The organism is Stenotrophomonas koreensis, from assembly GCF_001431525.1.
GTDB lineage: Bacteria > Pseudomonadota > Gammaproteobacteria > Xanthomonadales > Xanthomonadaceae > Stenotrophomonas > Stenotrophomonas koreensis.
Genome location: NZ_LDJH01000012.1, coordinates 55,579 through 112,274 on the forward strand (window position 1 = coordinate 55,579; position 56,696 = coordinate 112,274).

Genomic DNA, 56,696 nt, shown 5'->3' on the forward strand with positions numbered 1-56,696 from the left:
GACCTGGTCATCGATCATGCCCGGCAGCAGCCACTTGCCGGCGGCATCAATGACGGTCTCGCCCTGGCGTGGGGTCAGTCCAGGCGCAATCTGCGCAATGCGCTCGCCTTCGATGCGCAGGTCGGCGGCATAGCTGCGGCCTTCATTGACCAGGCGGGCGTTGATGATCAGGGTAGAGGACATGGGGGCGTTTCCTGTGCAATGGCAGCGGACGGTGCCGGGGACGGGGTCATAGCCACCCGGGTGCAGCGGGTGGCAACGGGCCAGGCGGGTGGTGGTCAACCAGAGACCGCGCAATGGGCCATGCTGTGCGATGGCGCCCATCGCATATTCCGAGCAGCTGGGCACGAAACGGCAACGGGGGCCAAGCATCGGGCTGATGAAGGCTTTATAGACGCGCAGCAGGACGATGAGCAGTCGTGAGATCACCTCCAGATGATAGGCCACTTGGCAAAGTGGCGGCCTTGTCGCAGGATCAGCCCTACAGGTTTGGTTTCCTTGACGGAGACCGTGATGACTGTCCGGCATGCAGGTGCGGCCGGTGGGTCCTGATCGGATACGGCAGCAGGGAGGCTGTCGCTGCTGCGGCGGCGTAGGGTTTTTGGCTCCGAGGTTGCCCGCCCCGGTCGGGTACGTTATAAAGGCCCGCTTCCCGGGCCCCGGGGGAACAAGGAAGAGCGTTTCGTGGCTGCGACTAAAATTGCTAAGCAGGCCGCAAAGGCCGCCAAGAAAACTGCCAAGCCTGTCGCCAAGAAGGCGGTAACCGTGCCCGTGGTAAAAAAGGCAGCGGTGAAGGTGACCAGGCCCGTGGCGAAAAAGGCTGCCGGCAAGGTGGCCGGGCCTGTGAACAGTAAAACGGTTGCCAAAGCCGCCGTCAGGACCGTCGCCGCCAAGGCCGTGGTCAAGACGTCCAAACCGGCAACCAGCAAGGCCGTGACCAAGACAACCAAGGCGGTGGCCAAGAAGGCTGTCACCAAGGTGGGCAAGCCGGCAGTCAAGAAGGCCGTCACCACGTTGACCAAGCCGGCAGTCAAGAAGGCCGTCACCAAGTTGACCAAGCCGGCAGTCAAGAAGGCTGCCACCAAGGCGACCAAGGCGGCAGTCAAGAAGGTCGCTGCCACCAAGGTGGTCAAGAAGACTGTCAGCAAGGCGGTCAACAAGGCCGTCAGCCCAGTCAGCAAAGTGGCCGTGAAAAAGACGCCCGCCAAGCCAGCCGGCAAACCGGCCAGCACCCTCGTTGCCAAGGCCACGAAGACGGCCAGCAAGAAAACCACCGGCGCGGTCAGCACGACTGCCCAGGCGGCTGTTCCGGCGCCGCGCAAGCAGGCGGCAACACGCAACGTTGCCTCCTCTTCACCGGCCGTGGTGAAAAATGCGCGCCCTGTAACTCAAGCATCATCGCCGGGCGCCACTGCGGCTCCCGTACCCAAATCCAAGCAATCCGGTAATCCTGTGTCTGTTTCGAAAACTGCTGCCAAGACCGCTCCCAAGACTGTTGCCCCGGCCAAGCCGGCGGCACGCCCCATCGGCAAGGTGGCCGTGGCGGTAACCTCGCCTGTGCGTGCCAACAAGGCCGCCCCGCAATACAAAGTGGTGGACTACGTGATGGATGAGGCAACTGGTCGTCCTCAGATCCCCGCCGGCTACAAGCCGTCGGCCGACGAGGAGTACATGAATCCGCTGCAACAGGAATACTTCCGCCAGCGCCTGATCAGCTGGCGTGCCGAGCTGGTGGAAGAATCCAAGCAGACCATTGAAAACCTGCGTGAGGAAGTACGCGATATCGGTGACGAGGCCGAACGGGCCACCCGTGAAACGGAGAACTCGCTCGAGCTGCGTACCCGTGACCGCTACCGCAAGCTGATCGGCAAGATCGACTCCACCCTCAAGCGTCTGGACGCCGGTGACTACGGCTACTGCGTCGATACCGGTGAAGAGATCGGCCTGGACCGTCTGGAGGCGCGCCTGACCGCCGAGCGTACGATCGATGCGCAGGAGCGCTGGGAGCACCTGCAGAAGCAGCAGGGCGACTAAAAGCCCATTGGCCTTGCTCCGGCAAGGGCTGGATCGGCATGCGCCGCGGTGGCTGATCGCCAGCGTTTGAAAACCCCACACGCCGTTGTGGGGTTTTTTATTGCGCGTGCTGCCAATGGACAGGGCGGGTAGCGGCGCTGACGCGCCGCCCGCTGCAGGCTCAGTCGCCGATGCTGATGATACTGCCGACGTTGCGCGCGTAGTCCAGCGCATAGGCCAGCTCGCCAGTGCTCTGGGCGTGCAGCAGCAATAGTGGCTGGCCGGCCTGTACCTGCTCGCCCAGGCGCACGCGCAGCTCGACCCCGGCGGCCGGGCGTTCAGGCGCACCGGCCAGTTTTGCCAGCCGCGACAGTTTGCGGTTGTCGATCCGGTTGACGCGGCCGCTGAGCGGCGCCACCAGTGGTTCGACATGCGTCGCCCGCGGTGGTTCGCGCAGCCCGCCCTGGGCCTGGCAGATGCGCTGGAAGCGTTCCCAGGCCTGGCCGTTGTCCAGGGTCTGCAGGGCCAGTGCCTGGCCATGACCGGGTGCGGCAACGCCGCCGATTTCCAGTACCGCACCGGCCACCAGCGCCGCGCGTTGACGCAGGTCCTGCGGGGCACCGGCCAGGCCCTGGAAGACGGCCAGCACATCGCGGGCCTCCAGTGCCGGGCCGATGCCGCGGCCGACCGGCTGGCTGCCGTCGGTGATCAGGCAGCGCAGGGCCAGGCCAAAGTGTTTGGCCACATGGCTCATGCGTGCGGCCAGCTGCCCGGCTTCGGCCTGGCTGCGCACCTTGGCGGTCGGCCCGACCGGAATGTCGATGACCACATGGGTGGCACCGGCGGCGATCTTCTTGGACAGCACCGAGGCGACCAGCTGGCCCTCGGTGTCGATGTCCAGTTCACGCTCGATGCGCACGAACAGGTCGTCGGCCGGTGACAGGTGCATCGCCCCGCCCCAGGCCAGGCAGCCGCCCTGTTGCTGTACCACCCGGCGCATGGTGGCCAGGTCCAGTTCCACCGGTGCCAGGGTTTCCATCGTGTCGGCCGTGCCTGCCGGTGAGGTGATCGCGCGCGAGGAGGTCTTGGGCATCACCAGCCCATTGGCGGCGGCAATGGCCACCACCAGCGGGGTGGTGCGGTTGCCGGGCAGGCCGCCGACACAGTGCTTGTCCACCACCAGTGGTGAGTGCCAGTCCAGCCGTTGGCCGACCTCGACCATTGCCCGGGTCAGGTGCTCGGTCTCGTCTTCATCCAGGGGCAGGGTGGCGGTGGCGGTGAGGAAGGCCGCCAGCTGCACATCGGTGTAGCGTCCCTGCACCACATCGCGCACGATCGCCGCGTAGGCGTCGGCCTCCAGACGGTGGCCGTACACCCGGCGGCGGACGAAGGCGATGGACTCGGTCACCGGCGCGTGGCGGACCTGGATGATGTCGCCTTCGCAGATGTCCAGCGCCTGCCAGGCCGCCTCCGACAGTGCGACCTGGTTGACCTCGAACTGGTCACCATCGATCTGGTAGAGCATGGCTGGGACTTCCCGTTCGCCAGCGATCAGCAGCACCTGCGAACGCGGTGCCAGGCCTTCGGAGTGGCAGACGTGGCAGTCGGTGCGCATGACCGCCACCGACTGGTGCAGGGCATGCAGGCCCATGCGGATGGCGCGCAGATGGGGCTGTTTGGGAACGTTGGTCGCATTCAAAGTGAGTAACTCCGGTCCTGCAGTGGAACGCTGGCCGGCCAGCCCAGCTCCTGTTTGATCCGCCAGCGCAGTGCGTCGGCAGCCTCCGGCTCGCCGTGGACGATGAACACCTTGCGCGGCGGACGGGTAAAGCCGGACAGCCAGCGCATCAGCTCATTGCTGTCGGCATGGGCCGACAGCATCGGCAGTTCCTGGACCTCGGCATTGATGGGAATGATCCGGCCCAGCAGCTTGATTTCACGCGCGCCCTCGAGCAGCTTGCGGCCACGGGTGCCGGCGGCCTGGAAACCGGAAAACAGCAGGGTGTTGCGGTGGTCACCGGCATAGGCGGCGATGTGGTGCAGCACCCGGCCGCCGGTGGCCATGCCACTGGCCGAGATGATGACCTTCGGGTAGCGGTTGGCCGACAGCGCCTTGGAGTGCTCCACTTCACGCACGGCGGTGGCAGCGGCGCCGACCGCGACACTGTCGTAGTGCGTCAGGCGATGCTCATCGGGGTGGCGCTGGAAGACGCTGCCGGCATTGATCGCCATCGGGCTGTCCATGTACACCGGCACGTTCTTCAGGCGCCCGCCCTGCTTGAGTTTCCAGATGTGGTAGAGCAGTTCCTGCGCGCGGCCGACCGCGAAGGCCGGGATCACCACGGTGCCGCCACGCAGCACGGTGCGTTCAATCACCTCGCCCAGGGCCTCGGTGGGATCCTGGCGCGAGTGCAGGCGGTCGCCATAGGTGGACTCGATCACCACATAGTCCGCTTCGGCCACCGGTTCGGGATCGTGCATCAGCGGGTCGTCATAGCGGCCAAGGTCGCCGGAAAACACGATCCGGGTGCCGGCGATGTCGATCTGGGCAGTGGCCGCGCCCAGGATGTGGCCGGCCCGGCGCAGGGTCAGTGTCGCATCGCCGGGCAGCGGCACCGGCTGGTGCCAGGGCACGCTGGTGAAGGACTGCATCGTGCGCAGTGCATCGTGCTCGGTATACAGCGGCAGCGCTGGCTTGTTCCCGGCAAAGCCCTTGCGGTTGGCAAAGTCGGCATCCTTCTCCTGCAGGTGGCCACTGTCGCGCAGGATCAGCTCGGCCACATCGCGGCTGGCTGCACTGGTGTGGATGCGGCCGTTGAAGCCATCCAGCAGCAGCCGCGGCAGGTAGCCGCAGTGGTCCAGGTGGGCGTGGGTCAGCACCACCGCATCGATGCTGCGCGGGGCGACCGGCAGCGGCTCCCAGTTCAGTTCACGCAGGTTCTTCAGGCCTTGGAACAGGCCGCAATCGACCAGCAGGCGGGTATCGCCGCTGGTGAGCAGATGCTTGGAACCGGTGACGGTTCCGGCGCCGCCAAGGCAGGTCAGACTGAGCATGGGATGCACTCGCTTGGGCAGGAAGGGGTCATTGCAGGTCACACGGGTTGCCGCAGCCGTCCAGTGTCTGGCGCTGGGCCAGGCTGAACAACTGCTCGCGATCCAAGCCGGTGAGGCGGGCGGCCGCATCCACCGCATGCGCCCAGGTGCAGCGGTTGGCGAACAGCATGCCGTCCACGTCCAGGGTGCCGCCACGGTTGATGTAACCCAGTGCCGTGGTGTGTGCCGGGCCGCCGTCGAGCCGGCGCAGCACGCCGAGCATCGGTTCGGGGCGGGTGTGGCTGAGCAGCACCCGCGGCAGTGCCGGCGGGAACAGCGCCTGCAAGGTGCTGTCATCGAGCACGAAGGCCGCTTCCAGCTCGTCGCGGGGAATGCGCAGGCGGCCCGGCTCCAGTACCACACTGACGCAGCTGCGGCAGCCGTGCGTGGCCAGATGGGCCTGGGCCCGCAGTGCCTGCTGCAGCTGGTAGGCGCCAATTGCCACCAGCTGCAGCTGGGCATCGCCGGGGTCACCGCTGACATGGCCGGCACCCTGCCGGACCAGCGCCTGCGCGCTGGCCGCATCGAGGTGTTGCGGCAGTTCGCGCTTGCATACCACCACGCAGCCGATCTCACCGCGGCCCTGATAGAGCCGGTGCAGCGCGGCCACCGCGGTGGCCGCATCCACCGGGAACAGCACCCGGGCGCTGTCGGACATTTCGCCGAGCAGGGCCTCGCCAATGGTCGGATCCTGGTGGGACTGCTCGTTCTTGCTGTTTTCCCAGGTATGGGAGGTGACCACCAGCGGCACCGACAGCCAGCCCGGTGGCTGTCCCAGCTCCTTCTGGCGGCGGGCGAAGATTATTTCCTGGCGCAACAGGCCGAGCATCTTGACCGCGAAGGCCTCATAGCTGACCACCAGGTTCAGCCCACCCTTGTTGCCCAGGGCGGCAGCGGCTACCGCCTCTTCGTTGAGTGCGGTGATCACCGCGCCGAGGCGGTCTTCGGCCACGCCGGCCTCGGGCTGGATGACCCGGTGCTTGAGCAGGGCCAGGGTGGCGCCCATCTTGTTGCTGGCCAGCTCGTCGGGGTTGCCCACGCGCACGCGCAGTTGCGGATTGGCGCTGACCAAGGCGCAGAACCAGGCATCCAGTGCGGCCATTGCACTGCGCTGGCCGGGCCCGGCGGCAACCGGCGGCAGGGTCGGTGCTGGCGGATGGCGGTGCGCCATCGGGTGTGCGCTTTCCAGCGGACGCTGCCGGGCCGGGTGGTTGGCCAGCGTGGCCAGCGCGGCATCGAGCTCGGCGGCGGGCACGAACAGTGCCTGCGCCCCGGCGTTGAAGGCAGCGCGCGCGGCAGCGTCGTGATGCGGGTTGGCCGCCAGCGGTAGGTTGTGCGCGGCGTTGCTGCCGGCGCCGGGAAAGCCGAAGCCCTTTTCGGTTTCGGCAATCAGATAGGGCAGCGGAGCCGTGTCGTCGCCGGCCTCGGCCAGCGCGGCATCGGCGGCGATGATCGCGCAGGCAAACGCCGCCGGGTCGCGGCCATCGATGATGCGCGGATCAAAACCATTGGCGCGGACGTCCGCGGCCAGCCAGGCCGGCCCGCCTTGCTGCACGATCTGGGTGCGCTGTTCGATCCGGCGACCGTTGAGGATCATCACCGGAATGGCATGCCCACTGTCCTGGTGACGCCACCAGCGCGGTGCCCAGTCCGAGCCGCGCTGCTCCTCGAAGGCGCCATCGCTGAGGAAGGCGACCAGCGACTCCCCCGGCAGCGGCATATGCACATACTGCAGGGCGGCAAAGCCGAGGTAGCCGCCTTCGCAGACCGCGCCGGCCGTATTCGGGCCGGCATGACTGCCCAGCGGCACGGCCGGCCGGCCCTTGGCATCGATGGCGTAGGAATAGAAATCCTGGCACAGCTGCGCCAGCCCGGCCGCGCTGCGGTCGTAACGGCCGCGCTGGGCCGGCGAGACATCGCCGGAGAGTGCGTTGACCGCTTCGATCGCGGCCACACAGTGGCCCTGGCCCATCAGCCAGCCACGGGTGTGGCCGCTCAGGGCATTGGCCAGCAGGTAGCCGACGAAGGCCGGCACCATGTTCAGCGAGCCGCCGGTATGGCCTTCCGGGTTGGGTTTGAAATCGGCAGCGGCCAACGGCAATCCCTGCAGGTCGATCCGGCGCGCATAGGTCATGTGCGCCACCACGCTCATGGCCATGCAGGCCAGGCGATCGGCGGCGCTGAGCAGGTGGTAGCCGTGTTCGGCATCGGCCAGGTGTCCCTGGTCGAGCAGCTGCTGCACCAGGGCATCGGCAGCGGCGACGGTATCGGCGCGGTGCTGGAGCGGGCCGTAGCCGGCCAGCCAGCGTGAACGTGCGGAAGGAACAGACATCGCAGGGCTCCTGGTGATCATTGTCGTTGCATGCGCGCTTGCCGGGCGCAAGCGGCTCAGTCGCGTAGCCCCTGACGCAGGGCATCGGCAATCAAGGGCGCCAGTGCGATGCGGTTGCTGGGGTGGGGCACCGCATCGGTGGAAGTGAAACGGGCAAACACCTGCTGCAGCGTTGCGTAGGCGCTGTCGTCCAGCAGTGCATGCACCACCACGCATTCCGGCGCCGGCAGGCCTTGGGCGATCAGCTGGCGGGCTGCCACCAGCAGGGTATGTCCGGAAGCGGCAATGTCATCGACCAGCACCGGGGTGTGGTCGCGCCAGTGGCCCAGCTCGGGCACCTGGAGGGTGACATCGCGGTCACCATGCCGGGTCTTGCGCAGCACCACCGACGGCGCGCCGATACGTTCGGCGATGGCTGCTGCCCACTGCAGGCTTTCCTCGTCCGGGCCGATGATCAGCGGGCGGCTGACGTGGGCGGCGATCCAGTCGGCCAGCAGTGGTGCGGCATGCAGGGTGGTGGTCGGGATCGTATACAGCGCCGCCAGGCTGGGGTGGCGGTGCAGGTGCGGATCCACCGTGAGCAGGCTGTCGAAGGTGGCCGAGAGCACACGCGCAAAGCTGTACGAGCTGACCGCCTCGCCGGGCACGAAGCGTTTGTCCTGGCGCATGTAGGCCAGATACGGCGCGACCAGGTTCACTTCACGGGCGCCCAGTTCACGCGCGCAATCGGCAGCAAACAGCAGGGCCGCCAGGCCCGGGTCCGGATTGGCCAGGGTGCAGACCAGGTCCACCACCCGGCCGGCGGGGTCATCGGCCAGCCGCACATGGCTTTCGCCATCGGGAAAACGGCGGCTTTCGATGCGGCCCAGCGCAGCACCGGCATGGTGGGCCAGCTGGCTGGCGAAAACCTCGTTGCCCGGCAGGGGCAGGATCAGGCGTTGCATGGCTTGGCGGTTCCTTGTGGCATGGGTCCATCCTCGTGCTGAAGATTACTGCGCTACGGCCTGGCCGGTGACCACGGCCCAGCCATCGCGGGCGGCAATCCATTCCTCGTTGGTCGGTTCGACCCCGACCCGGACCGTGCTGTCGGGGCGGGAAATCAACGGGGCATGGCGCGCATTGGCCTGGGCATCGAGCTTGACGCCGAGAAATGCCAGCCCGGCGCAGATGCGTTCACGGATCGGCGCGTTGTGTTCGCCGATGCCGGCGCTGAACACCAGCAGGTCCAGCCCGCCAAGCCGCGCGGTCAGGCTGCCGATCTCGGCGATGATGCGCTGCACGTACAGCGCCAGTGCCAGCCGCGCCTGTTCCCCGCGCTGGCCGGGGTCGTGCTCATGCTGCAGCAGTACCCGCGGGTCGGCCGACAGCCCGGAAACACCGATCAGTCCGGACTGGTGGTACAGCAGCTGGCCGAGTTCGGCCGGGCCGATTTTTTCCACTTCCATCAGGTAGAGCAGCGCGCCGGGGTCGATGGCGCCACTGCGGGTGCCCATCATCAGCCCGTCCAGCGCCGAAAAGCCCATCGTGGTGGCCACACTGCGCAGGTTGTGCAGCGCGCACAGGCTGGCGCCGCTGCCCAGGTGGGCAACGATGGTGCGCCCGCGTGCGATCTGGCCGTGGCGCTCGGCCACGGCGATGGCCAGGTAGCTGTAGGACAGGCCGTGAAAGCCGTAGCGGCGCAGGCCGCGCTCGAACCAGGCATACGGCAGCGGCAGCAACTGTTCCACCGTGGGCAGGTCGTGATGGAAGCCGGTATCAAAGCAGGCCACCTGCGGAACCTGCGGGTAGTGCTGCAGCAGGATCTGGATCGCCTCCAGCGCGAAGGGCTGGTGCAGCGGTGCCAGCGGGATGTAGCCGTGCAGTTCGGCCAGCAGCGCCGCATCGATGCGCACCGCGGTGAAATGGTGGCTGCCGCCATGCACCACGCGGTGCGCAACCAGCAGCGGGGCGCGGCCGTGCAGCTGCTGCTGGACATGTTCCAGGATCAGCCGCAGGGCATCGCGGTAGGGGTGGGCCGGATCCAGCCGCACCGGCCGGACAGCGATGCCGCGGGCGCCAAAGTCCGGGTCCGGCCCGCCGATTCCCTGCACCTTGCCGTTGCACCACGGGCGGCGCGGCAGGGCGCCGGCCCCGGCCTGGAACAGCGCGAACTTGATGCTCGACGAGCCGCAGTTGAGCACCAGCAGCGGTTGGTCGTTACGCATGTGGGGCCCCGGAAGCGGCGTCATGCTCAGCCCATCCGGCTGATGGTGTTGCGGAAGCGGGCCAGCGCCAGCGCAAACAGCACGCTGCCGATCAGCGCCAGGTACAGGAACGGCTTCCATACCACCTCGATGCCCGCTCCGCGGTACAGGATGGCCTGGCCGAGCTCGACGAAATGGGTGGTCGGTGCGGCCAGCATCAGGTTCTGCACCAGCGCCGGCATGCTCTCGCGCGGCGTGGCACCGCCGGAAAGCAGCTGCAGCGGCACGATGGTGAGCATCATCAGCATGCCGAACTGCGGCATGTTGCGCGCCACCGTGGCCAGGAAGATGCCCATCGAGGTGGTGGCGAACAGGCACAGCAGCGCACCGCTGAAGAACAGCGGCAGTGAACCTTCCACCGGCACCTGCAGCAGCCCGCGGACCACCAGGTTGAGCGACAGCGCCGAGGCCAGCAGCACCACCAGGCCCATCGACCAGATCTTGGAGAGCATGATCTGGGCCGGGGTTACCGGCATCACCAGCAGGTGCTCGATGGTGCCGTGCTCGCGCTCGCGGATCAGTGCCGCCCCGGTGAGCACGATGGAAAGCATGGTGATGTAGTTGATGGTCTCCATCAGCCCTCCGAACCAGGTGTTGTCCTGCGCCGGGTTGAAGCGCGCGCGCAGCGCCAGCTCCACCGGTGCAGCAGCACTGCGGCGCTCGCGCTGGACGAATTCGTCGACCTCGGCCAGCACGATCTGCTGCACCGCGCCGCTGCCGGAAAAGGCCTGGCTCATCCGGGTGGCATCGACATTGAGCTGCAGCGCCGGGCTGCGTCCGGCCAGTACATCGCGCTGGAATCCCTGCGGGATGTACAGCGCGAAGGTGAAGCGGCCGGCGTCCATGCCCTGGTCCATCTGCGCCATCGTGATCAGCTCCGGCGCGGTGAAGTCCGGCGGGTAGAAGGCGGCGACAAGGCGCTGGGACAGTGCCGAGTCATCCTCATCGACGATCGCGATCGGGGTCTTGTGCAGGGTCTCGGGCATTGCGGTGGCGGCGGTATACACGCCCACGCTGAACACGTAGACGATCAGCAGCAGCATCATCGGGTCGCGCCACAGGCTCCACAGTTCCTTGATGCCCAGTCGGTAGATGGCGACCAGTGCTCCTGTCTGCATCTCAACGCTCCTGTTTGGCCAGCAAGGCGATCGCTGCGGCCAGGATCACCGGCACCGCCAGCAGCATCGGCCAGAATGCGCCGGACAGCTCGGCAAACCCCAGTGCCTTGCTGAACACGCCACGGGACAGGGTCATGATGTGGGTGGCCGGATAGACCTCGCCGATCAGCCGGGCCGACCCTTCCAGCGAGGTCACCGGGTTGGTCAGGCCGGAGAACTGGGTGGCCGGGACGATGGTGGCCACCATCGTGATGAACATCGCCGCGATCTGGCTGCGGGTCACGCTGGAGGCGAGCAGGCCCATGCCGGTGGAGGCGAAGCTGAACACCAGTGCCCCCAGCAGCAGGGTGGCAAAGCTGCCGGTCACCGGCACCCCGAACACGGTGACGGCCAGCAGGCTCATCAGTGCGAAGTTGACCATCGCCAGCGCCACATAGGGCAGCTGCTTGCCGATCAGGAACTCGCTGCGGGTGACCGGGGTGACGTAGAGGTTGGTGATCGAGCCGGTTTCCTTCTCGCGCACCACCGCCAGCGCGGTGAGCATGGCCGGTAGCAGCAGCAACAGCAGCGGGATCACCGCCGGCACCATCGCCGGCAGGCTGCGCACATCCGGGTTGTAACGGAAGCGGGTCTGTACGCTGGCGCTGGCGGCCGGGGCCAGGCCGCGGGCGGCCAGCTGCTGCAGCAGCCAGTGCTGGTGCATGCCCTGGACATAGCCCTGCACGGTCTGCGCGCGCATCGGCATCGCACCGTCCACCCAGGCGCCGATCTGCACCTGGCGCCCGGCCAGCACATCGCGCATGAAGCCGTGCGGGATCTCGATGGCCAGGCTCAGCTCGCCGCTGCGCATGCGCTGGTCCAGCGCGGCGTAATCGGCCAGCGGCGGGCGCTGGATGAAATAACGCGAGCCGGACAGCTGCAGTGCGTAGTCGCGGCTGAGCGTGGTGTCATCGCGGTCGAGCACGGCATAGCGCAGGTTTTCCACGTCCATGCTGATGCCAAAGCCGATCACGAACATCAGCAGGATCGAGCCGCCCAGCGCCAGTGCGGCGCGGATCGGGTCGCGCTGCAGCTCCAGCGTCTCGCGCCACAGATAGGCCAGCAGCCGCTGCGGACTGAAGTGCAGTGGCGGCAGCCAGCGTTTGCGGCCAGCGGTTGGCGCGACAGCGGGCGTGTGCGCGGCGGCGGTGGGCAGCATGGTGGCTTGGGTGTCTGTCGGGGGGGCGGGCGGCGGCATGGCGACCGCGTCACTGGCTTCGATCAGGTAGCCGATGAAGGCTTCCTCCAGCGAAGCGGCGCCGCGCTTGCGCATCAGGTTGGCCGGGGTGTCGCTGTCGAGCACACGGCCGGCGTGCATCATCGACATCCGGTCGCAGCGCTCGGCCTCGTTCATGAAATGGGTCGAGATGAAGATCGTCACCCGGTCACGCCGCGACAGTTCCAGCAGCAGCCGCCAGAAGCCGTCGCGGGCCACCGGGTCCACGCCCGAGGTCGGTTCGTCCAGGATCAGCAGCTCCGGCTGGTGCACCATTGCCACCGCCAGCGACAGCCGTTGCCGGATGCCCAGCGGCAGGCTGTCGGGCAGCTGGTCGCGCACCGGTTCCAGCCCGAAGCGCGCCAGCATCTGTGCCACCCGTTGCGGTATGTCGGTGGACGGCACATTGAACAGCTGGGCGTGCAGCACCAGGTTCTGCACCACGCTCAGCTCGCCATACAACGAAAAGCTCTGTGACATGTAGCCGACCCGGCGGCGGGTGGCGATGTCGCGCGGGTCCAGCGGTTGGCCCAGCAGCCAGGCCTGGCCGCTGCTGGCGGGCAGCAGGCCGGTAAGCATCTTCATCGTGGTGGTCTTGCCGCAGCCGTTGGAGCCGACAAAGCCGAAGATTTCGCCCCGGCGGATGCGGAAGCTGACCCGGTCCACGGCCAGGAAGTCGCCAAAGCGCAGGGTCAGCTCGTTGGCGGCGATGGCGATGTCGGCATCGTCCACGCTCAGCGGTGGGATCGTCACCGGCTGGTAATCACGGGTCTTTTCGGCCGGCAGCAAGGCGATGAAGGCTGCCTCCAGGCTGATGCAGCCGGTGCGCTGCAGCAGCTGCTGCGGGCTGCCGGTGGCCAGGATGCGGCCGGCGTCCATCGCCACCAGGGCGTCAAAGCGCTGTGCCTCGTCCATGTAGGCGGTGGCCACCAGCACGCTCATCTGCGGCCGGTCCTGGCGGATGCGCCCGATCAGCTCCCAGAACTGTGCCCGTGCCAGAGGATCGACGCCGGTGGTCGGTTCGTCCAGGATCAGCAGGTCCGGGTCGTGGATCAGTGCGCAGCACAGGCCCAGTTTCTGCTTCATGCCGCCGGACAGCTTGCCGGCCGGACGCGCCAAAAACGGCGCCAGCCCGGTGGCCCGGGTCAGCGCATCGATCCGCTGCCGGCGCTCGCCGGCGGCATGGCCGAACAGGCGGGCGAAGAACTGCAGGTTCTCCTCCACCGACAGCGTCGGGTACAGGTTGCGGCCCAGCCCCTGCGGCATGTAGGCGATGCGCGGGCAGACCCGTTCACGGTGGCGGCGGCTGCGCATGTCGCCACCGAGCACCTGCACGCTGCCCTGCTGGATCCGGCGCGCACCGGCCACCAGTGCCAGCAGGCTGGACTTGCCGACCCCGTCCGGGCCGATCAGGCCGACCATCTGCCCGGACGGGATCTGCAGCGTGATATCGGCCAGCGCCACGTTCTGGCCATAGCGCAGGCTCAGGCCCTGCAGCACCACCACCGGTGCCGCGGCGCTGCCCGGCGGGAGCGGGGAGGCGGGCACGGGCTCACTCGGCCTGGGCCGGCGCTGGCGCATCCGGCGTGGTTCCGGCCGCGGCCTGTACCGCTGGTGGCACTGACAGCCCGGCGGGCCAGGCCGCCTGCGGATCAAGCTTGAGCCAGGCCACGCCCGGCACCCCGGTCTTGACCCGGTCCAGGTAGCGCTGCAGCAGCGCCGGGGCGATCTGCGCGCGCACCCGGAACATCAGCTTCTGGCGTTCACTGGCCGTTTCCACCGTCTTCGGGGTGAACTGGGCCTGGCTGGCCACGAACGAGACGCGGGCCGGGATGGCGATGTCCGGCGCGGTGTCGAGCACGATGCGGACCTCGCTGCCCAGCGCGATGCGCCCGGCCACGGTCTCCGGCACAAAGAAGGTCATGTAGACATCGGACAGGTCGAGCAGGCTGAGCACGCGGCCGCCGCTTCCCAGCACTTCGCCGGGTTGGGCCACGCGCACCTGCACCCGGCCGTCGCGGGGCGCGCGCAGCACGCTGTCGTCGATGTCGGCCTGGATCCGGGCCACGGTGGCGGTGGCAGCCTCGACGTTGGAACGTGCGCCCACGACCTGGGCCTGGGCCGCGCTGACGGCGGCTTCAGCGGCGGCGACCTGGGCGCGGCTGGCCGCCACGCTGGCTTCGATCGCGCGCACGCTGGCGCGGGTGTCATCCAGCTCCTGGGCCGAGGCGGCGCCGGCCCGGGTCAGGGCCTGGGTGCGGGCCAGACGCCTGCTCGCCGCCTCCCATTGCGCCTGCGCCTGCGCCACCAGTGCCTGTGCGGCCGCCACGTCGCTCTGGCGCAGTGCCACCTGGGCCAGGGCTGCCGTCACCGCATGGCCGGCCTGGGCCTGCATCGCTTCGGCTTCATGCTTCTGTGCCTGCAGGCTGTCCAGCTGCATCGTGGCCAGGGCCTGCCCGGCCTGCACGAAGTCGCCCTCATCGACCAGGATCTCGCTCACCCGTCCGGGTAGCCGGGTGGCGACATCGATCTCGGTGGCCTCGATGCGGCCATTGCCGCTGACAAAGCCCTCGCCCGGACCGCTCTGGCGCAGGCCCTGCCAGGCCCACCAGCCGAGCAGACCGGCCAGTGCAGCGATGGCCAGCACGATCAGCGGCTTGTTCTTGATGAAGGCAACAGGATTCATGCCGGCTCACCGCACGAGCGCGTCAACCGGCCGGCAACCGCAGCACGGCAGACGGCGGGCTGCCCGGCAGCGGCAGCCGAGCGCAGTGCTGACACGCGCGCAGCCGGTGCCGGATCGGCCGCTGGCCTGCCGTACCCCCCGTGGCGCCCTGCCATGACAGTCAGGGGCTGTGGTCGCTGGAAGTGCAAGAGCCTGGTCATTTTGCGTTCATCCCTGTGGTCGGCCGATTCTAGGCCAACTCCCCTCCTGCTGGCGTTGCGCCGGATCATTGCCCGCTGCTGCACAGGTCGTGCAGGTCGGGCGAGCCTGCCGCGCCCTGGTGGGGCAGGGCAGGAGACAGTGATGATCGGTCCTGTGCACCTGGCCGCGAGCAGTTGTCGGCGGGGCCGGCGGGCTCAGTGCAGTTGGCGCAGGTCGAGCCGGCGCAGTGCCGGGTTGCGCCAGGCGGTAATGGCCACCACCGCCAGCACTGCGCTGCCACCGAGCAGCATCGCCGGCAGCAGGCCCAGCACACGGGCCATGCTGCCGGCATAAAACGCGCCCAGCTCATTGGAGGAGCTGATGAAGATGCCGTTGATCGAGGACACCCGGCCGCGCATCGCATCCGGGGTGGCGAGCTGGAAGATGGTCTGCCTCACCACCACTGAAACGCCGTCAAACGCGCCGTAGCAGAGCAGGAAGAACGCCGCCACCCAGAGCTGGCGGCTGCTGGCAAAACCGAGGATCGACAGCCCGAAACCGGCCGCAGCGGCCAGCAGCAGCCAGCCGGCGTGGCGCCCGGGCGGGTGCCGTGTCAGCCAGATGCCGACCACCAGCGCGCCCAGTGCCGGCGCAGCGCGCAGCAGGCCCAGGGCCTGGGGGCCGGCGGCAAGCACGTCGTTGATGAAGGCCGGCAGCATCGCCACCACGCCGCCGAGCAGTACCGAAAACATGTCCAGCGCCATCGCCCCGAGCATGATCGGGGTGCGCCAGACAAAGCGCGCACCTTCGGCGATCGAGGTGAAAATCGGCTGCGCCGGTCCTGCCGGTGGATGGTCGTCCACCCGCAGCCGCCACAGCGCCAGGCCGGCCAGGCCGGCACAGAGCATGGCCACGGCATAGGCCAGTGCGCTGTCGCCCAGTGCGATCAGGCCACCGCCGATGGCCGGGCCGGCCACCAGCGCCGTGGTGAAGGTGATGCTGCCCAGGCTTGCCCCGCCGGCATAGTGCTGGCGCGGCAATACCCGTGCGAACAGCGCCATGTAGACCGGGGTCAGGAAGGCGCGGACCATGCCGGTCAGCGCGATGGCCGCATACACCGGCCAGACCCCGATGGCGGCCAGGGCCGGGTGGGTGGAGGCCAGCAGCGCGGCGGCGGTCAGCAGCAGGCCGGTGCAGGCGAAAAGACCCAGCCGGCGGCGACGCAGGTGGTCGACCAGATGGCCGGCGAACGGAGCCACGCAGAAGTAGGGCAGCACCTCGGCCAGCCCGACCAGGCCCAGCGCCAGTGGATCACCGGTGCGCTGGTACAGCTGCCAGCCCACCGCCACCGCGACAATCTGGTAAGACAGCATCGCGCCGATGCGGTACGCCAGCAGCCACCTCAGCCCGGGCAGACGCAGCAGTGGCCAGGCCGAGGTGCTGCTCATGCTCATTGCCCCTGCTGGGCGCGCGCGGTGTCCTGGATGAAGGCCAGCAATGCGGCCATGCCGTTGCTGCGGGTCGGTGACAGGTGCTTGGCCAGGCCGATCGCGGCCACGTAATCGGGCGTGGTGGCCAGGATCTCGGCAGCGCTGCGGCCCGAATACACCCGCAGGGCCAGGTAGATCAGCCCGGAGACGATGGCCGAATCACTGATCGCATGGAAGGTCAGCCGCTCGGCGTTGCCTTCGGCCACGATCCAGACCATCGATTGGCAGCCCATCAGCCGGTGGGCATCGGTTTTCCACTCGGCCGGCAGGTCGGGCAGCTTGCGGCCCAGGTCGATCAGGTACTGATAGCGCTCGGACCAGTCGCCGAAGAAGGAGAACTCCTCGGCAATCTCGGCCTGCGCCAGCGCCGGGGTGGCTTCCAGCGGGAACGGGGAAACGGGGGCAACGGTCACGGTGCAATTCCAGGTCTAGGACGGCGCTACGGTGGCGCCGGGGAGGTCAGGCGCGCTTCCAGCGCACGCCGGCCGGGGTGTCTTCCAGCACGATGCCTTCGGCGGTCAGTTGCTGGCGGATCGCATCGGCGCGGGCGAAATCGCGCGCGGCCTTGGCCGCCACGCGCTCGTCGACCAGTGCCTGGATGCGCGCATCGTCATCGGCATTGCCGCCGTGGTTGAACCAGTCGGCCGGATCCTGCTGCAGCAGCCCCAGGGCCTTGCCGGCACCGAGCAGCGCGGACTTCAGGCGGGCGCGCTCGGGCGGGTCGCTGGCCTTGCGGGCCTCGGCGGCGATTGCGGCCAGTTCGGCCAGTGCCTGCGGCGTATTGAGGTCGTCATCCAGTACCTGCTCGATCACCGCCGGGATGGTCGCCTGCGCCGGAACGTCGGCCAAGTCGCGCAGGGTGCCGTAGAGCCGGTCCAGGGTTCGGGTGCACTGCTCGATCAGGGAGTCGGACCAGTCCAGTGGCTGGCGGTAATGAGCTGAAAGCAGGGCATAGCGCAGCGCCTCGGGGCGATGCTTGGCCACCAGGTCGTGCACGCGCTCGATGTTGCCCAGCGACTTGCTCATCTTGGCGCCGCCGAAGTTGAGCATGCCGTTGTGCAGCCAGAAGCGCGCGAACGGTGCGCCGCCGTGGGCGCACTCGCTCTGCGCCACTTCGTTCTCGTGGTGCGGGAACTGCAGGTCGACACCGCCGGCATGGATGTCGATGGTCTGGCCCAGGTGGGCAGCGGCCATCGCCGAGCACTCGATGTGCCAGCCCGGCCGGCCCACGCCCCACGGCGATTCCCAGCCCGGCAGGTCGTCGCTGGACGGCTTCCACAGCACGAAGTCACCGGCATCACGCTTGTACGGGGCCACCTCGACCCGGGCACCGGCCAGCATGTCCTCAGGATCACGCCGCGAGAGCTTGCCGTAACCGTCAAAGCTGGCGACCGAGAACAGCACATGGCCGTCAGCGGCATAGGCATGGCCACGTTCGATCAACTGCTCGATCATCGCGATGATGTGCGGGATGTGCGCAGTGGCCTTGGGCTGGATGTCCGGTGCCTGCACGCCGAGGGCGGCCATGTCTTCCAGGTAAGCGGCAGCAAAACGCTCGGTGATCGCGCTGATCGGCACCCCGGCCTCACGCGCGGCGGCGTTGATCTTGTCATCGACGTCGGTGATGTTGCGTGCATAGCGCAGCGCGCCAAAGCGTCGGCGCAGCAGGTCGGCCAGCACGCCGAACACCACCGGGCCGCGGGCATTGCCGATATGCACATAGTTGTAGACGGTCGGGCCGCAGACGTACATGGTGGGGCAGGCCGGGTCGAGCGGGGCGAAGGGCTCGGTCTGGCGTGACAGGGTGTTGTACAGTCGCAGGCTCATGGCATGGCGGTAAGGAAAGTGATCGAACATTCTAACCCCCGGTGCGCGCTGCGTCCCCCGCAGCCCTTGGTCAATGGCGTTCAGCGTTGCGGCAGCGGCACCTGCCTAGACTATGCCCACTACTCAATTGCCCTGTGTCGATGAATCTGCCTTCTGTTTTGTCGTTAGCGCTTGCCTGCTCTGCGGTGACTGCGGTGGCCGTCGCGCAGGAGCCGCCGCCTGAACGCACGGTGGTTGTGGAGAATGTCCGTCACGACTATGCCCAGGTATTGAACGTGGAGCCGGTGTTCCAGGTGCTGCGCGCCACCCGTACCGAAGAGCATTGCGAGCCGGTCAGTACCCGTACCCTGGACCCGGTGCATGTGGTGGTTGACGAGGAGGAGAAGGGGCGGCTGGGCCGTTTCTGGACTTCGGTGCGGCGCATGTTCGGTGCCGAGGGCGATGCCGGCGATGATTTGGCCGGCACTGCCGTTGCGGCCGACACCGAGGTGATCCGCCGCGATCCGCTGCTGACCCGCAATTGCCGCATTGTCGAAGTCGGGCGCGAGTTCCGCCGCCCGATCGCCTATGACGTGGATTACGTCTGGCGCGGCACCAAGTACCGCTCGCGGCTGCCGGAGGATCCGGGCAACCGGCTGCGCATCCGCATTTCAGTGACCCCGGTGGTTGCCGGCCAGACGGCCGACGGTCAGCCCGATTAACGACTGTCCACGCGCTTGCGTGCTGCAGGTGCACATGCGATTATTGCCACCGATGAAAGCGACCGACTTCCAGCACGCCAGCAGTACCGCCCGGATGGCCTCCGGGATGACCTCGCGTGCCCGCCGACCGGAACCCCACATAGTTGCTGGGTAAACCGGAGTGTTGTGCTGTCTGTCCGAAACCCAGTCTTAGCGGCTGGGTTTTTTCGTTTTTTTTCTGTCGAATCGGTTTCATACAAAACTTTTCGGTCGTTGCGGCCACCTTCAACCAGGAACAATGTCAGTGAAGCACTTCCTTAATACGCAGGATTGGAGCCGCCCCGAACTGGATGCCCTGCTGGACCAGGCGCGTGCATTCAAGCAGACCAAACTGGGCGACCAGCTCAAGGGCAAGGCCGTGGCGCTGGTGTTCTTCAACCCGTCCATGCGCACCCGCACCAGCTTCGAACTGGGCACCTTCCAGCTCGGCGGCCATGCGGTGGTGCTGCAGCCGGGCAAGGATGCGTGGCCGATCGAGTTTGACCTGGGCACGGTGATGGACGGCGATACCGAAGAGCACATCGCCGAAGTGGCCAAGGTGCTGGGCCGCTACGCCGACATCCTGGCCGTGCGCGCCTTCCCGAAGTTCGTGGACTGGCAGATCGACCGCCAGGACCGCGTGCTGGCCGCCTTTGCCAAGTACTCGCCGGTGCCGGTGATCAACATGGAGACCATCACCCATCCGTGCCAGGAGCTGGCCCACATCCTGGCCCTGCAGGAACACTTCGGTACCACCGACCTGCGTGGCAAGAAGTACGTGCTGACCTGGACCTACCACCCCAAGCCGCTGAACACCGCCGTGGCCAATTCGGCGCTGACCATCGCCACCCGCATGGGCATGGATGTGACCCTGCTGTGCCCGACCCCGGACTACATCCTGGACGAGCGCTACATGGGCTGGGCGGAAGCCAACGTGGCCGAGAGCGGCGGTTCGCTGCAGGTCTCCCATGACATCGCCAGCGCCTATGCCGGCGCCGATGTGGTCTATGCCAAGAGCTGGGGAGCGCTGCCTTTCTTCGGCAACTGGGCCCCGGAGCAGCCGATCCGCGACCAGTACAAGCACTTCATCGTCGATGAGGCCAAGATGGCGCTGACCAACAATGGCGTGTTCAGCCACTGCCTGCCGCTGCGCCGCAACGTCAAGGCCACCGACGGTGTGATGGACTCGCCGCAGTGCATTGCCATCAACGAAGCCGAAAACCGCCTGCACGTGCAGAAGGCCATCATGGCCGCACTGGCCCACCAGTAACCGATCAACAACCGGAAAAACCCCCATGAGCAACAAAGACATCGTCCTGGCCTTCTCCGGCGGACTGGATACCTCCTTCTGCGTGCCCTACCTGCAGGAGCGCGGCTGGAACGTGCATACCGTGTTCGCCGACACCGGCGGCGTGGATGCCGAAGAGCGTGATTTCATCGAAAAGCGCGCCGCCGAGCTGGGCGTGGCCAGCCATGTCACCGTCGACGGTGGCCCGGCGATCTGGGAAGGCTTCGTCAAGCCGTTCGTGATGGCCGGCGAGGCCTACCAGGGCCAGTACCCGCTGCTGGTCTCCGACCGCTACCTGATTGTCGACGCCGCGCTGAAGCGCTGCGCCGAGCTGGGCACCAAGGCGATTGCCCACGGCTGCACCGGCATGGGCAATGACCAGGTGCGTTTTGACCTGGCGGTCAAGGCCCTGGGCGATTACGAGATCGTCGCCCCGATCCGTGAGATCCAGAAGGAACACACCCAGACCCGCGCCTACGAGCAGAAGTACCTGGAAGAGCGCGGTTTTGGCGTGCGCGCCAAGCAGCAGGCCTACACCATCAATGAAAACCTGCTCGGCCTGACCATGTCCGGCGGCGAGATCGACCGCTGGGAGGCCCCGGGTGAGGGCGCCCGCGGCTGGTGCGCCCCGCGCAGCGCCTGGCCGGTCGAGCCGCTGACGGTCAAGCTGAAGTTTGTCCAGGGCGAGGCGGTGGAGCTGGATGGCAAGGCCATGCCGGGTGAGCAGATCCTGGCCAGGCTCAACAAGATGTTCGCCCCGTACGGCGTGGGCCGCGGCGTCTACACCGGTGACACCGTCATCGGCCTGAAGGGCCGCATCGTGTTCGAGGCCCCGGGTCTGGTCTCGCTGCTGACCGCCCACCGCGCGCTGGAAGATGCGGTGCTGACCAAGCAGCAGAACCGCTTCAAGCCGGAAGTGGCGCGCAAGTGGGTGGAGCTGGTCTATGAAGGCTTCTACCACGACCCGCTCAAGAGCGACATCGAGGCGTTCCTGAAGTCCAGCCAGGCCAAGGTCAATGGCGAAGTCACCCTGGAAACCCGTGGTGGCCGCGTTGACGCGGTTGCCGTGAAGTCGCCGCACATCCTCAACGCCAAGGGCGCCACCTACGCGCAGTCGGCCGACTGGGGCGTGGAAGAGGCTGAAGGCTTCATCAAGCTGTTCGGCATGAGCTCGACCCTGTACGCCCAGGTCAACCGCTGACGGCAGGAAAGTAGTTCCCAGAAACGAGGAACGAGTGCCTGGCGTTGCCGGCACTCGCGCCTTTCTCCCTGCTCGTTCCTCTTAACCCGTTGCCACAGCCCACGACCATGACCGAACTCCTGCACGCCACCCTGGCGCACCTGGAACAGCTGGTGTCCTTCGACACCCGCAATCCGCCGCGTGCGATCACCACCGGTGGCATCTTCGACTACCTGCGCGCGCAGCTGCCGGGCTTCACGGTCGAGGTCATCGACCACGGTGCCGGTGCGGTCAGCCTGTACGCCGTGCGCGGCACCCCGAAGTACCTGTTCAACGTCCACCTGGACACCGTGCCCGATTCGCCGCAGTGGTCGGCTGACCCGCATCTGATGCGGCGGCTGGATGACCGTGTGGTCGGGCTGGGCGTGTGTGACATCAAGGGCGCGGCTGCGGCGCTGGTGGCCGCGGCCAATGCCTGCGATGGCGATGCCGCCTTCCTGTTTTCCTCCGACGAGGAGGCCAACGACCCGCGCTGCATCGCTGCGTTCCTGGCCCGGCAGATTCCGTACCAGGCGGTGCTGGTGGCCGAGCCGACAATGAGCGAGGCGGTGCTGGCCCACCGCGGCATTTCCTCGGTGCTGATGAAGTTCGAAGGCCGTGCCGGGCATGCCTCGGGCAGGCAGGACCCCTCGGCCAGTGCGCTGCACCAGGCCATGCGCTGGGGCGGCAAGGCGCTGGATCATGTCGATGCGCTGGCGCACGAACGCTTTGGCGGGCTGACTGGCCTGCGCTTCAACATCGGCCGGGTCGAAGGCGGGATCAAGGCCAACATGATTGCCCCGGCCGCGGAAGTGCGTTTCGGCTTCCGCCCGCTGCCGTCGATGGACATCGATGCGCTGCTGGCCACCTTTGCCGGGTTTGCGCAGCCGGCTGCCGCACATTTTGAAGAAACCTTCCGTGGCCCGAGCCTGCCGGCCGGCGATATCGCACGGGCCGAGGAGCGTCGCCTGGCCGCGCGCGACATCGCCGATGCGCTGAACCTGCCGATCGGCAATGCGGTGGACTTCTGGACCGAGGCCTCGCTGTTCTCGGCCGCCGGTTACACCACCATGGTCTACGGCCCGGGCGACATCGCCCAGGCGCATACGGCCGATGAGTTCGTCACTTACGACCAGCTGCAGCGCTATGCCGAATCGGTGTTGCGCATCATCGAACAGGGCGCCTGAAGCGCCCTGACGTGCCGGCACCTGGTGCCGGTGCTTTCCCCTACCTGCGGCATGCCGCCGTTTTGAAGAAACTGCAATGTCTCCTTCCCAGCTTGCCCATCGTCAGACCCGTCAGACCATCGTGCGCCTGCTTTCCTCCATGGCCAGTGCCAAGGAGATCAGCCAGTACCTCAAGCGCTTCTCGCAGCTGGACGCCAAGCGCTTTGCCGTGGTCAAGGTCGGCGGTGCGGTGTTGCGTGATGACCTGGAGGCGCTGACCTCCTCGCTGTCCTTCCTGCAGGAGGTCGGCCTGACCCCGATCGTGCTGCACGGCGCCGGCCCGCAGCTGGATACCGAGCTGTCGGCGGCCGGGATCGAGAAGCACACCGTCAATGGCCTGCGCGTGACCACTCCCGAAGCGCTGGCGATCGTGCGCCGGGTGTTCCAGAGCGCCAACCTGGAACTGGTGGAGGCGCTGCAGCGCAACGGTGCGCGCGCCACCTCGATCACCGGCGGGGTGTTCGAGGCCGACTATCTGGACCGTGACACCTACGGCCTGGTCGGCGAGGTCAACAAGGTCAACCTGGCCCCGATCGAGGCATCCCTGCGTGCCGGTTCGATCCCGGTGATTGCCTCCCTGGGCGAGACCGCCGGCGGCCAGATCCTCAACGTCAATGCAGACTTTGCCGCCAACGAGCTGGTCTGCGAGCTGCAGCCGTACAAGATCATCTTCCTCACCGGCACCGGCGGCCTGCTGGACGAGAACGGCAAGCTGATCGACTCGATCAACCTGTCCACCGAATACGAGCAGCTGATGGCCCAGCCGTGGATCCACGGCGGGATGCGCGTGAAGATTGAGCAGATCAAGGACCTGCTGGACAAGCTGCCGATGGAATCGTCGGTGTCGATCACCCGTCCGGCCGACCTGGCCAAGGAACTGTTCACTCACAAGGGCTCGGGCACCCTGGTCCGCCGCGGCGAGCGCGTGCTCACCGCCACCTCGTGGGCCGAGCTGGACCTGGTGCGGATGAAGCAGCTGATCGAATCCAGCTTCGGCCGTGAGCTGGTGCCGGATTACTTTGAAAAGACCATGCTGCTGCGCTGCTATGTCAGCGAGAACTACCGTGCGGCGATGATCCTCACCGACGAGGCCCAGGGCGTTTACCTGGACAAGTTCGCGGTGCTGGACGAGGCGCAGGGCGAGGGCCTGGGCCGGGCGGTGTGGAACGTGATGCGCGAGCAGACCCCGCAGATGTTCTGGCGTTCGCGCAGCGGCAACCCGGTCAACCATTTCTATTACGCCCAGTCCGATGGCTGCTACAAGCTCGGCCAGTGGAAGGTGTTCTGGTTCGGCGCGCCGGATTTTGATGCCATCCGTGGCTATGTGGACCACTGCGCGGCGCGTCCGCCGAGCCTGCGCGGCTGAAGCACCAGAAGGAGTCCGAACAGATGAGCGAGAAGACCTTCACCGTCGGCATCGTCGGCGCCCGCGGCTACACCGGGGCCGAGCTGATCCGTCTGCTGGCCGGGCATCCGGCGATCGAACTGGCGTTTGTCTCCAGCCGTGAGCTGGCCGGCCAGCGCGTGGCCGAGCACAACCCGGCCTACAGCGGCACGCTGTGTTACGAGAACCTGGATGCCGAGGCGGTGGCCGCCAAGGGCGTGGATGCGGTGGTGCTGGCCCTGCCCAACGGGCTGGCCGCACCGTTCGTGGCCGCCATCGACGCGGTCAGGCCGCAGACGGTGATCGTCGACCTGTCGGCCGATTACCGCTTCGATCCGTCCTGGTACTACGGCCTGCCCGAGCTGACCCGCAGCCGTGCCGCCGGCAAGACCCGCATCGCCAACCCCGGCTGCTATGCCACCGGCATGCAGCTGGCGATCGCGCCGATGCGCGATGTACTGGCCGGCCCGCCGCAGTGCTTCGGTGTGTCCGGCTGGTCCGGTGCCGGCACCACACCCAGCGACAAGAACAACCCGCAGCTGCTGGCCGACAACCTGATGCCGTATGCGCTGACCAACCACGTGCACGAGCGCGAGGTCACGGCCCAGCTCGGCTTCCCGGTGGAGTTCATGCCGCATGTGGCACCGCACTTCCGTGGCATCACCCTGACCATCAACCTGTGGCTGAGCCAGCCGCTGAGCGTGGAGCAGGTCAAGGCGCGCTACCTGGCCGCCTACCAGCAGGAGCCGCTGGTCGAGGTGGTTGACCAGGCGCCGTGGGTGAGCCGGATTGCCGGCCGCAATGGCGTGCAGATCGGTGGCTTCACCCTGGCCCCGGGCGGCAAGCGGGTGGTGGTGGTGGCCACCATCGACAACCTGCTCAAGGGCGCCGCCACCCAGGCGCTGCAGAACCTCAACCTGGCCCTGGGTCTGGACGAGCTGACCGCGATCACCCCGTAACAACCGTGTGGGAGCGACCCTGGTCGCGACGCCTTTCGCGCGCCAGCGCGCTCCCACAGGTCAGGCAAGAAATGGATGTGTGGGAGCGACCTTGGTCGCGATGCCTTTCGCGCGCCAGCGCGCTCCCGCAGTTCAGGCAACAAATGGATGTGTGGGAGCGACCTTGGTCGTGACGCTTTTCGCGCGCCAGCGCGCTCACACAGTTCAGGCAGCAAATGAATGTGTGGGAGCGACCTTGGTCGCGATGCCTTTCGCGCGTCAGCGCGCTCCCACAAACAACGCGATACATGGCCTCGGGCCAGCACCCCAACCCGCATTCGAGATTCCCCTCATGGCAAACCTGTTGTGGCAGAAACCCGGCGTAGCCGTGGACGCCAAGATCCAGACCTTCCTGGCCGGCGATGACGTCATCCTGGACCGGCAGTTCTTCCTGTATGACTGCCAGGCCTCGGCGGCGCATGCGCAGGGCCTGCAGCACATTGGCATCCTCACCGCCGAGGAACTGGCCGGCATCGAGCGCGAGCTGACCGTGCTGGCCGAAGACTTCAAAAGCGGCGTCTTCGTGCTGGACGAGCAGTACGAGGATTGCCATTCGGCGATCGAAGCGCGCCTGACCGAGCGGCTGGGCGATGCCGGCCGGCGCATCCACACCGGGCGCAGCCGCAATGACCAGATCCTGGTGGCCACCCGGTTGTGGCTGAAGGACCAGCTGGCCCGCCTGGGCGAGCTGAGCAAGGCCATTGCCAAGGTGGCGCTGGACCGCGCGCAGGCCGAGAAGGACCAGCCGCTGCCGGGCTACACCCACATCCAGCGCGCCGTGGTGTCCTCGGCCGGCATGTGGTGGGCCGGCTGGGCCGAGGCCTTCATCGACAACGCGGTGCGTGCAGCCGATACCGGCAAGCTGATCGACTGCAACCCGCTGGGCACGGCCGCCGGTTACGGCGTCAACCTGCCGCTGGACCGTGACCACACCACCGCTGCGCTGGGTTTTGCGCGCATGCAGATCAGCCCGATCTACGCCCAGCTGTCGCGTGGCAAGTTCGAGCTGGCCGCGCTGGAGGCCCTCGGTGGCGCCACCCTGGACCTGCGCCGCATCGCCTGGGACCTGTCGCTGTTCACCACCGGCGAGTTTGCCTTCGTGTCGCTGCCGGCGCAGTACACCACCGGCTCCTCGATCATGCCCAACAAGCGCAACCCGGACGTGGTCGAACTGATGCGTGCCTGCCACGCCTCGGTGGCCGCCGCCCGCACCGAGATCGAGCAGCTGCTCTCGCTGCCGTCCGGCTACCAGCGCGACCTGCAGAACTCCAAGGGCGCGATCGTGCACGGCTTCACCCGCGGCCTGATGGCGTTGGAACTGCTGCCGGCGCTGCTGGAAAACCTGGACTGGAACGATGCCGCCATCCGCGCGGCGATCGACTCGGGCATGTATGCCACCGACGTGGCGGTGGAAGCCGCTGTTGCCGGCGTGCCGTTCCGCGAGGCCTACCAGGCCGCGGCCATCGGTGCCGACAGCGCCGGCGCCGGCCGCACGCCCGAAGGCAGCCTGGCCGCGCGCGTGTCGCCCGGGGCGGCCGCCGACCTGCGGCTGGACAGCCTGCGTGCCCGCTGGGATGCCTTGGCCTGATCCTTCCCGACGGCGGCCTGCAGGGCCGCCGTTTTTGATCCGGTTTGCCGCTGCAGGCAGAGGAGTCGTCTCAATTGCCCTGTCCGCGCTGCGATGCATGGTCCAGATGATGCTTCCACTGCGGCAGGTACTGCAGCCAAGCCGCATCAACGCGCTGCTGCACGAATGTATTGCCGCTCCTGCCCGTAGCGCGGTGCCGTCCCATCGGCACGGATGCATAGATGGCCGTCACACACGCTTGCATCGGAGGCCTGGAAAGCCTGCAGCACCGGCAGGGCATTGTCATGCCGGGCCAACTCCTGCCGGGCGGCTTCCAGCTCGCGCTGGTAGTAACCCAGTACTGCCCAGAGTAGTAAGCCCAGCAGCAGGCCCAATCCCACCAGGCCGATGTACCAGCCCCAGATGATGCTGCTGGTACGACGCAGCTGGGTTGTCACTTCAGTGGTTCGCCTGACGCATTCCCTGGCGATGGGGATCATGGCAACACTGGCTTGCTCGGCGATCGCAGCCTGCGCGTTGCCGACCATGCCGGCGAGGCGGAGCTGCAGCTGCTGCAGCTCACGGTGTGCCGATTGTGCCTTGTGTTCCAGCGAGGTATGCAGCTGGGTTTCACGCTGCTCCAGCTTGGCCAGCATCAGGGCCAGTGCCTGCAGTAGTTCATCGGCGTTGTGATTGCTGGACATTGCAGCCTCCTTGGCCGGCCTTGATGGGTTTGCCTTCAGAGATGGAGCCGGGGTGCCTGCTGCGTGTGTTGCTGCATGTGCTCGGCCGCCAGCAGTGCCCGCCCTTGTTCCAGCAGATCCCTGGCAGCGGAAGAACCGGCGATTTCCTCACAGACCGTTGAAAGCGCTCGCGCATCATCCGTTTCAAGCGCACTGACCAGGCTCTCCAGCAATGGAGTGTGCTGGTGCATGGCCTGCGAGGAGCGTTGGTTCACGGCAGGCGGCTGTTCTGACGGCATGCTGCCGCTGTGGTCAGCATGATGCGGGTGGCCCGGCAGGGTGGTGGCTTCTGCCTTGACAGCGGGCAGGCGGCCACCCTCGCTGTGATGGTGGCGATCACGCTCGAAGCTGTGTGCTGCGTGCACAAAACGCAGCGTGGCTGGGTCGACATCACCGGTCTGCGCGATGCCATGGGCGTGCTGGAAGTCCAGCAAGGCGCCTTGCATGCCGATTCGGTATACGCCGTCGCGGTCCAGCGGGCTGCCATCGGCATTGCGGTAACCCTCGCCGTGCATCACTGATTGCAGCTGCCGGATCTGCTCACTGGACTGACCCAGCCGCAATGTTCCGTCGTTGACAACCGGGCGTGCGGCCAGCCCCCGGCGATATTCCTCCTGCACCGGCAAGCGGCCACTGGCCAGATCATCGACATAATTACGGAATTGCCGGTAGTAATGGCTGTCCATTTCGATATGGACATGGATGGCGGGTGTGGCCACATTGCTTTGCATACCCAGCGTCTGGCCATAAGACACCGTGTCGCCGATGCCTACCTGTATGTTGGACAGATGGCGGAAACGCGCGATCACCTTGCCGCCGGCTTGATCATGGATGTCGATCAAGCCCTCGCCATCACGTCGTGCGCCAATGATGCCTGGAACTGGTGAGGGGACGGCGACTGTGCGGCCTTCTTTGCTCATAGGGCCATAGTGAGGATCTGAGAGAATAAAATCCCTCTTGACCAATACCTGGTCCGGCAGCAGGTCGTATGTCCGCAGGCGGCCTTTTTCATCTTCCCTGGAATACTCGACCTCCTGCAGGCGGCCATCGATATGAGCGAAGACACGGCCGGCCTTGCCAGCAATCACTACCCCGTCGACCATCCGGGCGGCGCGGTTGTCGCCGGGGTGATGCAGCACCAGGCTGTCGAAGCCGCTGACAGATTCATTGTTCTGAATACCCTGTTTGTGAGTAGTGGACACACTGCCATCGCGGTAGCGGGGCGGCCCCAGCTGTTGGATGCGGTAGGTCAACGGTGTGGCTGTTTCGGCTCTGTCCATGGTGTTCCCTACTGGCGGGTTGGTGCCTGTGAATCGCCCATCGTGGATCGGGCAGGATCAGTCCTCTTCGTTGCCGCCTTCGTACTCGCGCATGCTGCGGCACTGGTCGGGCCATTGGCAGCCTTCGAACGGGTCCAGCGTCCAGTCGTGCGTCAGGTACCAGCAGTCGGCACGCTTGCTGAAAGTGGTGATGCGGTCGCGGGTCTCCATGGCATATTCGATGTCGGACACCTGGCGAATGGTCAGTTGGGTTGGCGGGTTGTCCGTGGGCTTGCCAAAGGCATCAATGCCAGTCCATTGCTGCCCAGGGAGTAGCCTGGAACTGTCAAAAACATAGGCTTGCTTACGTGCGTCGAAGCGGTAGTAGCCATGAATGGGTTGATTGATTTCTACCGTTGCCCATTGCGGATTGGCAGGATCTCCGGGTTCGGTGTTGTGCTTCAGGTAGTACGGCCCCTTGAGCACATACGGTTTTGCCGTGTAAGCCACCTGCAGGTCGCCGTTGTTGAGGAAGGCGTGGAAGAATTCCTCGAAATTCTGGGATGGGCAGGTGACCGGGCCCACGGTCGGTGCATAGATACGCCCGGGCATCATCGGGACGGGGCTGTCGCCGCGTGTTTCGCCGGGGATCAGCGGCCATTGCCGGCGTGCCGGCTTGCCATCGTTGTGCCCATCCCCATCCGGTGCGGAACTGGCAAGAGGATCGGCGGCGCTGTGGCGGACTGGTGTGTCGGTTGTCTGGCCGCTGGCGTCCAGGGTGATCATGGGCAGCAAGGCCAGGGCCAGGCTGGCGGTGGGGATGCGCATGGTGGGTTGCCTCCGGCAAGAGCCAGTGGATACAGCGGTCGTGAGGATACGGGTGTTTGATGATGGGTGTTGTCGTTTTGCCTGGTTGGCAGGATTGCAGTACATGGGTGGGCTGTGCCATCGGGATCATTCCATGTCGGGCCGGTGGGTTTTCTGACCCAGTGCCCATCTGCAGCACCGCGTGTGTATCTGTGTCGATCATTGGATGATCTGCTGGCCATCAATGGCTGCGACACGTTGGGCAGGTGCGCGTTCTGTTGGCGGTGTGCCTTGTTGCCGGCAGCCTTGTATGTGCTGATCACTGCAGTAAAGCCGCAATTGTCTGCATAATGGCTCTCCCTTGTAGGCCCGGTTGACCATGCCCCCGCCTGTTGCCTCCGCGTTTGCCGAACAACCCGTGCCGCCCTGGCGGCGTGCCGTGCTCAAGGTCGGCTCCTCGCTGCTGGCCGCCGATGGGGGCGGTGGGCTGACCCCGCGCTTTGCGCTGGGTCTGGCCCAGTTCGTCTCGGCCAACCTGCAGCAGGGCAGGGAAGTGGTGATCGTCTCCTCCGGTGCGGTCGCGGCCGGGCGGGCGATCCTGCCGCGCCGGGTCGAGGCCGATGCCGCACTGGCCGCTCGCCAGGCACTGGCCGCGCTCGGCCAGGCGCAGTTGATCGGGCTGTGGCAGCGCTTTTTCGAGCGCCCGGTGGCCCAGGTGCTGCTCACCCACGATGACCTGCGCAATCGCCGCCGCTACCTCAATGCCCGCGCCACCTTGAACGAGCTGCTGGCACTGGGCGCCCTGCCGGTGGTCAACGAGAACGACACCGTGTCGGTGGATGAGCTCAAGCTGGGCGACAACGACAACCTGGCCGCGATTGTGGCTGCCCTGGTCGATGCCGATGTGCTGTTCATCGCCACCGACATCGACGGCCTGTACACCGCCGACCCGCGGCGTGACCCCGGCGCACAGCCGCTGAACACGGTCAGCGAGCTGACCGAGGCGGTCCTGGCGATGGCCGGCGGCAGCGGCAGCACGGTCGGCACGGGGGGCATGCGCACCAAGCTGGAAGCCGCACGCCGCGCTGGTGCGGCCGGCATCGACACCGTGCTGTTCAACGGCCGCGATGGCGAGGTGGTGCGGGCGCTGGCACAGGGCCGGCTGTTCGGCACCCGCCTGCATGCCGGGCGGACCCGGCTGGCCGCGCGCAAGTACTGGCTGCGCAACGCGCCGCTGGCCGAGGGCGCGATCCGCGTCGATGCCGGGGCAGCCAGCGCGCTGTTGGGCAAGGGCGCCTCGCTGTTGCCGGGTGGCATCACCGCGGTCAACGGCGGTTTCCGCCGTGGCGACATGGTCGAGGTGCATGCACCCGACGGCCAGCCCATCGCCAAGGGCGTGAGCCAGTACGCCGCCGGCGACATCGCGCGCATTGCCGGCCGCCATACCCGTGACATCCACACCGTGCTGGGCTTCCATTACGGCCACAGCGTGATCCACCGCGACGACCTGGTGCTGCTGTAAGCGCGCCGCCTGACAAGGAAAAGACGATGACCGACATCCGTAGCCAGGCGCTGGCCTGCCGTGACGCTGCCCATGCCGTGGCGGCGCTGTCCAGTGCTGCCAAGGCCCAGCTGCTCAACGACATGGCCGCGCAGCTGCTGGCTGACCAGACGGCGATCCTGGCGGCCAACGCGCAGGACCTTGAGGCTGCACGGGAGGCCGGCATCGGCCCGGCCATGCTCGACCGCCTGCTGCTCAACCCCGCGCGTATCGCCGGTATTGCCGATGCCCTGCGCGAAGTGGCCGCGCTGCCCGACCCGGTCGGCCAGCTCACCCACCGCGACGTGCGCCCCAACGGCATCGTGGTCGAGCGCGTGCGCGTGCCGCTGGGGGTGATCGCGATGATCTACGAGGCGCGCCCGAACGTGACCGCCGATGCCGCCGCGCTGTGCATCAAGGCAGGCAATGCGGTGATCCTGCGCGGTGGCAAGGAGGCGATCGCCTCCAACCAGGCCATTGCCGCCAGCCTGCATACCGCAATGGCCGCCCATGGCGTGCCGGCCGCCGCCCTGACCATCGTCAGTGACCTGCGCCGCGAGGCAATGCTCGAGCTGCTGCAGCTTACCGACATCGTCGACCTGGCCATCCCGCGCGGTGGCGAGGGGCTGATCCGCTTCGTCGCCGAACATGCGCGGGTGCCGGTGATCAAGCACTACAAGGGCGTGTGCCACCTGTTTGTGGATGCGGCGGCGGATCAGGGCAAGGCGCTGGACCTGCTGATTGACGGCAAGTGCAGCCGGCCCAGTGCCTGCAATGCGTTGGAGACGTTGCTCGTTCACCGCGACATTGCTCCGGCCTTTCTGCCGCAAGCGGCCGCTGCCTTGCGGCAGCGCGGGGTGGAGCTGCGTGGCGATGCGGCCGCCTGCGCGCTGGTGCCGGGCATGGCCCCGGCCACCGAGGCCGACTGGGACGCCGAATACCTGGAGCTGATCCTGGCCGTGCGCATCGTCGATGACCTCGATGCCGCCATCGCCCACATCCAGCGCCACACCTCCGACCACACCGAGGTCATCGCCACCCGGAACGCGGCCAACGCGGAAAGCTTCGTTGCCGCCCTGCGCAGTGCAGTGGTCATGGTCAACGCCTCCTCGCGCTTCTCCGACGGCGGCCAGCTCGGCCTCGGCGCGGAGATCGGCATCTCCACCACCCGCCTGCATTCCTACGGCCCGATGGGGCTGGAGGCACTTACCGTTGAGCGCTTCGTGGTGCGTGGGGAAGGGCAGGTGCGGGTCTAAGCCCGAAGCTGTTACACCGGCCGCAAGTTACCGGTTTGATCGCAAGTGGCTTGAGTCCGTCGCACTCCGGATGCGCCAGTGGGTCTGGTCGTATTGGCAGGGACAGGGATGTGCGGCATGATCGACCGCCCGCCATGGATCTGCCAGCTGCCTGGTAAGGCCAGGATGCGGGCGCCGATGACGTAAAGGTCTTTCTTTTTTCGAGCTTTCCTCAGGGGGGATGCAGGATGCGTTCTGGGTATTTGAAAGTTTCAGTGGCATGTGCGGCGGTTGTTTCAGGCCTGTTTTCGCTGGGGGCGCATGCGCGACAGGATGTGCCAGCACCGGGCACGGCAACCGAAGTGGTCGAGGCCACTGAACAAGGGCAACTGGCTGCAGCAGCCGAAGCCGCTGAGGTGGCGGTTGCCGAGGGGGTATCCGATCCGGCGGCAGCGGCAACCCAGGTCTACATCATTCGTGAGAAGTCCTTTGTCGGCGGCGGCCGTGGCGTCTGGATTGCAGCCAATGACCGGGTTGTAGCATCCCTGAGCAATGGCTCCCATGTCCGGCTCACGCTGGATCAGGCCATCAACAGCATCAATGCGGTCCAGGGCAAGGCCGGCTTTGCCTACATGGCGCTGGACAACAGGCCCGGGGAAACCATCTACGCCAGAATTGAATACCTCAAGGGCACTATCACTGAAATTCCTGCTGACGAGGGGGCGGCTCTGGTTGCCAAGACCAAGCCGATGACGTTGTTGGATGAAGTACGTCCCAATGACGCCTATGACAACCTGCTGGTGAACCCGGAATTGCTTGGGCTGGGATTGGTCAGTACGGCGGTCGAGCCGGTGATAGCCGATGAACACAGCGCGGTCATCAGTTTCTACCGTCCGGGCAAGCTGGTTGCCCAGCTGCCCTTCACGTTCTGGAATCAGGATGGCTATGCCGCCAGTCTTTACGGTGGGCAGTATGTCCAGCTGCGCGTGGCGCCGGGAAGCCACCGTTTTGTCGGGTTCTCCGAACGCCTGTCAGTCTTGGAGATGAGCGTTGAAGCCGGCAAGGAATATGCTGTCGAGTTTGATGTCGGCATGGGCTGGAACCAGGCCCACATCAAGTTGCTTCCGGTGGATGCAACGGCTCAGGCTTCGAAGGTCGATGGCTGGAAGCAGACTTTGAGTCTGGTGGGGGTCGATCAGGCCGCCCTGGCCAGTGACAAGGCTGCTCCGCGTGTCGCCGCTGGCTTCACCTACCTGCAGCAGAACCAGGAAAAATGGCTTTCCGAAGAAGCTGTCCGCCGTAGCAATACAGGTGCAGGGTCTAATTAAGGCGGGTGTGTCCAGACCGATGGCAACCCAGACAATGGGTTGTCATCGGCCCATCGTAGTGGGCAGGACGTGCCGCCGTGCCGCCGCCGTCGTCTTGGTCATGACCGATTACGGCTGCAGCGGCCCTGGCGCCTGCAATGCGCTCCAGCGTCACCGCCCTGCGCAGTGCAGTGGTCATGGTCAACGCCTCCTCGCGCTTCTCCGACGGCGGCCAGCTTGGCTTGGGCGCGGAGATCGGCATCTCCACCACCCGCCTGCATTCCTACGGCCCGATGGGGCTGGAAGCGCTAACCGTCGAGCGGTTTGTGGTGCGCGGGGAAGGGAGGTACGGGTGTGAGGCCGTCAGGCCGCACGCAAGAAGGCCTGCATGGCGGGCCTTGTCCGTTCATGGCTGATGCGGCAACAACGTTGGGAAAGTGCAGCTGTAGGCTGCAGTAAATTCGCGACCGTGGTGGTCTGCTCGCGGATCAATCCCCTCCTGCTGAGGGGCTCGCGTCTGGTCTGGGTGCTTGCTGCGTTGGGCGTTGATGTGTTCCCACAGCACGCTGGGGCAGCGACCTGGAAGGCTCATCACGCGCAAGCGCGCATGCCACAGGCAGTGCAGACAGCATGGGCAGCACCGACAAGCGGCGATATTCGTGCCCACTGAGCCGCCCGCGATGCTTGCCGGCAGGCTGGCAATGGCAGGACTTCAGTCCTTGCGGCCCAGCCCCAGCAGCGCATACAGGCCAATGGCACCGAAGGTGGCGGTGCCGATGCCGCCGAGCGAGAACTGCCCAAAGCGCAGGGTGAACTCGCCGGTGCCCAGGATCAGGGTGATCGCAGCGACGATCAGGTTGCGGGTGTCGGCAAAGTCGACCTTGTTGTCGACCCAGATGCGGGCGCCGGCAATGGCGATCAGGCCGAACACGACGATCGATACCCCGCCCATCACCGGCAGCGGTATGGCCTGGATCAGGGCGCCGAACTTGGGCGAAAAGCCAAGCAGCACGGCAATCAGCGCGGCGATCAGGAACACGGCGGTGGAGTAGATGCGGGTGGCCGCCATTACCCCGATGTTCTCGGCATAGGTGGTCACACCGGTGCCGCCGGCCGCGCCGGAGACCATCGTGGCCACGCCGTCGCCGATGAAGGCGCGGCCCATGTAGCGGTCCATGTCCCTGCCGGTCATCGCGCTCACGGCCTTGATGTGGCCCAGGTTCTCGGCCACCAGGATGATCACCACCGGGGCGATCAGCAGCATCGCCTGGCTGGAGAACACCGGGGTGTGCAGGCTCGGCAGGCCAAACCAGGGCGCGGCGGCGATGCCGGACACATCGAACGGCTTGCCCAGCCCCAAGCCGTTGGTCAGGGCCACGTAGACCAGGCTGGCGATGACCAGCCCGACCAGGATCAGCAGGCGCTGGAGCATGCCGCGGGTGTAGACCGCCACCAGCGCCACGGCCAGGAAGGTGACCACCTGCATCCAGGCATCGAAGTTGCCCCCGGCCATGTTCTTGATCGGGATCGCGGCCAGGTTCAAACCGATCACCGCGACCACCGCGCCGGTGACCACCGGCGGCATCAGCCGTTCGATCCAGCCGGTACCGACCAGCTGTACCAGCCCGCCGACCAGCGCATACAGCGCGCCGCAGGCGATGATCCCGCCCAGGGCCAGGCCGATGTTGGCATTGGCGCCCTGGCTGGCGACATAGCCGGTGGCCACGTTGACCACGCCGATGAAGGCGAACGAGGAGCCCAGATAGCTGGGCACGCGGCCGCCGGTGATGGCAAAGAAGATCAGCGTGCCGATGCCGCTCATCAGCACCGCCAGGTTGGGGTCAAAACCCATCAGGATCGGCGCCAGCACGGTGGAGCCGAACATCGCCACCACATGCTGGATGCCCATCAGCCCGGTCTGCGCCCACGGCAGCCGCTCGTCCGGGCCGATGACCCCGCCGTTGCGCAGTGCGTCCGGCGTTTTCCGTGTCCACGACAACCGGCCCATGGCGTGTCCCTGCTCGAAAGTGATGGGCGATTCTACGGCCGCAACGAGGCTGGCGTCCTCAGTGCGGGCCGGCCAGCACCCGGCGCAGCGGCAGCACGGCCAGCGCGGTCAGCCCGGCCAGTACCAGTGCCAGCGCCAGCGCGGCCGGGCCCAGCGGCTGCACCTGCAGCAGCGGCGAGAGCAGCGGCAGCTGGACCAGGGCCACACTGGCCAGTCCGGCGCCGGCAATCAGCCGGGGCATGCGCCCGGCCAACCCGCTGAGCACTGCCAGGAAGGCGACACTGCACAGCATAAGCACCACCAGCGCCAGCGTGCGCGCACTGCCAGCCGGGTCGGTGTCGTTGCCCAGCCAGTGCAGGCCGGCAGCGTAGGCGGCCAGTACCGCCGCCGTGGCGCTGGCCGAGCCCAGCAGCAGCGCCCACCACGCCTGCGGTGGGAAGAAGCGCACCGGGCCATCGACCGGACGGCGGCGCTCCAGCCCGGGTGGGCTGTGCTGCTGGAAGCCGAGCATCGCGGTGGGGTGGATCAGCAGTTCCAGCCAGACGATATGGATGGGCAGGTACAGCAGCGGCAGTCCGGCCAGCGGGATCAGGGCCGCCGACAGCACCAGCGGCAGGTGCACCAGCAGCAGGTAGGCAAAACCGCGCTGCAGGTTGGCAAACAGCTGGCGACCCTCGGCAATGGCGTTGACCAGGGTGCGGAAATTGTCGTCCAGCAGCACGATCGCCGCGGCCTCACGGGCGCTGCGGGTGCCGCGCTGGCCCATCGCGATGCCGATATCGGCCGTCTGCAGCGCCGGCACATCGTTGACCCCGTCACCGGTGACCGCCACGGTATGTCCGCGCGCCTGCAGTGCCTGCACCAGCTGCAGCTTCTGCCCGGGCGCGGCGCGGGCGATGACATCGGCCGCGGTCAGTTCGTCGGCATCCAGCGCCTGGTCGTGGTGTCCGTCCAGGCTGACCACCCGCGGCGCACCATCGCCCAGACCGATCTGGGCGGCGATCGCGCCGGCGGTCAACGGGTGGTCGCCGGTGACCATGATCACCCGGATGCCTGCCTGCAGGCAGGTCTGCACCGCCTCGCGCACGCCTTCGCGCAGCGGGTCGCCAAAGGCGAGCAGGCCGGCCAGGGCATACCCCTGCGCCGGCTCGACGCTCGGGTCGTGCTCCGGCGGCAGCAGCTGGCTGGCGCAGCCGATCACCTTCAGCCCCTGCGCGGCCAGGGCATCGAGCTGCTGCTGCCAGGGTTGGTATTGCGCAGCATCGATCCCACACAGCCCACGCACGGTCTCCGGGGCGCCCTTGACCACGGCAAGTAGCTGGCCGTCACGCTGGATCAGCGCAGTTTCGCGGCGACGGTCCTCGGTAAACGGGAAGCTGGCCAGCCGGGTGGATGTGGCATCGCTGCCGGCGGCGGTGAGGATCGCGCGGTCCATCGGGTCATGCGCACTGCCACCGCAGGCCAGTGCGGCCAGACCGGGCACGTCCTCGGCAGACAGGCCAGCGGCCGGCACGCACTGCACCAGGCGCAGCTCGCCCTCGGTCAGGGTACCGGTCTTGTCCGAGCAGACCGCGCTGACCCGGCCGATGTTCTCCACCGCCACCGCGCGCCGCACCAGCGCCTGGCGCTGTGCCAGCCGGTACACGCCCACGCCCAGGAACAGGGTGAACACCACCGGGAACTCCTCCGGCAGTGCGGCCACGGCCAGGGTCAGTGCGCTGATCAGTGCATCGATCAGGCCATGCCCCTGGACCAGGCGCACCACGGCCAGCAGCAGGCACAGCAGCAGCGCGGCCAGCAGGATCCAGCGCACCAGGCGTGAGACCGCCTGCTGCAACGGAGTGCGGGCCTGGCCGGTGGCGCGGCTCAGGCGCACGATCTCGCCGTAGCGGGTCTGCGCGCCGGTATGCACGATCCACAGCCGGGCAGTGCCGCTGAGCAGCCGGGTGCCGGCATGTGCCCACTGCGCCGGATCGGCCTGGGTCGGCGGGTTGGCCTGGCGGGCAATGGCCTGCTTGCGTACCGGGAAGGATTCGCCGGTCAGCGAGGATTCGTCGACCTGCAGCTGTTGCTCGTCCAGCACCAGGCCATCGGCCGGAATCCAGTCGCCGGGCACCACCTCGACCACATCGCCGGGCACCAGCTCACGCGCGGCGACCTGCTGCCACTGGCCATCGCGCAGTACCCGCGCCTGCGCCGCCAGGCGCGTGGCCAGGCCTTCGGTGGAAGCCTGGGTGCGCCGGTGCAGCCACGCATCCATGCCCAGCAGCGGGATGATCGCCAGCAGCAGCACGACCGCCTCGGTGGTGTCGCCGAGCAGGAAGAACAGCCCGCTCACCACCAGCAGGAACCACAGCATCGGGTCTGCTGCCGAGGCCAGGATCACCGTCCACCAGCGCCGTTGCCGTGCTTCGGTGACATCGTTGTCGCCGAACTGCCGCCGGCGTCCGGCCAGCTGTGCGTTGTCCAGTCCGGTCTGCGGATTGCTGCCTTGCAGGCACTCCGGTGGCACGGGCAGTTGGGTCATGCGGTGGATTTTCCCTTGATCAGGCATCCATCATAGGCCGCGTGCTGACGCTTTTTTCATTGCACCAGGCACAGTCTGCAGGCCTTGCCGCCTTCGCAGGTATCAGCGATGAAACCGATCCGTGGATCCTGTTGGCTGCTGGTGCTGTGTTCTGCCGCCGGTGCCGGCTGTGAACAGCCCCCGGCCAGCCGCGCGCCGGCAACGCCGCCAGTCAGCGTTCCGGCCGAGGCCGTGGCCGGCAACCTGGCGGCCACGCTGGCATCGCTGCCGCTCAAACCCGGTTATTACGTGGCCACCGACACCGCCTGTTCCGCGGCCTCCCATGCGACCACCGTGCTGCTGCGCCGTGAGGGCATTGGCGGTGCCCGTGATTACTGCCACTTTGAACGGATCGAACAGACCGGGCCGCAGAGCTACCGGGTCACCCAGTCCTGCGCCGAGCTGCAGGGCGGCCTGCCGGCGCAAACCAGCGTTGTGACCTGGACGATTCCCGGGGCGACCCGGTTCCAGACGCGCAGCGCCGATGGCTGGGAGCACCGTGCCCGCCATTGCGAGCAGTCGCAGATGCCGGCGGACTGGCAGGCCAATGACATCGGTGATGTGACCGGCTGAGCATGCGCCGGTTGCTGCCGGTTGCTGCCGGTGCCTGCCAGGCTCAGCCCGGCTCGGCGTGGTGGCTTGCCGGCAGGGCCGGTAGCGCAGCAGGTACGCTGCTTGCTCAGCGCTTGAGCAGGTCTTTCAACCCGGCAAACGGATTGGCGGTGGCGGCAGCCACCTGGTCCTCGGCGCGGTTGGCCGCCACCCCGGTATGGTCGCCATAGCGGGAGTGTTCGTTGTCATGGCAGTACACGCACAACAGCTCCCAGTTGCTGCCATCGGCCGGGTTGTCGTCATGGTTGTGGTTGCGGTGGTGCACGGTCAGTTCGACCAGGTTGGCCCGGGTGAACTCACGGCTGCAGCGGCCACAGACCCACGGATACATCTTCAGGGCACGCTCGCGGTAGCCCTTTTCGCGCTGTTCGGCGTCACGTCGGGCCTGGGCAACGATGCGGTCCAGGGTCGAGGATGGGGCGGGGGAGGATTTTGGCGACATGCGGTGGGATCGGCTGGCAGGTAATGGACGGGCCGCTGGTGGCATCCATGCCCCGGCGGGCAGCAGCTTATCGGGGCCGGCAGACATCCAGCCAGTGCATTGTGCCGGATCGGCTGCGCCGCTGGCATCATTCGTGGATGACCCTGACCCTGTCGCATCTGCGGCGCTATGCGGTGGCGCGCTCCCTGTTCAAGCCGACCTCGCTGCTGCGCGCGCTCGATACCCTTGGCTTCGTTCAAGCCGACCCGATCCGTGCGCCGGCACGTGCGCAGGACCTGACCCTGCGCCATCGGGTGAGCGGTTACCGTGCCGGCGAGTTGCAACAGCGCTATCGGCAGCTGCCGCTGGAGGAGGCGTTTTTCGTCAATTACGGTTTTGTGCCGCGCCCGGTGCATGCCGTGCTGCAGCGGCGTGAGCCGCGCACGCTGTGGTCGCCGCAACAGCAGGCGCTGGCGCAGGATGTGCTGGCCTATGTCGCCGAGCACGGCGTGGTGCATCCGCGCAAGGTGGCAGCAGATCTTGCCCAGGGCAAGGTGCGCACCTGGTTTGGCGGCAGCGCGCATGCCAGCACCCAGCTGCTCGATGGCATGCATTACCGCGGCCTGTTGCGGGTGGCCGGGCGCGAGGGCGGCACCCGGTTGTATGCCCTGGCGCCACCTCCGCCGCCCGATCAGCCGGCGCTGGAAACCCAGCTGGAGGAGCTGGTGCGCCTGATCATCACCCTGTACGCACCGCTGCCACTGGCCAGCTTCAACCAGCTGGTCGGTTATCTGGGACAGGGCGCGGCGCCATGGAAGGCGGCCTGCCGCGCCGCCGCACAGCGTGTGCTGGCACAACTGCCGCAGGCACGGCTGGATGGGGTCAACTGGTGCTGGCCGGCAGGCGAGGATCCTGCGAGCCGACGCTGGCAGGTCCAACCACGGCTGCGCCTGTTGACCCCGTTTGATCCGGTGGTGTGGGACCGCCGGCGCTTCGAGCTGCTGTGGGGCTGGCGCTATCGGTTTGAAGCCTACCTGCCGGCCCCGCAGCGGCAGCTGGGCTATTACGCGATGCCGCTGCTGTGGGCCGACCAGGTGATCGGCTGGGGCAATCTGTCATTGCAGGCAGGCCAGTTGCAGGCGCAGCTGCACTATGTTGCCGGCCATCCGCCTGCCGATGCGGGCTATGCCGCTGCACTGGAGGCAGAGCTGGCCGCGCTGGACCACTTCCTGCACCTGTAGCGGCAACGGGCAACGGCCGTTGCCTGCGCGCGCCAGCGGCCAGTTGTCACAGGCGCCGCGTTGTGACCGTACAGCGCACAGCGGCTGCGTGCACCGGCCGGATATGGCATGCCGGCGTTGCGCTGCTCAACCCCGCTTGGCCGGCCGCCGTCGCTCATGCCGGGCAACCCGCCGGTGTCCTGGCTGGCCATCGTGGCGCAGCGGCTGCGCCTACTTCGGGGTAGCTTGCAGCCACTGGTCTTCCAGCTGCTGTGGCCGGCAGGCCAGCCAGCCTGCGACCAGGACCACCGTGCTGGCGCCGGCAAGCAGGGCAAACGGGGCGGCCCAGCCGCCGCTGTGCTGGCGCAGCACGCCGAACAGCAGCGGTCCGGCGCAGGCCAGCGCATAGCCGGTGCCCTGCATGAAGCCGGACAGCGCGGCCGAGCCGCCGGCACTGCGGGTGCGCAGGTTGATCAGGGTCAGTGCCAGCGGGAAGGTGCTCGGGCCCAGCCCCATCAGTACCGCCCACAGCAAGGGCGCGCGCATCGGCGCCAGGTACAGCCCGGCATAGGCCGCCAGCGACAGCAGCCAGCAGCACGCCACCAGTACGAACGGATTGCGCAGGCGGCTGGCGATGGCCGGGACCGCCAGCGCGGCGAACAGGCCCATGGCCGAGAACACGGCCACCACCACGCCGCCGAAAGCAGCATCGGCACCGGCCTCGGTCATGATCGACGGCAGCCAGGTGAACATCGCATAGGACACCAGTGAGGTCATGCCGAACATCAGTGTCATCGACCAGCCCAGCCGGGTGCGCCAGACCTTGCCGTTCACTGCTGGCGGCGGCGCTGGTGGCTGCTGCAGCGCATCGCGGCGGCTCTGCCGCTGCAGCAGCCACAACGGCAGGATCGCCGCCAGCGCCAGCAACGACCAGATGCCCAGTGAAACCCGCCAGCCAGCCGCGCTGGCCAGTGGGACTGCGGCCAGGGCGGGGGTCATCGTGCCCAGCTGCAGCGCGGTCAGGTACAGCGCACTGACTGCACCGATACGCTCTGGAAAATAACGTTTCACCAGCGGCGGGATCACCACATTGCCGCTGCCCATGCCGGCCAGCGCCACCACCGAGCCGAGCAGCAGCAGCGCGGTGGAGTCGGCGCTGGCGCGCAGCAGCAGCCCGGACGCGGCCACCGCCATGGCCAGCAGTGCAGTGCGCTCGGCGCCCAGGCGCGCAATCACACGCGGGGTGAGCACGCCGAAGAGCGCAAACGCGGCCGTTGGCAGCATCCCGAAGACACCGGTCATGGTGGCGCCAAAGCCAAATTGCGCGCCGAGCCCGGCCAGCAATGGCGTGATCGAGGTAACCGCAGTACGCAGGTTGATCGCCGTCAGCACGATGGCGGCCAGGGCAAGCCATGGGCGGTGGCGGTGCAGGGATGGGGCAGGGCGGCTGGACATGCGGATCCTTGGTCGGGCAGGGCCGGACAAACCGATGCGGGCCGGGTTGGCCAACGCAAAAAGCCGGCGCAAGGCCGGCTTTTTGATGGTCGGGGAGACAGGATTCGAACCTGCGACCTCTACGTCCCGAACGTAGCGCTCTACCAGACTGAGCTACACCCCGAATAAGCGTCGAATTATAGACCTGGCGGCTGCGTTGGACAAGCTTCAAATGTGTCTTCGGACTTGTCTGCCCCGGCATGCGGGAGGGCCGGGATGGCCCATGAAAAAACCGACCTTGCGGCCGGTTTGTTCAATGGTCGGGGAGACAGGATTCGAACCTGCGACCTCTACGTCCCGAACGTAGCGCTCTACCAGACTGAGCTACACCCCGAAGGTGTTCCTTCCAAAAAGGAAGGCAAGGCGTGAATGCGTGGACCAGCTCCACTGCAGCAGTGAGATGGTCGGGGAGACAGGATTCGAACCTGCGACCTCTACGTCCCGAACGTAGCGCTCTACCAGACTGAGCTACACCCCGAAGAAAACATTCCCGCCAGGGAATCTGCACCACTGCCGGCTTCGGACCGTGCGGCGGATAAAACCGACCATTCCACAAAAAAGCCCGGGAGATACAGCTTCCCAGGCTTTTTGGATGGTCGGGGAGACAGGATTCGAACCTGCGACCTCTACGTCCCGAACGTAGCGCTCTACCAGACTGAGCTACACCCCGAAGGAGCTGCAAATGATACGTGGACAATTCACTTGCAGCAAGCCTTTTTCACATCATTTTTCGGTTTGGGCGTCGCGCGCTTCAAACCACATGCCATTGAGGATGGCCACCGTGCAGGCCAGGCCGGCACCCAGGATCCAGGCGAAATACCACATGTTGTTTCTCCTCAGGTTGGGCAATCAGTAAGCGTTGGGGTTGTCGCCCATTTCATCGCTGGTGACCTTGCCCTTCAGCACGCGGTACACCCAGGTGGTGTAGGCGATGATGATCGGCAGGAAGACGATCGTGCACAGCAACATGATCCACAGGGTCAGGTGGCTGGAGGACGAATCCCACAGGGTCAGGCTGGAGTCCGGCGAGATCGAGGACGGCAGCAGGAACGGGAAGATCGCAAAGCCGACGGTCAGGATGATGCCGGCAATGCCCAGGCCCGAGGCGATGAATGCCTTGCCACCGGCGCGGGCGCGCAGCAGGAAGGCCGAGGCCAGCATGCCGAGCAGGCCGACCAGCGGGGCGGCAATGGTGGCCGGCATGGCGCTGTAGTTGGCCATCCAGCCACCGCCGACCTGTGCCGACTTCAGCAGCGGGTTGGACGGGCCATCGGTACCGGCCGACTGCACGATCTGGTAGCCGGGCAGGCCGAAAGCCACCCAGACGCCGGCCAGGGCGAACAGCACCACGCAGGCCACGGCACTGATGCTGCCGATGCGCGCAGCGCGGTCGGCGACCGGGCCATCGAGCTTGATCACCAGCATCGCCGCACCGTGGGCGACCAGCATCGCCACCGAGACCAGGCCGGCGAGCAGGGCGAACGGGGTCAGCAGGCCGATCAGGTGGCCTTCGTAGCTGATGCGGGCGGTGTCATCAATGGCAAACGGCACGCCGAGCAGCACGTTGCCCACGGCCACGCCCATGATCAGCGCCGGGATGAAGCCACCGATGAACAGGGCACGGTCCCAGTTGTTGCGCCAGCGCTGGCTGGGCATCTTGCCGCGGTACTTGAACCCGACCGGACGCAGGATCAGTGCGAACAGGATCAGGAACATGGCCAGGTAGAAGCCGGAGAAGCTCACCGCATACAGCGGCGGCCAGGCAGCGAAGATCGCACCGCCACCCAGTACCAGCCATACCTGGTTGCCTTCCCAGACCGGGCCGATGGTGTTGAGCACCAGGCGGCGCTCTTCGTCGGTCTTGGCCACGAACGGGAGCAGGGTGCCCACGCCGAGGTCAAAGCCGTCCATCACCGCAAAGCCGATCAGCAGCACGCCCAACAGCAGCCACCAGATCACACGCAGCGTTTGGTAATCCAAAAAGATGAAGTCCATGGTTGTTTTCTCCTGCTCAGGACTTGCTGGCAGCGTCGGCGGGGACATTCATGCTGGCCTGGAGGGCCGGCAGGACCTGGTCTGGCCCCTTGCCAATGGCCTTGAGCATCAACTTGATCTCAATGACCATCAGCACGGTGTAGATCGCCACAAAGCCGATCAACGAGGCCAGGATTTCATACAGTGCCAACCCGGAGGCGGCATAGAAGGTCGGCAGCACGCCGTCCACGGCCCACGGCTGACGGCCGTACTCGGCGATGAACCAGCCGCATTCGATCGCGATCCACGGCAGCGGCAGCGACCACAGGGCGATCTTCAAGAACAGCTTCTTGTCTTCGAAGTTGTTGCGGCAGGAGAAGTAGAAAGCCACCGCGAAGAAGCCGATCAGGTAGAAGCCGATACCGACCATCGCACGGAAGGTCCAGAACAGCGGGGCGACGGTGGGCACGGTGTCCACGGCAGCCTGGGCGATTTCTTCCGGGGTGGCATTGCCGATGTCATCGCGGTAGCGCTTGAGCAGCAGGCCATGGCCCAGGTCCTGCCAGTGGCGGTCGAACACCTCGCGTGCTTCCACGTCGTTCTTGTCGGCGCGGATGCGCTGCAGGGCGGCGTAGGCGATCTGGCCGCCCTTGACGCGCTGCTCGGCACGCTCGACCAGTTCCAGGATGCCCGGAATCTCCTGGTCCAGCGAACGGGTGGCGATCAGCCCCATCACGTACGGGATATGCACCTCGTAGTGGTTGCGCTGGGCCTGCTGGTCCGGGATGGCAAAGGCGGTGAACGAGGCCGGTGCCGGCTGGGTCTCCCACATGCCTTCGATCGCGGCCAGCTTCATCTTCTGGTGCTCGGAAGCGGCATAGCCGGATTCGTCACCCAGCACGGCCACCGAGATCGAGGCCAGCAGGCCGAAGGCGGCAGCCACGGCAAACGAGCGGCGGGCCAGGTCGCGGTGCTTGCCACGCAGCATGTAGAAGGCGCTGATGGACATCACGAACATCGCGCCGGTCACATAGCCAGCGGACACGGTGTGCACGAACTTGGCCTGGGCCACCGGGTTGAACAGCACGGCGGCAAAGTCGACCACTTCCATGCGCATCGTTTCCGGGTTGAACACCGCACCCACCGGGTACTGCATCCAGCCGTTGGCGATCAGGATCCACAGCGCCGACAGGTTGGTGCCCAGCGCCATCAGCCAGGTCACGGTCAGGTGCTGCACCTTGGACAGGCGGTTCCAGCCGAAGAAGAACAGGCCGATGAAGGTGGCTTCCAGGAAGAAGGCCATCAGCCCTTCGATGGCCAGCGGCGCACCGAAGATGTCACCGACGTAGTGGCTGTAGTAGGACCAGTTCATGCCGAACTGGAACTCCATCACGATGCCGGTGCCGACGCCCATGGCGAAGTTGATGCCGAACAGCACGCCCCAGAACAGGGTCATCCGGCGCCAGACATCCTTGCCGGTCATGACATAGACGCTCTCCATGATCGCGATCATGAAGGAGAGTCCCAGCGTGAGGGGGACGAAGAGGAAGTGGTACATCGCGGTCAGTGCAAACTGCAACCGCGATAGTTCCACGACGGTTTGGTCGATCATGGCTGTGCTACCTCGTAGGGCATGGCAACGGTAGGGTTGGAGGAACGGTAGGGATGCAAATTAGCGAAGTGTGAAATTGCCCACCTTGATCTGGATCAAGGAGGCCCAAAGGTGCATGAGTCACCGTCCACCTCCCCGGGGCGATTACACTCCTAGGCCCTGTAATGCCCTTATTTGCTCATTGTGTCCAGTCCCCGCGTCGATAGTCCTACCCCACAGCAGCGCCGCGCGCACCAGCAATGGCTCGATGCACTGGCCGCGTCCGTCAAGGGCAAGCAGCGGCTGGCCGCTGTTCTGGTCTGTTTTTCCGGTGTCGGCCTGATTGCCCAGGCCGCCGCGATTGCCTGGTTGATCCAGCAGGTGCTGGTGGAAGGCGCCGGTCTGGACCAGTGCTGGCCGGTGCTGGTAGCGCTGGCGGTGGTGCTGGCTGCGCGCGCCGTGTTGTCCACTGCCGCCAGTGCCGCCGCCGGCACCGTGGCCGATGCCGCCAGGCTGGCCCTGCGCCAGCGGGTATACCGCAGCCTGCAGGGCAATGGGCCGCTGTGGCTGCGTGGTCAGCGCAGTGGTGAGCTGGGCGAACTGATGCTGGCCCATGGCGATGCGGTGGAGGGCTATTTCAGTGGCTACCAGCCGGTGCGCAGCGAGATGGTCGTGGTGCCGCTGGCGATCGTGATCGCGGTAGCCAGTGTCAACTGGGTGGTGGCCCTGATCCTGTTGTTTACCGGCCCGCTGGTGCCGATCTTCATGATGCTGGTGGGGTGGGGCGCCGAGGCAGCCAGCCGTGCACAGCTGTCGGAAATGGCGCGGCTGGGCGGGCATTTTGCCGACCGGATCAAGGGCCTTGGCCTGCTGCGCGTGTATGGACGTGGCCAGGCGGAGTTGAGCCAGGTCGGCGCAGCGGCCGAACAACTGCGCGAGCGCTCGCTCCGCGTGTTGCGCATTGCCTTCCTGTCCTCGACCGCGCTGGAATTTTTTGCCTCGGTCAGTGTGGCGATGGTGGCGCTGTATTTTGGCCTGAGCTATCTGGGCCTGATGTCGCTGGGTCCGGGCCTGCCCAGTCTCGGAGTGGGTATGTTCTGCCTGTTGCTGGCCCCGGAGTTCTATGCCCCGCTGCGCAAGCTGGCGGCGCATTACCACGACCGTGCCAATGCGTTGGCCGCGGTGGCCGAGGTCGAGCGCCTGTTGGGCCGTCTGCCGCAGGCCGATGACAACAGCCTGCCTGATCCCGGGCTGGCGGCGCAGACAGCGGCCATCAGCGCACCGCAGGCAGGACCGGCGCAGTCGGTGTTGCAGGCGCAGCAACTGACCCTGCGCCCGCTCGGCGCCACGGTCGATGTGGTCACCGATTTCAGCCTGGTGCTGCAGCCAGGCGAGCGGGTAGCCCTGGTCGGCCCCAGCGGTAGCGGCAAGAGCACGGTGCTGGAGGCGCTGGCCGGCTGGTTGCCGCCACAGGCGGGCCGCTTGCAGCGTGCCCCCGGCCTGCGCGTGGTCTATGCCGGGCAGCGGCCGTATTTGTTCCACGGCACGATTGCCGACAACCTGCGTCTGGGAGCGCCAGCGGCCAGTGAGGCGCGGGTGGAACAGGCCGCCCATGCCGGCCAGGTGATGCGCTTTGCCGGGCAGTTGCCGCAAGGCCTGCAGACCCTGGTCGGTGAGCGCGGGCTGGGCCTGTCCGGTGGTGAGGCGCGCCGGGTCGGCCTGGCCCGGGCATTGTTGATGGAGGCCGATGTGCTGTTGCTGGATGAGCCCACCGCGTTTCTTGATGCCCAGACCGAAGCTGACCTGCTGCAGGCCCTGAACGTGCATGCGCGTGGACGCACGGTGCTGGTGGCCACGCACAGCCCGGTGGTGATGGCCTGGGCCGACCGGGTGATCCACCTGCCCGGGCCGGCGGCGCCTGTGGAGGTACCGGCATGAAACACGCCAGTGAGGCTCCGCTGTCCTCGGTGTTTGCCGCCCACCGTTGGCGCCTGGTCGGTTCGGTGGTGCTGTTCAGCGTCACCATGGTCGCCGGTACCGCGCTGTTGGGCCTGTCCGGCGGGTTCCTGACCGCCTCGGCGCTGGCCGGCCTGGCCGGCCTGGGTGGCAGTTTCAATTTCTTCTCGCCCTCGGCCGGGATCCGTGCACTGACCATGGTGCGCATCGTCAGCCGTTACTTTGAAAAGCTGGTCGGTCATGACGCCACCCTGCGCATCGCGCGCGACCTGCGCGTGTGGTTTTTCGCCCGCGCATTGCCGCTGGCACCGGGCAAACTGGGCAATACCCGTACCGGCGAATTGCTGGCCCGGCTGATGGGTGATATCGCCGAAGTCGATGGCCTGTTCGTACGTGCCATCGGGCCGCTGCTGGCAATGGGCGTGGTGACGGTGGCGGCGTTGCTGGCGGCCTGGTTGGTGTACTGGCCGGCGGCGCTGCTGCTGTTGCTGCTGGCGCTGGTGATCGGCCTGTGGGTGCCGCTGCTTGCCGTACGAGGCGGCAACCGCGGGGAAGGCGAGCGGGCACAGCGGCGGGCCAGCCTGCGCACGCTGGCCTTCGAGGGGCTGGAAGGTGCGGCGGATCTGCTGGCACAGCAGGCGCAGGGGCGCTGGATCGTGCAGGTCGATGAGGCCGCACGCAAGGTGGCCGGCAGTGACCGCCGCCGCCGCCGCCATCTGCTCACGGCGCAATTGCTGCATGGGCTGTGCGCCAGTGCCGGGCTGGTGGCCATCATCGCCATTGCCCTGGATGGCCATGCCGCCCATGGCCTGGCACCGGCACTGGCCGCCGCCCTGGTGTTCATGACCGTGGCACTGCTGGAACTGTGGGCCGGTGCCGGTCTGGCCTGGCAATCGCTGGTGGCCGGCAAGGTCGCCGCTGCACGGCTGCAGGCGATCGTCGAACAGGCGCCAGCGGTGTCTGATCCGTCCCGGCCGCAGCCTCTGCGTGATGCAGGGCCGATGACCGGTTTGAGCCTTCACGGTGTGCGTTTTGCCTGGCCCGGACAGGCCCGGCCGGTGCTGGACGGGCTTGACCTGAGCCTGGCGCCTGGCCAGCGCATCGCCATTGGCGGTGACAGTGGCAGCGGCAAGAGCACCTTGTCGCTGCTGATCCTGCGTCAGGCCGACCCGCAGGCCGGGCAGCTGCTGTGGAACGGGCAGGACCTGCGTGAGCTGGCACTGGCCCAGTGGCATCAGCAACTGGCCTGGATGCCACAGGGCGCGCCGGTGTTTGCCGGCACCCTGGCCGAGAACCTGCGTCTGGGCGATGCCGGGGCTGATGATGCGCGGCTGTGGGAGGTACTGGAGAGGGTACGGCTGGCCGATTGGGCACGCGCGACCGGCGGGCTGCAGCAATGGCTGGGCGAGAACGGGGCCACGGTTTCCGGTGGCCAGGCGCGCCGCCTGGCGCTGGCCCGCGCGTTGTTGCGTCCGGGTCCGTTGGTGCTGCTGGACGAGCCGACCGAAGGACTGGATGTGGACACCGCCAATGCCCTGCTGGCCGACCTGCCGGCGGCACTGGGCGGGCGCAGCCTGCTGATGATCACCCACGATGCCCTGCCGGCGGGGGTGGTCGATGTGCAGTACCGGCTGCAGGGAGGTCGCCTGCAGCGGCAATGAGCGCCCGCTGTGCCGGCAGCGACCGCTCAGCCGGCCAGCCGTTGCAGCAGCAGTGGTGTGGCGAGCAGTCCCAGGCTGTTGAGCAACACGCAGACCCAGAACAGTGCCTGGAAGCCGGGCTTGGCAGTCTTGTGCCGGAACTGGCCCTGGGCAATCAGGGCCCCGGGCCAGCCGCCGAGCAGGCCGAACAGCTGCAGCGTGGCCTCCGGAGTGCGCCGCTGGTCACGCTGGGCCGCACGCTTGTCCAGCGCGTAAGCCACATAGGCCAGCAGGCTCAGGCCCAGGCTCACGGCCACCAGCGGCCACGGCAGCAGGTCCAGCGCCGCGGCGGTGACCAGGGCGCTGAGGGCGGCCAGGCCGGCCAGCGGCCGCCAGGCCTGGCGGCCCTTGCCCGGCGGGCCGGCATGCACCGAGTTGCGTGGGCGCGCGTGCCGGCGTGCTGGCTTGACCGCTACCGCACGCCGGCGGCCGTTGCGGTCGGTCTGTACCTGGTAGGTCAGCAGCATGCCATCGGCCGGGCGCTGGCTGCCAAGCTGGCAGGCGCTGATGTGCATCCAGACCCGCTCGCCACCGCCAGTGGGGGTGAGGTAACCAAAGCCCCGCTTGTCATCCCAGTCGGTCAGGCGTCCCTGCAGCCGCATCGTCGTTGTCCTGTGTGTGCAGCGGGCATTGAAGCAGATCCACCCGCCGCTGCAAGGGCTTACGGACGTGGCGGGGCAGGCTCATCGGCACGAATCCGCAACAGCCGGGGAAACCGTGGCAGCCCATGGACGGTGCGTTCGGTGTAGCGATAGGTGATCCGGCTGCCAATGGCGGGTGGTGCGCGGCGCTGGGCATCGCTCAGGCCGCTGCCGATGGCAAATACCCGCCCCTGGTCATCGCGCACCTGCAGCGCACCGAGCATGCCGCTGTACTTGCCGCGCCCGGCGGTATGCGCAATGACAAGGGCCTCGGCATCGCGCCACGGTTTGATCTTGAACAGCAGCGCACTGCGTCCGGGCACATGGCGCGCGTACCGGTGGTGGGCGATCAGGCCTTCGCCGCCGCCTTGCACAACGGCATCCAGCCATGCCTGCAGCGCAGCGGGATCGGCCAGTGGCTGCTGCTGGACCAGACGCAGGTGGCGCGAGCGGCTGTTGGCAACCAGGCGCTGCAGGTGCTGGTAACGCTGCTCGAACCTGCCCCCATCGGTGGGCAGGTCGAACACCCACAGCGCGACCTGCTGCCAGCGCGGATCCTGCGGGTCATGGCCACGCACCAGCGCGCTGACCGTGTCGAACTGGCCGCGGCCCAGCCAGAGCTCACCGTCCATGACCTGTGCCGGCCAGCCGGCGGTAAAGCCCGGAGGCACCGCGATCCGGTTGCCGCCACGGGTGGTCAGTTGTCGGCCATCCCAGCGTGCGCGCACGCCATCGAGTTTTTCGCTGAACAGAAAATCGTCCAGCGCCGGTGCCGGTTGCGGCCAGGTGCTGGCCAGCATCGGCGCCGGCTGGGCCAGCGCGCTGCCGACAAACAGCACAGACCACAGCAGACAGCGGCGGGCGCTTGCCACAAGCCAGGTTGCCATCACGTTGCATCCATCAGTGCCGGGAGGACAGCATCCCTGCTGCAGCGCTGGCTGCCGCTCGGGCAATGGCGTGTCGCGACCCGCCAGACTGGCAGCCTGGCGGGTGGGGCAAATTCCCGGCCGCCATCGGGCGGGGGTCAGATCTCGGCCAGAAACCCGGCCACCGGTGGGCAGAAACGCTCGAAGTCGACCAGGAAGGCGTCATGGCCCTGGGGGGAATCCAGGCCGACAAAGCGGGCGTCACAGCCGCCTGCGGCCAGGCCCTGGGCAATCTGCTGCTGTTGCTGCACCGGGAACAGAATGTCGGTATTGGCGCCGATGGCCAGTGCCTTGTCGACGCGCAGCTGTGCCAGCGCCGCATCGACATCGCCATTGGCGTATTCGCCCAGGTCGAACCAGTCCATTGCGCGCCCCAGGTACAGGTAGCAGTTGGGGTCAAAATGACGGACGAAACGCCGGGCATGGCCTTCCAGGTAGCTTTCCACCTGGAACTCCATTCCGAACGGATCGCCGTCATTGGCTTCTGAATCCAGGCGGACACGGCCAAAGCGGCCATCCCATTCCAGCGCCGAACGGTAGGTGATCACGCCGAGCTTGCGCGCAATCCGCATCCCGGCCTCCGGGTAGACGGCCTCGTCATAACTGCCGTTGTTCCAGGCTGGATCCAGACGGATGGCCTCGCGCTGCAGCGAACGGATGGCGATGGAGAACGGCAGCGCCTGCGCCGAGCCGGAGATGTTGATATGGCTGCGGGCAATCCCCGGGTGCCGCTGCAGCACCGCCAGCGCGGTCATCCCGCCCATCGAGTTGCCGATCAGGCAGGCCAGCTGCGTGATGCCCAGTGCCTTGACCACGCTGACCCCGGCATCGGCGATGTCCTCGATCGACAGGGCCGGAAAATCCAGCCGCCAGGGCTGCCCGCTGTCCGGGTTGAGCGAGGCCGGGCCGGTGGAGCCCTTGCAGCTGCCCAGTGAGTTGACACAGATCACGAACCAGCGTTCGGTATCGATCGCCTTGCCGGGGCCGAGCATTTTTTCCCACCAGCCCGGCAGTGGGTTGCCGGCATGGCTGGCGGCATGCGCATCGGGCGACAGGCCGGTAACGATCAGCACCGCATTGCGGCGGTCGGCGGCCAGGGTGCCCCAGGTTTCATAGGCCACGCGCGCGCCTTGCAGTTGGCCACCACGCTTGAGTGGCAGCGGCGAGGGCAGCGCATGGAACTGGCTGCCGGGCGGGATGAATTCGGTCATGGCCGTATTCTAACCGTGCCACCGGAGGTCGATTCAGGCCGGATCGGCCGATGCTGTGTGCTGTTTACGGGCGTAATTCCAGCGGCAGCGGCGCCGCCGCGGGCAGCTCCACCGTCACCGCGGCAGTTTCAATATCGGCGTCACTGCGGCTGGCCGAACCACCAAGCGCAATGCGTGCACTGACCTGGACCTGGCGATGGCTGGACAGCGGCTGGCCGGGCATCACGCTGTTGCGGTCATCCAGGCTGACCTGGGCCGGCAGATCGGCCAGGCGCAGGCGTTTGGCCGCCACCGGCATCGGGCTGCCGAGGGTGTCACGCACCTGGATGAACACCGGGGTATCGGCCGCCAGCGCGGGCGCACCGCCCGCTGATGGCGCCAGCCGCAAGGCCACCGTCAGCAGTGCTGCAGGCGCTGGCGTCGCTGTCGCCTGGCTGGCATCCAGGGGCGGCAGGCCGGCCGCCTGGCGGGCGATGGCAATCTGTTCGCGGACGCTGGCCGCGGTGTCGGCATCGAGCAGGGCGAGCAATTGCTGCCAGGTCTGTGCGGCGGCGGCCGGCTGCCCGCGTTGGCGCTGGGCAATGCCGATCAGCCACAGTGCCCGCTGCGCCTGCGGGTCAAGCCTGCGTGCCTGCTCCAGCCAGGCCAGCGCGGTGTCGTCGATCTGCCGTTGCGGATGCGCATCGGCGCGGGCCTGGGCCGCCTCCACCAGCAGTGCAGGCTGGCCGGGCGCGTGGTGCAGAGCCTGTTGCCAGGCCTGCGCCGAAGCCTCGCCATTGCCCAGCAGCGCCTCGGCACGCGCCAGCAGCACCCAGCCTTCGGCTTGTGCGGGATCGGCCTGCAGCGCCTGGCGCAGGCGTTCGGTGTTGTCGGCCAGGTCCTGCGCGCCGCTGTCGGTGGCCGGTGCCGGTTGCCATGCCGCCGGGGTGCCGAGCAGGCTGTACAGGCCGGCACAGGCCAGCGCGAGGACGGCGGCCAGCGCGGCGCTGCTGCGGTAGTGGCGCTGGCGCCACAATGGGATGGCAACCAGCACACCCACCAGGCTGCCGAGCAGGGCGGCCAGAAGCAGGGGCAGGCTCACCAGTCATCTCCGCTGGGCGGTAACGGATGCTCGGCGAGCAGGTGCTGGCGGCGGGCGATGACCCGCCAGGCCAGCAGCGCGCCGCAGATCAGCAGCAGGCCCGGAACCAACCACAGTGCGATGGTGGCGGCGCTCAGTGCCGGGCGATAGAGCACGAACTGGCCATAGCGTTGTACCAGATAGGCGCGGATCTGGCTGTCGCTCTGGCCCTGCTGCATCAGTGTCAGGACCTGGCGGCGCATGTCCTGGGCGATCAGCGCATCGGAGTCGGCCAGCGACTGGTTCTGGCACTGCACACAGCGCAGCTCGGCGGTGAGGGCATGAAAACGGGCTTCCTGCCCGGTATCGCTGAAAACCAGCGGGGCGGCGGTGGCGGTGACCGGCCACACACTGCAGGCCAGCAGCACGCTCAACAGCCAGCGACGCAGCCCGTTCATGGCTGGCTGGTCGGTGCCGGGGTGGGTGTATGCCCGGCGGCCAGGGCGTCGGCATTGCCCAGGGTGGCCAGCAGCGGGCGCAGCTGCTGGTCGATGACCGCATCGGTGAGCGCACCGCTGTGTTTCCAGCGCACGATGCCGTTGGCATCGACCAGGAAGGTCTCCGGCGCGGCGGTGATCCCCCAGTCCAGTGCAGTGGTGCCCTCGTAATCGCTGAGCACCACGAAGTACGGGTTGCCCAGGCGTTCCAGCCATGCCTTGGCATCGGCCGGCTCGTCCTTCCAGTTGTAGCCAACCACGCGGACGCTGCGCTCCAGCGCAAAACGGGTCAGTACCGGGTGTTCCTCGGCGCAGGCCGGGCACCAGCTGCCCCAGACGTTGAGCACATACGGCGCACCGGCAAGCTCGTCGCTGCTGATCCGTATCGTCGGGTCATGCAGCACCGGCAGGCTGAAGGACGGTGCGCGCTGGCCGATCAATGGCGAGGGCAGGGCATCGCGCTGGGCATCGCCACTGCGCATTACCGCAAACAGCATCAGACCGATCAGGCCGAGGAAAAACAGCACGCCGATGACAATGGCCACCGGCGGCAGCGGCTTGTTCTGCGCAGGCGTGGGGGTGGTGCTCATACAACATTCTCCTTGCGCCGGCGCAGGCGTCCGGCGGTGGCAGTCAACAGGGCGCCCATGGCCATCAATAATGCACCGGCCCAGATCCAGCGCACCATCGGTTTGTAATGCAGGCGCAGTGCCCAGGCGCCATCGCCGAGCGGTTCGCCCAGCGCGGCATAGATATCCCCATGCCAGCGACGGGCAATACCGGCCTCGGTCATCAGTTGCCCACGCAGGTACAGCCGCCGCTCCGGATGCAGCGTATCCAGGGTCTGGCCGCCGCGCTGGAGCACGACGGTGGCGCGTTCGGCCTGGTAATTCGGGCCTTGATGGGCACGGACTTCACTCAAGGCCAGCTGGTAGCCGCCCAGTTCGGTCTGCTGTCCCGGGCGCATGGCCAGCTCACGCTGCACATTCAACGCCTCCACCAGCAGCGCGCCGACCAGGAACACCGCGATGCCGGCATGGCCCAGCCACATGCCGAGGGTTTCGGCATCCGGACGGCCATTGCCACGCAGGCGCTGAATGATGTGCACGGCGGTACCGGCAGCAACCCAGACCGCGGCGACGATGCCGGCCGCAGCCTTGACCGGCCCCTGCGGGGCCAGCCAGAAGGCAAGCCCACCGGCCAGCAGCGCCAGCAGTGCCCAGGGCAGCAACAGCGGCAGTGCGCCGCGGCCGCGTTGACGTTGCCAGGCGGTCAGCGGCCCCAGCGGAACCAGCAGCACCAGCGGGGTCATCAGCAGCACGAACAGGCTGCCGAAGTACGGCGGGCCCACCGAGATCTTGCCCAGTCCCAGTGCATCGGCCAGCAGCGGGTACAGGGTGCCCAGCAGCACCATCGCCGCGGCAGCGGTGAGCAGAAGGTTGTTGGCCAGCAGCAGGCTCTCGCGCGAATGCAGGGCAAAGCCACGGCGCGGGTCCGAGCTGTCCGGGCTGATGCGCGGTGCACGCAGGGCGTACAGCAGCAGCGCCGCGCCCATCACCAGCGCCAGGAAGACCAGGATGAACAAGCCACGGGCGGGATCGGCCGCAAACGAATGCACGCTGGTCAGCACGCCCGAACGCACCAGGAAGGCGCCCAGCAGCGACAGCGAGAACGCGGCGATGGCCAGCAGCAGGGTCCAGCGCACGAACACGCCGCGCTTCTCGCTCACCGCCTGGCTGTGGATCAATGCCGCCCCGACCAGCCAGGGCAGGAAGCTGGCGTTCTCCACCGGGTCCCAGAACCACCAGCCACCCCAACCCAGCTCGTAATACGCCCACCAGCTGCCCAGCGCGATGCCCAGGGTCAGGAAGGCCCAGGCCACATTGGTCCAGGAGCGGCTGGCACGCAGCCAGCGGCTGTCCACCCGGCCCTCCAGCAGGGCGGCGATGGCAAAGGCGAAGGGCACGGAAAAACCGACATAGCCGATGTAAAGCATCGGCGGGTGGAAGATCAGCCCGGGGTCCTGCAGCAGCGGATTGAGGTCGTGACCATCCAGCGCGGCCGGCAGCAGGCGCTCGAACGGGTTCGAGGTGAAGACACAAAATGCGGCAAAGCCCAGCCCGATCATGCCCAGCACCGACAGTACCCGGGCCTGGAAGGGCAGTGGCAACTCCCGGCAGCGCCAGGCAACGGCAGCACTCCACAGGGCCTGGACCAGCAACCACAGCAGCAGCGAGCCTTCATGCGCGCCCCACACCGCACTGAGGCGGTAGATCAGCGGCAAGGCCAGGTTGGCGTTGTCGGCGACATAGCGCAGCGAAAAATCCAGCTGCACGAAGGCAGCGCTGAGCACGGCAAAGGCGGCCAGTACCAGCAGCAGGTGCAGCCAGGCCGCACTGCGCCCCAGCTGCATCAATGCCGGCCTGGCGGTCTGTGCCCCGAGCAGCGGCAAGCTTGCCTGGACCGCAACCGCGAGCAGGGCGGCGATCAGCAGCAGCTGCCCGATCTCACCGAGCACCGGCTTGCTCCTGCGCGGCGCCAGTGCCGTCATCGACATCATGCCGTCGGTGGGCCTGGCTCATCTTGTCGGCCACTTCCCTGGGCATGTAGGTCTCATCGTGGCGGGCCAGCACATCGTCGGCAATGAAAACTCCGTCGGCCATGCGCCCGGTGGCCACTACCGCCTGTCCTTCGCGGAACAGGTCAGGCAGCAGGCGGTCGTAATGCACGCTCAGCTGCGCATCGCCATCGGTAACGGCAAAGCGGGCCTGCAGGCTGCCGGCATCACGCTGGAAGCTGTCCTTGGCGACCATGCCGCCAAGGCGGAAACGCTGGCCGGGCTGGGTCTGGCCAGCCAGCACCTCGGCCGGGGTGTACAGGTAGGTCAGGTTGCGCTGCAGGGCCAGGGTCAGCAGGCCGATGGCCAGTGCCGCGCCCAGCGCGATCAGGCTGATCCAGACCAGCCGGCGGCGGTGGTTCGGGCTCATCGCTCCAGCTCCTGGTCCATCGCCACGCTGGCAGGGCGCCGCTGCTGCTGGCGTGCGGCCTGCTGCCGGCCCTGGCGCAGCGCCCGGCGTACCGCCAGTGCCCCGGCCAGGGCATCGGCGGCGAGCACCACGATGAACACCGCATAGGCGCCGATCACATAGCCCAGGTAGCTCATGGCCTGCCCCCGGCACGTTGGCGCACCCAGTCACGGCCGGCCTCGCGCACCAAGTTGTCGGCGCGGGCGCGGGTCAGCAGCGAGCCGGCAAACACGAACTTGGTGGCAATCACGATCCACCACAGCG

The 56,696-nt window shown here is 67.2% G+C and carries 47 protein-coding genes, 4 tRNA genes and 2 pseudogenes (2 of these 53 only partly in view); 16 read left to right on the forward strand and 37 right to left on the reverse strand.

Going from position 1 to position 56,696, the window contains the following annotated elements; genetic code table 11:
• Both ABB25_RS07355 and yidD read right to left on the reverse strand, forming a co-directional pair.
• Positions 1-183, reverse strand: the 5' portion of a protein-coding gene (locus ABB25_RS07355; protein WP_057665469.1) for a dihydroorotase. It extends 1,164 nt beyond the left edge of the window; the window shows 183 of its 1,347 coding nt (coding positions 1-183); it begins with the start codon at positions 181-183; its stop codon lies beyond the left edge, outside the window.
• Positions 184-447, reverse strand: a pseudogene (yidD, locus tag ABB25_RS14830) (membrane protein insertion efficiency factor YidD); the annotation flags it as partial.
• Between the two features lie 237 nt (positions 448-684).
• On the opposite strand from yidD, the gene dksA reads away from it, so the two are divergent.
• On the forward strand, positions 685-2,034 hold the full coding sequence (gene dksA / locus ABB25_RS14295; protein WP_083488174.1) for an RNA polymerase-binding protein DksA: 1,350 nt from the start codon (positions 685-687) through the stop codon (positions 2,032-2,034).
• A gap of 160 nt (positions 2,035-2,194) precedes the next feature.
• On the opposite strand, the gene ABB25_RS07375 is transcribed toward dksA, so the two are convergent.
• The 11 genes from ABB25_RS07375 to cysS form a co-directional block, all read right to left on the reverse strand.
• Complete coding sequence (locus ABB25_RS07375) at positions 2,195-3,712, reverse strand: thymidine phosphorylase family protein (RefSeq protein WP_057665478.1); 1,518 nt, start codon at positions 3,710-3,712, stop codon at positions 2,195-2,197.
• Complete coding sequence (locus ABB25_RS07380; protein WP_057665480.1) at positions 3,709-5,067, reverse strand: MBL fold metallo-hydrolase RNA specificity domain-containing protein; 1,359 nt, start codon at positions 5,065-5,067, stop codon at positions 3,709-3,711. The genes ABB25_RS07375 and ABB25_RS07380 overlap by 4 nt, the downstream gene beginning before the upstream one ends.
• A gap of 28 nt (positions 5,068-5,095) precedes the next feature.
• The gene (locus ABB25_RS07385) at positions 5,096-7,438 is read right to left on the reverse strand and encodes a phosphoketolase family protein (RefSeq protein ID WP_057665483.1); all 2,343 of its coding nucleotides are present in this window, start codon (positions 7,436-7,438) and stop codon (positions 5,096-5,098) included.
• A gap of 56 nt (positions 7,439-7,494) precedes the next feature.
• On the reverse strand, positions 7,495-8,382 hold the full coding sequence (locus ABB25_RS07390; RefSeq protein ID WP_057665485.1) for a ribose-phosphate pyrophosphokinase: 888 nt from the start codon (positions 8,380-8,382) through the stop codon (positions 7,495-7,497).
• A 45-nt stretch (positions 8,383-8,427) separates the two neighbouring features.
• Positions 8,428-9,642, reverse strand: coding sequence for an acetate/propionate family kinase (locus tag ABB25_RS07395; protein WP_211259300.1), 1,215 nt, complete (start codon positions 9,640-9,642; stop codon positions 8,428-8,430).
• A gap of 26 nt (positions 9,643-9,668) precedes the next feature.
• Positions 9,669-10,799 (reverse strand): ABC transporter permease, encoded by a 1,131-nt coding sequence (locus tag ABB25_RS07400; RefSeq protein ID WP_057665488.1) that lies wholly within the window; start codon positions 10,797-10,799, stop codon positions 9,669-9,671.
• Between the two features lies 1 nt (position 10,800).
• Positions 10,801-13,602: a ribosome-associated ATPase/putative transporter RbbA gene (gene rbbA / locus ABB25_RS07405; RefSeq protein WP_057665725.1), complete on the reverse strand. Its 2,802-nt coding sequence runs from the start codon at positions 13,600-13,602 to the stop codon at positions 10,801-10,803.
• A 4-nt stretch (positions 13,603-13,606) separates the two neighbouring features.
• Positions 13,607-14,740: an HlyD family secretion protein gene (locus tag ABB25_RS07410; RefSeq protein ID WP_083488176.1), complete on the reverse strand. Its 1,134-nt coding sequence runs from the start codon at positions 14,738-14,740 to the stop codon at positions 13,607-13,609.
• Between the two features lie 395 nt (positions 14,741-15,135).
• Positions 15,136-16,368 carry an MFS transporter gene (locus ABB25_RS07415; RefSeq protein ID WP_057665727.1) on the reverse strand — a complete coding sequence of 411 codons (1,233 nt, stop codon included), beginning with the start codon at positions 16,366-16,368 and terminating at the stop codon, positions 15,136-15,138.
• 2 nt (positions 16,369-16,370) lie between these two features.
• Positions 16,371-16,823 carry a SufE family protein gene (locus ABB25_RS07420; protein ID WP_057665491.1) on the reverse strand — a complete coding sequence of 151 codons (453 nt, stop codon included), beginning with the start codon at positions 16,821-16,823 and terminating at the stop codon, positions 16,371-16,373.
• A 46-nt stretch (positions 16,824-16,869) separates the two neighbouring features.
• The gene (cysS, locus tag ABB25_RS07425; protein ID WP_057665492.1) at positions 16,870-18,237 is read right to left on the reverse strand and encodes a cysteine--tRNA ligase; all 1,368 of its coding nucleotides are present in this window, start codon (positions 18,235-18,237) and stop codon (positions 16,870-16,872) included.
• Between the two features lie 140 nt (positions 18,238-18,377).
• Here cysS and ABB25_RS07430 point away from each other — a divergent pair, with 140 nt between their 5' ends.
• The 7 genes from ABB25_RS07430 to argH all read left to right on the forward strand — a co-directional run bounded on the left by ABB25_RS07430 (position 18,378) and on the right by argH (position 26,659).
• Positions 18,378-18,938, forward strand: a complete 561-nt coding sequence (locus ABB25_RS07430; protein ID WP_057665494.1) for a hypothetical protein — start codon at positions 18,378-18,380, stop codon at positions 18,936-18,938.
• Between the two features lie 277 nt (positions 18,939-19,215).
• A complete protein-coding gene (locus ABB25_RS07435) occupies positions 19,216-20,226 on the forward strand; it encodes an N-acetylornithine carbamoyltransferase (protein WP_057665496.1) in 1,011 nt (336 codons plus the stop codon).
• Between the two features lie 25 nt (positions 20,227-20,251).
• On the forward strand, positions 20,252-21,445 hold the full coding sequence (locus tag ABB25_RS07440; RefSeq protein WP_057665498.1) for an argininosuccinate synthase: 1,194 nt from the start codon (positions 20,252-20,254) through the stop codon (positions 21,443-21,445).
• A gap of 107 nt (positions 21,446-21,552) precedes the next feature.
• Entirely contained in the window at positions 21,553-22,650 is a 1,098-nt protein-coding gene (locus ABB25_RS07445; protein WP_057665500.1) for an acetylornithine deacetylase, read from the forward strand.
• A gap of 76 nt (positions 22,651-22,726) precedes the next feature.
• On the forward strand, positions 22,727-24,055 hold the full coding sequence (locus ABB25_RS07450) for an acetylglutamate kinase (protein WP_057665502.1): 1,329 nt from the start codon (positions 22,727-22,729) through the stop codon (positions 24,053-24,055).
• Positions 24,056-24,078: 23 nt separating this feature from the next.
• Positions 24,079-25,032 carry an N-acetyl-gamma-glutamyl-phosphate reductase gene (argC, locus tag ABB25_RS07455; RefSeq protein ID WP_057665504.1) on the forward strand — a complete coding sequence of 318 codons (954 nt, stop codon included), beginning with the start codon at positions 24,079-24,081 and terminating at the stop codon, positions 25,030-25,032.
• A gap of 331 nt (positions 25,033-25,363) precedes the next feature.
• Positions 25,364-26,659, forward strand: a complete 1,296-nt coding sequence (gene argH, locus ABB25_RS07460; RefSeq protein ID WP_057665506.1) for an argininosuccinate lyase — start codon at positions 25,364-25,366, stop codon at positions 26,657-26,659.
• A gap of 146 nt (positions 26,660-26,805) precedes the next feature.
• Here the strand turns inward: argH and ABB25_RS07465 are convergent, their stop codons facing one another.
• From ABB25_RS07465 to ABB25_RS07475, 3 genes are read right to left on the reverse strand one after another with little or no spacing between them, the layout of a single operon-like run.
• Positions 26,806-27,342: a hypothetical protein gene (locus ABB25_RS07465; RefSeq protein ID WP_057665508.1), complete on the reverse strand. Its 537-nt coding sequence runs from the start codon at positions 27,340-27,342 to the stop codon at positions 26,806-26,808.
• A 35-nt stretch (positions 27,343-27,377) separates the two neighbouring features.
• The gene (locus ABB25_RS07470) at positions 27,378-28,661 is read right to left on the reverse strand and encodes a peptidoglycan-binding protein (protein ID WP_083488177.1); all 1,284 of its coding nucleotides are present in this window, start codon (positions 28,659-28,661) and stop codon (positions 27,378-27,380) included.
• A gap of 57 nt (positions 28,662-28,718) precedes the next feature.
• A complete protein-coding gene (locus ABB25_RS07475; RefSeq protein WP_057665512.1) occupies positions 28,719-29,468 on the reverse strand; it encodes a hypothetical protein in 750 nt (249 codons plus the stop codon).
• A 358-nt stretch (positions 29,469-29,826) separates the two neighbouring features.
• Here ABB25_RS07475 and proB point away from each other — a divergent pair, with 358 nt between their 5' ends.
• The 4 genes and pseudogenes from proB to ABB25_RS07495 form a co-directional block, all read left to right on the forward strand.
• Positions 29,827-30,969 (forward strand): glutamate 5-kinase, encoded by a 1,143-nt coding sequence (gene proB, locus ABB25_RS07480; protein ID WP_057665729.1) that lies wholly within the window; start codon positions 29,827-29,829, stop codon positions 30,967-30,969.
• A 26-nt stretch (positions 30,970-30,995) separates the two neighbouring features.
• Entirely contained in the window at positions 30,996-32,243 is a 1,248-nt protein-coding gene (locus ABB25_RS07485) for a glutamate-5-semialdehyde dehydrogenase (RefSeq protein ID WP_057665514.1), read from the forward strand.
• A gap of 227 nt (positions 32,244-32,470) precedes the next feature.
• Complete coding sequence (locus tag ABB25_RS07490; protein ID WP_152981094.1) at positions 32,471-33,550, forward strand: hypothetical protein; 1,080 nt, start codon at positions 32,471-32,473, stop codon at positions 33,548-33,550.
• Between the two features lie 149 nt (positions 33,551-33,699).
• Positions 33,700-33,945, forward strand: a pseudogene (locus ABB25_RS07495) (hypothetical protein); the annotation flags it as partial.
• 296 nt (positions 33,946-34,241) lie between these two features.
• On the opposite strand, the gene ABB25_RS07500 reads toward ABB25_RS07495, so the two are convergent.
• Positions 34,242-35,537: a solute carrier family 23 protein gene (locus ABB25_RS07500; protein ID WP_057665520.1), complete on the reverse strand. Its 1,296-nt coding sequence runs from the start codon at positions 35,535-35,537 to the stop codon at positions 34,242-34,244.
• Between the two features lie 58 nt (positions 35,538-35,595).
• Positions 35,596-38,064, reverse strand: a complete 2,469-nt coding sequence (locus tag ABB25_RS07505; protein WP_057665522.1) for a cation-translocating P-type ATPase — start codon at positions 38,062-38,064, stop codon at positions 35,596-35,598.
• 108 nt (positions 38,065-38,172) lie between these two features.
• Between ABB25_RS07505 and ABB25_RS07510 the strand changes: the two genes are divergently transcribed.
• Entirely contained in the window at positions 38,173-38,676 is a 504-nt protein-coding gene (locus tag ABB25_RS07510; protein WP_057665524.1) for a hypothetical protein, read from the forward strand.
• A 106-nt stretch (positions 38,677-38,782) separates the two neighbouring features.
• Here ABB25_RS07510 and ABB25_RS07515 read toward each other — a convergent pair whose 3' ends face one another.
• Positions 38,783-39,157, reverse strand: coding sequence for a YajD family HNH nuclease (locus ABB25_RS07515; protein ID WP_057665526.1), 375 nt, complete (start codon positions 39,155-39,157; stop codon positions 38,783-38,785).
• A gap of 137 nt (positions 39,158-39,294) precedes the next feature.
• Here ABB25_RS07515 and ABB25_RS07520 point away from each other — a divergent pair, with 137 nt between their 5' ends.
• Entirely contained in the window at positions 39,295-40,377 is a 1,083-nt protein-coding gene (locus tag ABB25_RS07520; RefSeq protein WP_057665529.1) for a DNA glycosylase AlkZ-like family protein, read from the forward strand.
• Positions 40,378-40,587: 210 nt separating this feature from the next.
• Here ABB25_RS07520 and ABB25_RS07525 read toward each other — a convergent pair whose 3' ends face one another.
• The 8 genes from ABB25_RS07525 to ABB25_RS07560 form a co-directional block, all read right to left on the reverse strand.
• The gene (locus ABB25_RS07525) at positions 40,588-41,811 is read right to left on the reverse strand and encodes an MFS transporter (protein ID WP_057665530.1); all 1,224 of its coding nucleotides are present in this window, start codon (positions 41,809-41,811) and stop codon (positions 40,588-40,590) included.
• 86 nt (positions 41,812-41,897) lie between these two features.
• A tRNA-Pro gene (locus tag ABB25_RS07530) sits at positions 41,898-41,974 on the reverse strand.
• Positions 41,975-42,107: 133 nt separating this feature from the next.
• Positions 42,108-42,184 (reverse strand) — tRNA-Pro (locus ABB25_RS07535).
• Positions 42,185-42,251: 67 nt separating this feature from the next.
• Positions 42,252-42,328: transfer RNA gene (locus ABB25_RS07540), tRNA-Pro, on the reverse strand.
• A 115-nt stretch (positions 42,329-42,443) separates the two neighbouring features.
• Positions 42,444-42,520 (reverse strand) — tRNA-Pro (locus tag ABB25_RS07545).
• A gap of 53 nt (positions 42,521-42,573) precedes the next feature.
• Complete coding sequence (cydX, locus tag ABB25_RS07550; protein WP_057665532.1) at positions 42,574-42,675, reverse strand: cytochrome bd-I oxidase subunit CydX; 102 nt, start codon at positions 42,673-42,675, stop codon at positions 42,574-42,576.
• Between the two features lie 24 nt (positions 42,676-42,699).
• Positions 42,700-43,845, reverse strand: a complete 1,146-nt coding sequence (gene cydB, locus ABB25_RS07555) for a cytochrome d ubiquinol oxidase subunit II (RefSeq protein WP_057665534.1) — start codon at positions 43,843-43,845, stop codon at positions 42,700-42,702.
• Positions 43,846-43,861: 16 nt separating this feature from the next.
• Positions 43,862-45,436, reverse strand: coding sequence for a cytochrome ubiquinol oxidase subunit I (locus tag ABB25_RS07560; RefSeq protein ID WP_057665536.1), 1,575 nt, complete (start codon positions 45,434-45,436; stop codon positions 43,862-43,864).
• Positions 45,437-45,619: 183 nt separating this feature from the next.
• Between ABB25_RS07560 and cydD the strand changes: the two genes are divergently transcribed.
• Positions 45,620-47,353 (forward strand): thiol reductant ABC exporter subunit CydD, encoded by a 1,734-nt coding sequence (gene cydD / locus ABB25_RS07565; RefSeq protein ID WP_083488194.1) that lies wholly within the window; start codon positions 45,620-45,622, stop codon positions 47,351-47,353.
• Positions 47,350-49,032 carry a thiol reductant ABC exporter subunit CydC gene (gene cydC / locus ABB25_RS07570; protein ID WP_057665540.1) on the forward strand — a complete coding sequence of 561 codons (1,683 nt, stop codon included), beginning with the start codon at positions 47,350-47,352 and terminating at the stop codon, positions 49,030-49,032. Before cydD ends, cydC begins: the two co-directional genes overlap by 4 nt.
• Positions 49,033-49,058: 26 nt before the next feature.
• On the opposite strand, the gene ABB25_RS07575 is transcribed toward cydC, so the two are convergent.
• The 10 genes from ABB25_RS07575 to ABB25_RS07620 all read right to left on the reverse strand — a co-directional run.
• The gene (locus ABB25_RS07575; RefSeq protein WP_057665542.1) at positions 49,059-49,673 is read right to left on the reverse strand and encodes a DUF1294 domain-containing protein; all 615 of its coding nucleotides are present in this window, start codon (positions 49,671-49,673) and stop codon (positions 49,059-49,061) included.
• A gap of 59 nt (positions 49,674-49,732) precedes the next feature.
• The gene (locus ABB25_RS07580; RefSeq protein WP_057665544.1) at positions 49,733-50,599 is read right to left on the reverse strand and encodes a DNA ligase; all 867 of its coding nucleotides are present in this window, start codon (positions 50,597-50,599) and stop codon (positions 49,733-49,735) included.
• Between the two features lie 137 nt (positions 50,600-50,736).
• A complete protein-coding gene (metX, locus tag ABB25_RS07585) occupies positions 50,737-51,849 on the reverse strand; it encodes a homoserine O-acetyltransferase MetX (RefSeq protein ID WP_057665546.1) in 1,113 nt (370 codons plus the stop codon).
• A gap of 64 nt (positions 51,850-51,913) precedes the next feature.
• The gene (locus ABB25_RS07590; RefSeq protein WP_057665548.1) at positions 51,914-52,930 is read right to left on the reverse strand and encodes a tetratricopeptide repeat protein; all 1,017 of its coding nucleotides are present in this window, start codon (positions 52,928-52,930) and stop codon (positions 51,914-51,916) included.
• Positions 52,927-53,367 carry a cytochrome c-type biogenesis protein gene (locus tag ABB25_RS07595; RefSeq protein WP_057665550.1) on the reverse strand — a complete coding sequence of 147 codons (441 nt, stop codon included), beginning with the start codon at positions 53,365-53,367 and terminating at the stop codon, positions 52,927-52,929. The genes ABB25_RS07590 and ABB25_RS07595 overlap by 4 nt, the downstream gene beginning before the upstream one ends.
• Positions 53,364-53,996, reverse strand: coding sequence for a DsbE family thiol:disulfide interchange protein (locus tag ABB25_RS07600; protein ID WP_057665552.1), 633 nt, complete (start codon positions 53,994-53,996; stop codon positions 53,364-53,366). Before ABB25_RS07600 ends, ABB25_RS07595 begins: the two co-directional genes overlap by 4 nt.
• Entirely contained in the window at positions 53,993-55,924 is a 1,932-nt protein-coding gene (locus tag ABB25_RS07605; RefSeq protein WP_057665731.1) for a heme lyase CcmF/NrfE family subunit, read from the reverse strand. The genes ABB25_RS07600 and ABB25_RS07605 overlap by 4 nt, the downstream gene beginning before the upstream one ends.
• Positions 55,914-56,393, reverse strand: coding sequence for a cytochrome c maturation protein CcmE (ccmE, locus tag ABB25_RS07610; protein WP_057665554.1), 480 nt, complete (start codon positions 56,391-56,393; stop codon positions 55,914-55,916). Before ccmE ends, ABB25_RS07605 begins: the two co-directional genes overlap by 11 nt.
• Positions 56,390-56,569 (reverse strand): heme exporter protein CcmD, encoded by a 180-nt coding sequence (gene ccmD / locus ABB25_RS07615; RefSeq protein ID WP_057665555.1) that lies wholly within the window; start codon positions 56,567-56,569, stop codon positions 56,390-56,392. Before ccmD ends, ccmE begins: the two co-directional genes overlap by 4 nt.
• On the reverse strand, positions 56,566-56,696 hold the final stretch of the coding sequence (locus ABB25_RS07620) for a heme ABC transporter permease (RefSeq protein WP_057665557.1). 619 nt of this gene lie beyond the right edge of the window; only the last 131 of its 750 coding nucleotides appear in the window; the start codon falls outside the window, past its right edge; the stop codon is at positions 56,566-56,568. The genes ccmD and ABB25_RS07620 overlap by 4 nt, the downstream gene beginning before the upstream one ends.

What these genes read in the sequence shown, in the direction of transcription:
- ABB25_RS07380 (WP_057665480.1), bottom strand. Translation starts at nt 5,067, where the DNA reads ATGCTCAGTCTGACCTGCCTTGGCGGCGCCGGAACCGTCACCGGTTCC.
- ABB25_RS07385 (WP_057665483.1), bottom strand. Translation starts at nt 7,438, where the DNA reads ATGTCTGTTCCTTCCGCACGTTCACGCTGGCTGGCCGGCTACGGCCCG.
- ABB25_RS07390 (WP_057665485.1), bottom strand. Translation starts at nt 8,382, where the DNA reads ATGCAACGCCTGATCCTGCCCCTGCCGGGCAACGAGGTTTTCGCCAGC.
- ABB25_RS07395 (WP_211259300.1), bottom strand. Translation starts at nt 9,642, where the DNA reads ATGCGTAACGACCAACCGCTGCTGGTGCTCAACTGCGGCTCGTCGAGC.
- ABB25_RS07400 (WP_057665488.1), bottom strand. Translation starts at nt 10,799, where the DNA reads ATGCAGACAGGAGCACTGGTCGCCATCTACCGACTGGGCATCAAGGAA.
- ABB25_RS07410 (WP_083488176.1), bottom strand. Translation starts at nt 14,740, where the DNA reads ATGAATCCTGTTGCCTTCATCAAGAACAAGCCGCTGATCGTGCTGGCC.
- ABB25_RS07415 (WP_057665727.1), bottom strand. Translation starts at nt 16,368, where the DNA reads ATGAGCAGCACCTCGGCCTGGCCACTGCTGCGTCTGCCCGGGCTGAGG.
- cysS (WP_057665492.1), bottom strand. Translation starts at nt 18,237, where the DNA reads ATGAGCCTGCGACTGTACAACACCCTGTCACGCCAGACCGAGCCCTTC.
- ABB25_RS07430 (WP_057665494.1), top strand. Translation starts at nt 18,378, where the DNA reads ATGAATCTGCCTTCTGTTTTGTCGTTAGCGCTTGCCTGCTCTGCGGTG.
- ABB25_RS07435 (WP_057665496.1), top strand. Translation starts at nt 19,216, where the DNA reads ATGTCAGTGAAGCACTTCCTTAATACGCAGGATTGGAGCCGCCCCGAA.
- ABB25_RS07440 (WP_057665498.1), top strand. Translation starts at nt 20,252, where the DNA reads ATGAGCAACAAAGACATCGTCCTGGCCTTCTCCGGCGGACTGGATACC.
- ABB25_RS07445 (WP_057665500.1), top strand. Translation starts at nt 21,553, where the DNA reads ATGACCGAACTCCTGCACGCCACCCTGGCGCACCTGGAACAGCTGGTG.
- ABB25_RS07450 (WP_057665502.1), top strand. Translation starts at nt 22,727, where the DNA reads ATGTCTCCTTCCCAGCTTGCCCATCGTCAGACCCGTCAGACCATCGTG.
- argC (WP_057665504.1), top strand. Translation starts at nt 24,079, where the DNA reads ATGAGCGAGAAGACCTTCACCGTCGGCATCGTCGGCGCCCGCGGCTAC.
- argH (WP_057665506.1), top strand. Translation starts at nt 25,364, where the DNA reads ATGGCAAACCTGTTGTGGCAGAAACCCGGCGTAGCCGTGGACGCCAAG.
- ABB25_RS07465 (WP_057665508.1), bottom strand. Translation starts at nt 27,342, where the DNA reads ATGTCCAGCAATCACAACGCCGATGAACTACTGCAGGCACTGGCCCTG.
- ABB25_RS07470 (WP_083488177.1), bottom strand. Translation starts at nt 28,661, where the DNA reads ATGGACAGAGCCGAAACAGCCACACCGTTGACCTACCGCATCCAACAG.
- ABB25_RS07475 (WP_057665512.1), bottom strand. Translation starts at nt 29,468, where the DNA reads ATGCGCATCCCCACCGCCAGCCTGGCCCTGGCCTTGCTGCCCATGATC.
- proB (WP_057665729.1), top strand. Translation starts at nt 29,827, where the DNA reads ATGCCCCCGCCTGTTGCCTCCGCGTTTGCCGAACAACCCGTGCCGCCC.
- ABB25_RS07485 (WP_057665514.1), top strand. Translation starts at nt 30,996, where the DNA reads ATGACCGACATCCGTAGCCAGGCGCTGGCCTGCCGTGACGCTGCCCAT.
- ABB25_RS07490 (WP_152981094.1), top strand. Translation starts at nt 32,471, where the DNA reads ATGCGTTCTGGGTATTTGAAAGTTTCAGTGGCATGTGCGGCGGTTGTT.
- ABB25_RS07500 (WP_057665520.1), bottom strand. Translation starts at nt 35,537, where the DNA reads ATGGGCCGGTTGTCGTGGACACGGAAAACGCCGGACGCACTGCGCAAC.
- ABB25_RS07505 (WP_057665522.1), bottom strand. Translation starts at nt 38,064, where the DNA reads ATGACCCAACTGCCCGTGCCACCGGAGTGCCTGCAAGGCAGCAATCCG.
- ABB25_RS07510 (WP_057665524.1), top strand. Translation starts at nt 38,173, where the DNA reads ATGAAACCGATCCGTGGATCCTGTTGGCTGCTGGTGCTGTGTTCTGCC.
- ABB25_RS07515 (WP_057665526.1), bottom strand. Translation starts at nt 39,157, where the DNA reads ATGTCGCCAAAATCCTCCCCCGCCCCATCCTCGACCCTGGACCGCATC.
- ABB25_RS07520 (WP_057665529.1), top strand. Translation starts at nt 39,295, where the DNA reads ATGACCCTGACCCTGTCGCATCTGCGGCGCTATGCGGTGGCGCGCTCC.
- ABB25_RS07525 (WP_057665530.1), bottom strand. Translation starts at nt 41,811, where the DNA reads ATGTCCAGCCGCCCTGCCCCATCCCTGCACCGCCACCGCCCATGGCTT.
- cydX (WP_057665532.1), bottom strand. Translation starts at nt 42,675, where the DNA reads ATGTGGTATTTCGCCTGGATCCTGGGTGCCGGCCTGGCCTGCACGGTG.
- cydB (WP_057665534.1), bottom strand. Translation starts at nt 43,845, where the DNA reads ATGGACTTCATCTTTTTGGATTACCAAACGCTGCGTGTGATCTGGTGG.
- ABB25_RS07560 (WP_057665536.1), bottom strand. Translation starts at nt 45,436, where the DNA reads ATGATCGACCAAACCGTCGTGGAACTATCGCGGTTGCAGTTTGCACTG.
- cydC (WP_057665540.1), top strand. Translation starts at nt 47,350, where the DNA reads ATGAAACACGCCAGTGAGGCTCCGCTGTCCTCGGTGTTTGCCGCCCAC.
- ABB25_RS07575 (WP_057665542.1), bottom strand. Translation starts at nt 49,673, where the DNA reads ATGCGGCTGCAGGGACGCCTGACCGACTGGGATGACAAGCGGGGCTTT.
- ABB25_RS07580 (WP_057665544.1), bottom strand. Translation starts at nt 50,599, where the DNA reads ATGGCAACCTGGCTTGTGGCAAGCGCCCGCCGCTGTCTGCTGTGGTCT.
- metX (WP_057665546.1), bottom strand. Translation starts at nt 51,849, where the DNA reads ATGACCGAATTCATCCCGCCCGGCAGCCAGTTCCATGCGCTGCCCTCG.
- ABB25_RS07595 (WP_057665550.1), bottom strand. Translation starts at nt 53,367, where the DNA reads ATGAACGGGCTGCGTCGCTGGCTGTTGAGCGTGCTGCTGGCCTGCAGT.
- ABB25_RS07600 (WP_057665552.1), bottom strand. Translation starts at nt 53,996, where the DNA reads ATGAGCACCACCCCCACGCCTGCGCAGAACAAGCCGCTGCCGCCGGTG.
- ccmE (WP_057665554.1), bottom strand. Translation starts at nt 56,393, where the DNA reads ATGAGCCCGAACCACCGCCGCCGGCTGGTCTGGATCAGCCTGATCGCG.
- ccmD (WP_057665555.1), bottom strand. Translation starts at nt 56,569, where the DNA reads ATGAGCTACCTGGGCTATGTGATCGGCGCCTATGCGGTGTTCATCGTG.